The organism is Chryseobacterium sp. CH21, assembly GCF_004119445.1.
Classification (GTDB): domain Bacteria; phylum Bacteroidota; class Bacteroidia; order Flavobacteriales; family Weeksellaceae; genus Chryseobacterium.
Genome location: NZ_QICI01000049.1, coordinates 1 through 54,031, shown reverse-complemented (window position 1 = coordinate 54,031; position 54,031 = coordinate 1). Strand labels below are relative to the sequence as shown.

42 protein-coding genes and 5 pseudogenes are annotated in these 54,031 nt (G+C 34.7%); 26 read left to right on the top strand and 21 right to left on the bottom strand.

The genetic code is table 11. The features are described from left to right. Positions 1-343: 343 nt before the first annotated feature. The 7 genes and pseudogenes from BOQ62_RS24080 to BOQ62_RS24270 form a co-directional block, all read left to right on the top strand. Positions 344-1,783 (top strand): annotated as a pseudogene (locus BOQ62_RS24080) (RHS repeat domain-containing protein); the annotation flags it as partial. 21 nt (positions 1,784-1,804) lie between these two features. Next, positions 1,805-2,365, top strand: a complete 561-nt coding sequence (locus tag BOQ62_RS09885) for a hypothetical protein (RefSeq protein ID WP_129039086.1) — start codon at positions 1,805-1,807, stop codon at positions 2,363-2,365. 36 nt (positions 2,366-2,401) lie between these two features. Beyond that, positions 2,402-2,584, top strand: a pseudogene (locus tag BOQ62_RS23120) (RHS repeat domain-containing protein); the annotation flags it as partial. 156 nt (positions 2,585-2,740) lie between these two features. After that, positions 2,741-3,271, top strand: coding sequence for a JAB-like toxin 1 domain-containing protein (locus BOQ62_RS23115; RefSeq protein WP_317127375.1), 531 nt, complete (start codon positions 2,741-2,743; stop codon positions 3,269-3,271). A gap of 2 nt (positions 3,272-3,273) precedes the next feature. Beyond that, the gene (locus tag BOQ62_RS09875; protein ID WP_129039082.1) at positions 3,274-3,795 is read left to right on the top strand and encodes a hypothetical protein; all 522 of its coding nucleotides are present in this window, start codon (positions 3,274-3,276) and stop codon (positions 3,793-3,795) included. A 65-nt stretch (positions 3,796-3,860) separates the two neighbouring features. Beyond that, a pseudogene (locus BOQ62_RS09870) lies at positions 3,861-4,037 on the top strand (RHS repeat domain-containing protein); the annotation flags it as partial. 875 nt (positions 4,038-4,912) lie between these two features. Further along, positions 4,913-5,293 carry a CPBP family intramembrane glutamic endopeptidase gene (locus BOQ62_RS24270; protein WP_129039092.1) on the top strand — a complete coding sequence of 127 codons (381 nt, stop codon included), beginning with the start codon at positions 4,913-4,915 and terminating at the stop codon, positions 5,291-5,293. Between the two features lie 166 nt (positions 5,294-5,459). On the opposite strand, the gene BOQ62_RS09860 is transcribed toward BOQ62_RS24270, so the two are convergent. Further along, the gene (locus tag BOQ62_RS09860) at positions 5,460-5,867 is read right to left on the bottom strand and encodes a helix-turn-helix domain-containing protein (RefSeq protein WP_129039080.1); all 408 of its coding nucleotides are present in this window, start codon (positions 5,865-5,867) and stop codon (positions 5,460-5,462) included. Positions 5,868-6,179: 312 nt separating this feature from the next. Here BOQ62_RS09860 and BOQ62_RS09855 point away from each other — a divergent pair, with 312 nt between their 5' ends. Continuing rightward, on the top strand, positions 6,180-6,731 hold the full coding sequence (locus BOQ62_RS09855) for a putative glycolipid-binding domain-containing protein (RefSeq protein ID WP_129039078.1): 552 nt from the start codon (positions 6,180-6,182) through the stop codon (positions 6,729-6,731). Positions 6,732-6,835: 104 nt separating this feature from the next. On the opposite strand, the gene BOQ62_RS09850 is transcribed toward BOQ62_RS09855, so the two are convergent. Then, positions 6,836-6,976, bottom strand: coding sequence for a zinc-binding dehydrogenase (locus tag BOQ62_RS09850; RefSeq protein ID WP_129039076.1), 141 nt, complete (start codon positions 6,974-6,976; stop codon positions 6,836-6,838). Between the two features lie 90 nt (positions 6,977-7,066). Here BOQ62_RS09850 and BOQ62_RS09845 point away from each other — a divergent pair, with 90 nt between their 5' ends. After that, entirely contained in the window at positions 7,067-7,855 is a 789-nt protein-coding gene (locus tag BOQ62_RS09845) for an alpha/beta fold hydrolase (protein ID WP_129039074.1), read from the top strand. 231 nt (positions 7,856-8,086) lie between these two features. Continuing rightward, the gene (locus BOQ62_RS09840; protein ID WP_129039072.1) at positions 8,087-8,638 is read left to right on the top strand and encodes an REP-associated tyrosine transposase; all 552 of its coding nucleotides are present in this window, start codon (positions 8,087-8,089) and stop codon (positions 8,636-8,638) included. 286 nt (positions 8,639-8,924) lie between these two features. Here the strand turns inward: BOQ62_RS09840 and BOQ62_RS09835 are convergent, their stop codons facing one another. The 3 genes from BOQ62_RS09835 to BOQ62_RS09825 all read right to left on the bottom strand — a co-directional run bounded on the left by BOQ62_RS09835 (position 8,925) and on the right by BOQ62_RS09825 (position 12,740). Beyond that, the gene (locus BOQ62_RS09835) at positions 8,925-9,851 is read right to left on the bottom strand and encodes a malate dehydrogenase (RefSeq protein ID WP_034699354.1); all 927 of its coding nucleotides are present in this window, start codon (positions 9,849-9,851) and stop codon (positions 8,925-8,927) included. Positions 9,852-9,969: 118 nt separating this feature from the next. Continuing rightward, positions 9,970-10,521, bottom strand: a complete 552-nt coding sequence (locus BOQ62_RS09830) for a biliverdin-producing heme oxygenase (RefSeq protein ID WP_129039070.1) — start codon at positions 10,519-10,521, stop codon at positions 9,970-9,972. 20 nt (positions 10,522-10,541) lie between these two features. Next, complete coding sequence (locus tag BOQ62_RS09825; protein ID WP_129039068.1) at positions 10,542-12,740, bottom strand: ATP-binding protein; 2,199 nt, start codon at positions 12,738-12,740, stop codon at positions 10,542-10,544. Positions 12,741-13,119: 379 nt separating this feature from the next. On the opposite strand from BOQ62_RS09825, the gene BOQ62_RS09820 reads away from it, so the two are divergent. From BOQ62_RS09820 to BOQ62_RS09795, 6 genes and pseudogenes are all read left to right on the top strand, one after another. Further along, positions 13,120-14,169, top strand: coding sequence for a linear amide C-N hydrolase (locus tag BOQ62_RS09820; RefSeq protein WP_129039066.1), 1,050 nt, complete (start codon positions 13,120-13,122; stop codon positions 14,167-14,169). 150 nt (positions 14,170-14,319) lie between these two features. Beyond that, a pseudogene (locus BOQ62_RS24265) lies at positions 14,320-15,485 on the top strand (porin). 19 nt (positions 15,486-15,504) lie between these two features. Further along, entirely contained in the window at positions 15,505-16,935 is a 1,431-nt protein-coding gene (locus BOQ62_RS09810) for an anion permease (RefSeq protein ID WP_129039064.1), read from the top strand. Between the two features lie 16 nt (positions 16,936-16,951). Beyond that, positions 16,952-17,608, top strand: a complete 657-nt coding sequence (locus BOQ62_RS09805; protein ID WP_129039062.1) for a succinate dehydrogenase cytochrome b subunit — start codon at positions 16,952-16,954, stop codon at positions 17,606-17,608. 11 nt (positions 17,609-17,619) lie between these two features. Then, positions 17,620-19,536, top strand: a complete 1,917-nt coding sequence (locus BOQ62_RS09800) for a fumarate reductase/succinate dehydrogenase flavoprotein subunit (RefSeq protein ID WP_129039060.1) — start codon at positions 17,620-17,622, stop codon at positions 19,534-19,536. A gap of 12 nt (positions 19,537-19,548) precedes the next feature. Further along, positions 19,549-20,301, top strand: coding sequence for a succinate dehydrogenase/fumarate reductase iron-sulfur subunit (locus BOQ62_RS09795; protein WP_129039058.1), 753 nt, complete (start codon positions 19,549-19,551; stop codon positions 20,299-20,301). A gap of 95 nt (positions 20,302-20,396) precedes the next feature. On the opposite strand, the gene BOQ62_RS09790 is transcribed toward BOQ62_RS09795, so the two are convergent. The 3 genes from BOQ62_RS09790 to BOQ62_RS09780 all read right to left on the bottom strand — a co-directional run bounded on the left by BOQ62_RS09790 (position 20,397) and on the right by BOQ62_RS09780 (position 23,290). Next, positions 20,397-21,170 carry a cyclase family protein gene (locus tag BOQ62_RS09790; protein WP_129039056.1) on the bottom strand — a complete coding sequence of 258 codons (774 nt, stop codon included), beginning with the start codon at positions 21,168-21,170 and terminating at the stop codon, positions 20,397-20,399. Positions 21,171-21,251: 81 nt separating this feature from the next. Continuing rightward, positions 21,252-22,214 (bottom strand): hypothetical protein, encoded by a 963-nt coding sequence (locus tag BOQ62_RS09785; RefSeq protein ID WP_129039054.1) that lies wholly within the window; start codon positions 22,212-22,214, stop codon positions 21,252-21,254. A gap of 62 nt (positions 22,215-22,276) precedes the next feature. After that, a complete protein-coding gene (locus BOQ62_RS09780) occupies positions 22,277-23,290 on the bottom strand; it encodes a nucleoid-associated protein (protein WP_121488678.1) in 1,014 nt (337 codons plus the stop codon). A 341-nt stretch (positions 23,291-23,631) separates the two neighbouring features. On the opposite strand from BOQ62_RS09780, the gene BOQ62_RS09775 reads away from it, so the two are divergent. The 4 genes from BOQ62_RS09775 to BOQ62_RS09760 all read left to right on the top strand — a co-directional run bounded on the left by BOQ62_RS09775 (position 23,632) and on the right by BOQ62_RS09760 (position 25,560). Then, positions 23,632-23,796 (top strand): hypothetical protein, encoded by a 165-nt coding sequence (locus tag BOQ62_RS09775; RefSeq protein ID WP_228413903.1) that lies wholly within the window; start codon positions 23,632-23,634, stop codon positions 23,794-23,796. Between the two features lie 11 nt (positions 23,797-23,807). Further along, positions 23,808-24,164 carry a hypothetical protein gene (locus tag BOQ62_RS09770; protein ID WP_129039052.1) on the top strand — a complete coding sequence of 119 codons (357 nt, stop codon included), beginning with the start codon at positions 23,808-23,810 and terminating at the stop codon, positions 24,162-24,164. Between the two features lie 265 nt (positions 24,165-24,429). Then, positions 24,430-24,825 carry a hypothetical protein gene (locus BOQ62_RS09765; RefSeq protein ID WP_129039050.1) on the top strand — a complete coding sequence of 132 codons (396 nt, stop codon included), beginning with the start codon at positions 24,430-24,432 and terminating at the stop codon, positions 24,823-24,825. 132 nt (positions 24,826-24,957) lie between these two features. Then, a complete protein-coding gene (locus BOQ62_RS09760) occupies positions 24,958-25,560 on the top strand; it encodes a hypothetical protein (protein WP_129039049.1) in 603 nt (200 codons plus the stop codon). Between the two features lie 163 nt (positions 25,561-25,723). On the opposite strand, the gene BOQ62_RS09755 is transcribed toward BOQ62_RS09760, so the two are convergent. Beyond that, a complete protein-coding gene (locus BOQ62_RS09755; protein WP_129039047.1) occupies positions 25,724-26,236 on the bottom strand; it encodes a thioredoxin family protein in 513 nt (170 codons plus the stop codon). Positions 26,237-26,319: 83 nt separating this feature from the next. Between BOQ62_RS09755 and BOQ62_RS09750 the strand changes: the two genes are divergently transcribed. Then, positions 26,320-26,901: a hypothetical protein gene (locus tag BOQ62_RS09750; RefSeq protein WP_129039045.1), complete on the top strand. Its 582-nt coding sequence runs from the start codon at positions 26,320-26,322 to the stop codon at positions 26,899-26,901. Positions 26,902-26,946: 45 nt separating this feature from the next. Here BOQ62_RS09750 and BOQ62_RS09745 read toward each other — a convergent pair whose 3' ends face one another. The 7 genes and pseudogenes from BOQ62_RS09745 to BOQ62_RS09715 form a co-directional block, all read right to left on the bottom strand. Then, positions 26,947-28,056: a heparan-alpha-glucosaminide N-acetyltransferase domain-containing protein gene (locus BOQ62_RS09745; protein WP_129039043.1), complete on the bottom strand. Its 1,110-nt coding sequence runs from the start codon at positions 28,054-28,056 to the stop codon at positions 26,947-26,949. Between the two features lie 305 nt (positions 28,057-28,361). Next, positions 28,362-29,506: pseudogene (locus BOQ62_RS09740) on the bottom strand (cytochrome-c peroxidase). A gap of 5 nt (positions 29,507-29,511) precedes the next feature. Next, entirely contained in the window at positions 29,512-31,104 is a 1,593-nt protein-coding gene (locus BOQ62_RS09735) for a DUF6850 family outer membrane beta-barrel protein (protein ID WP_129039041.1), read from the bottom strand. Further along, positions 31,094-32,443 (bottom strand): DUF4876 domain-containing protein, encoded by a 1,350-nt coding sequence (locus tag BOQ62_RS09730; protein ID WP_129039039.1) that lies wholly within the window; start codon positions 32,441-32,443, stop codon positions 31,094-31,096. Before BOQ62_RS09730 ends, BOQ62_RS09735 begins: the two co-directional genes overlap by 11 nt. 23 nt (positions 32,444-32,466) lie before the next feature. Beyond that, entirely contained in the window at positions 32,467-35,187 is a 2,721-nt protein-coding gene (locus BOQ62_RS09725) for a TonB-dependent receptor plug domain-containing protein (RefSeq protein ID WP_228413901.1), read from the bottom strand. Positions 35,188-35,593: 406 nt separating this feature from the next. Next, a complete protein-coding gene (locus BOQ62_RS09720) occupies positions 35,594-36,118 on the bottom strand; it encodes a helix-turn-helix transcriptional regulator (protein ID WP_164976721.1) in 525 nt (174 codons plus the stop codon). Continuing rightward, positions 36,091-37,215, bottom strand: a complete 1,125-nt coding sequence (locus tag BOQ62_RS09715) for a tetratricopeptide repeat protein (RefSeq protein ID WP_164976720.1) — start codon at positions 37,213-37,215, stop codon at positions 36,091-36,093. The genes BOQ62_RS09720 and BOQ62_RS09715 overlap by 28 nt, the downstream gene beginning before the upstream one ends. A gap of 515 nt (positions 37,216-37,730) precedes the next feature. Between BOQ62_RS09715 and BOQ62_RS09710 the strand changes: the two genes are divergently transcribed. The 5 genes from BOQ62_RS09710 (at position 37,731) to BOQ62_RS09690 (ending at position 43,593) form a co-directional block, all read left to right on the top strand. Next, positions 37,731-38,174, top strand: a complete 444-nt coding sequence (locus BOQ62_RS09710; RefSeq protein WP_129039033.1) for a transposase — start codon at positions 37,731-37,733, stop codon at positions 38,172-38,174. Between the two features lie 55 nt (positions 38,175-38,229). Further along, positions 38,230-38,469, top strand: a complete 240-nt coding sequence (locus BOQ62_RS09705) for a hypothetical protein (protein ID WP_228413899.1) — start codon at positions 38,230-38,232, stop codon at positions 38,467-38,469. A 129-nt stretch (positions 38,470-38,598) separates the two neighbouring features. Beyond that, complete coding sequence (locus BOQ62_RS09700) at positions 38,599-38,913, top strand: hypothetical protein (protein WP_129039029.1); 315 nt, start codon at positions 38,599-38,601, stop codon at positions 38,911-38,913. Between the two features lie 1,881 nt (positions 38,914-40,794). Continuing rightward, entirely contained in the window at positions 40,795-43,041 is a 2,247-nt protein-coding gene (locus BOQ62_RS09695; protein ID WP_129039027.1) for a thrombospondin type 3 repeat-containing protein, read from the top strand. Positions 43,042-43,059: 18 nt separating this feature from the next. Further along, positions 43,060-43,593, top strand: coding sequence for a hypothetical protein (locus tag BOQ62_RS09690; RefSeq protein WP_129039025.1), 534 nt, complete (start codon positions 43,060-43,062; stop codon positions 43,591-43,593). Between the two features lie 266 nt (positions 43,594-43,859). Here the strand turns inward: BOQ62_RS09690 and BOQ62_RS09685 are convergent, their stop codons facing one another. From BOQ62_RS09685 to BOQ62_RS23100, 5 genes are all read right to left on the bottom strand, one after another. After that, positions 43,860-46,922, bottom strand: a complete 3,063-nt coding sequence (locus tag BOQ62_RS09685) for a M60 family metallopeptidase (protein ID WP_129039023.1) — start codon at positions 46,920-46,922, stop codon at positions 43,860-43,862. Positions 46,923-47,293: 371 nt separating this feature from the next. Then, on the bottom strand, positions 47,294-50,254 hold the full coding sequence (locus tag BOQ62_RS09680; RefSeq protein WP_129039021.1) for a zinc-dependent metalloprotease: 2,961 nt from the start codon (positions 50,252-50,254) through the stop codon (positions 47,294-47,296). Between the two features lie 218 nt (positions 50,255-50,472). Then, complete coding sequence (locus BOQ62_RS09675) at positions 50,473-52,866, bottom strand: polysaccharide lyase family 8 super-sandwich domain-containing protein (protein WP_164976719.1); 2,394 nt, start codon at positions 52,864-52,866, stop codon at positions 50,473-50,475. Positions 52,867-52,877: 11 nt separating this feature from the next. Beyond that, positions 52,878-53,252 (bottom strand): hypothetical protein, encoded by a 375-nt coding sequence (locus tag BOQ62_RS09670; protein WP_129039017.1) that lies wholly within the window; start codon positions 53,250-53,252, stop codon positions 52,878-52,880. Between the two features lie 240 nt (positions 53,253-53,492). Continuing rightward, on the bottom strand, positions 53,493-53,711 hold the full coding sequence (locus tag BOQ62_RS23100; protein WP_262708321.1) for a hypothetical protein: 219 nt from the start codon (positions 53,709-53,711) through the stop codon (positions 53,493-53,495). Positions 53,712-54,031 lie beyond the last annotated feature (320 nt).

The following is a 54,031-nucleotide window of genomic DNA, read 5'->3' as shown; positions in this document are numbered from 1 at the left end:
GTTTCTTTTTCGGTGTTGCCATAATTAAAATTACTCTTTTTATGAAAACACTCCTTAAATTTCTAATATCAAATGTCCACTTTTTGCTGACGATTTACAAGATACCAATCCTTATGCAAAAGAATACAATGAGCTGCTGGCTTATGATGTGAATGGAAATATTCTGAATCTGGTGAGAACTCAGGGACTGCTTTCAGGAAGTAATACTACTTTAATGATTGATAATTTAAAGTATGATTATATAGGAAATAAGTTGGTAAAAGTAACAGATGAGCAGCAGAATTCTTCGGGCTATCCCTACTCCTTAACTCCTAATACAATAGGCTATGATAATGACAACGGAGATGGCAACGGAAATATGATCAGTCAACCGGATAAAGGGATTTTATCAATCCAATATAATTACTTAAATTTACCTAAACAGATTACCCAAAGCTCAAAGATAACCCAATATACTTATCGGGCAGATGGAGTAAAGGTGAAGAAGCTCTTTGGAGATTTAGAAACTGATTACCTGGATGGTTTCCAGTATAAAAGTACTAAACCATCAGAATCATCACCTGGAGGAATAGGAGTTATTGATGATCCTGATGAACCAGCTGAAATCAAGCTAAGGATAATTCCTACCTCAGAAGGGTATTATGATGCCTTATTGAATCAGTATATTTATAATTATACTGATCATTTAGGGAATGTAAGGCTGAGTTATACCGATACTAATAAAGATGGAGTAATACAGCCAAGACAATACTTTCAGAGCCAATGTGAAGATATTCCATGGGACCCTTTTAATCCACCAAGCTGTATTAGCACTTGGAAACCTGGAGAGATTGTAGAAGTGAATAATTATTATCCATTTGGAATGCTGCATAATTACATTAATACAACACAGAATGCTTATCAGTACAAGTACAACGGAAAGGAGCTACAAGAAACGGGCATGTATGATTATGGAGCGAGATTCTATATGCCGGATATTGGTAGATGGGGTGTAATTGATCCGCTGGCGGAAACTTCGAGACGTTGGAGCACTTATACTTATGCTTACAATAATCCTTTAAGATTTATTGATCCGGATGGAATGCAGAACTATGATATAACATTTGGGAAAAGTGTTTCTGCTGATACACAAAATAAAATTGTAAGTGATTTAGAAAAAGAAACAGGATTGAAATTATCTGTTGGTGATAATGGGAAGTTGAGTTACAAAGAATCTTCTGATATGGGAGGAAGTAAAACAGCTCGTGATATGTTGAAAGGTGCTATTGATAATCATAGAACTGATTATCAGATTAATTCTGATAATACAAGAGGCTCTTCCATACAAGAAATTCAAGGTAGAGGAGAAAAAGTTGATGGAGTTGCAGGCTATACACATGTTTATGATTTGAATATAAATACTGATCAGATAGATGGTTTCATAAATGGTGCTAGTCAGTCTTTAAATCCCTTGACGCTGGGATATGGAATGACAACTCTACATGAAGTAAGTCATAAATATAATAATTTAATTGATGGAATTATTGGAGATGATGGAAAAGAATATTCTGCAACATCTATATATGGCATGCAAGGAGATAACGAAAAAAAAGTTATTAATGTTATTAGAACTGAATTAGATAATTCGGGAGGATTTAAACTACCGTTTGGCCAACGAAAATCTTATTCTCCAATGGATACAGGAGGTATTAATTTTAGTGCATTTAGTAATGAAGCGTACTCTAAAGGTCCATTGAAAGTTGATCCTAAAAAAGATTTATATATTAAAACTCCTCGAAAATAACAAACTTAATAAAGATATAAAATGAAAACTTATCAAGTACTTGTGTATTTTATAGCTATTGTTACTTTCATTAGCTGTAGTTCCCAATCTAAAACAATGTATAATGAAGCATATACAATTGTAAGTAAGGATTTCATCAGTAAAGATGTTTCGATCAAAGAATTTGGAAAGGATATTTCAGGGTTATATATCTATGATTTAATCTATCCTTATCCTTCAGATAAAAATGATACTAGTAATTTTTATAAGAATATTTTATCAGAAAAAGAAGATATAAAACCTTTAAGGAAAGATAAAGATCTTAAAGAGTTATCTGACAAATATAGGAATAGTAACTGGGACCTGAATGCACAATTTAAAACTGTGTTTAAAACTGTTGTACAATACCAAGGCATTCCAAATGGCCCATTAAATGTTGCTATATTTTCTGAAATCCAAGATAACCAATTAAGAATTGATGTTGTACCTTTTTTCCAAGAAAGTCCTAAATATTGTGGATCAATTACCAAATATTACTTTAAGTTTGATAAAGCTAAAATTATAGAAAATAAAAAATGGACTGATCACTATGAGTGTTGGTAATAAAAAAGCTACCGATCGGTGGCTTTAAGTACAAATTACAACGGTAAGGAGCTTCAGGAAACGGGGATGTATGATTATGGAGCGAGATTTTATATGCCCGATATCGGGAGATTGGGTGTTGTCGATCCGCTCGCGGAGAAGATGAGAAGATGGTCTCCTTATAATTACGCGTTTAATAATCCTATTCGATTTATTGATCCAGATGGAAGACAAGCGGAGGATAAAATTAAAATATTTAATAATGGTACTATAGAAAGAACAAAAGACAATAATGCTTATGATACTATTACAAACGAAGATGAGTCTAAGTCTATCCAAATTGCGCGAACAAATGTATCAGAATCAAATCCAACAGGAAATTCGCAGATTGGAGAAATGAAATCATTACCTTTTGAATTGCCTGAAAGTGATGGAATGGAAGGAAGCGCAAGTTCAACATACAGTTACTTGCAGATACAGAATTATGATGCAGCCTCCCAATTTTTTGAATTTGCTGCAGAAAATACAAAAGTAGAGTTTGCTCAAGATACATTTAATTTTAGCGATGGATATAGTACCAGTATTATAAGTACCAATCATTCTGTTAATCAAAGTGTGAATGCTGGGGCTATGTTGGGAGCATATAGTTTTGGAGGACATATTATACAAGATGGAACCCATTTTGAAAATGTACACTCCCATCCTCTTAGTGCAAATGTGGGTCCATCAGGCTGGAATGATAGATTTATAAATAATGTTCCAGTAATGACTTACGGTTTAAAGCAAGGAGATGCAAAATTTAGAAGTAATAATCCTCAAATTACAAATACGTATCAATATAGTACTTGGAAATGGCCAACTCCTGGCAAAGGATATTTTAAATACGACTCAAAAAATGCAACATTTATTGGAGGTAAAAAGAATTAAAAATGAAAAAGAATATATATTGTCTACTGATTTTCTTTGTTTTAATACTTAGTTGTAGTACAACGGTTTTTAATAAGCAGAATAACACAGCAAGAAACATTGTTGCCAGTTACATAGAATTTAGAAATCAACAAAAAGTAGTAAATTCAAAAACGAATATTATTATTATCGGAGCTCAAAGTGATGATGCTAAAAATGGAAATTATTGGATTGATTTATGTTTTGTAAATCCAGCATTATTAATAGATTTTAAATATTCTAAAGTGTATGAAATTAATGGGTATAAATTAATTATCAGCGAGGATTTAGATAAATCTTACTTGTTAGAGAAAACGTTTAAAGAAGTTCCATATGAGAATCTTAATTTAGCTAAAATGGCTATCACATATAATACTACAAACTGGCATATTACATTGAATAGTAAAAACGAAATTGTTGAAATTTTACCTCAAGAAAAATCAGGAGAAATAAAAAGTATTTTAGAAAAGAAAGGATTAAAATTTTCAAAGGGCTACGAAGAGTAAAATTATATAACAAATATGAGAAACTACCTTAAAGGTAGTCTCTATTCATAGTAAGCTGTAAGAGCTACAAGTACAACGGCAAGGAACTTCAGGAGACTGGGATGTATGATTACGGTGCAAGATTCTATATGCCCGAGATTGGACGTTGGGGAGTTGTAGATCCTTTAAGTGAAAAAGGGCATAATTTTTCTCCTTACAATTATGCAATAAATAACCCAATAAAATTTATTGATCCCGATGGAAGATCAGAAAGTGATTGGTTTAAAGATAAACAAGGGAATTATGTTTATGACGCAAGCTTAACAGTTACAAATGCTAACTTAAGACTTCAAGAAGGAGAAGAATATTTAGGTGCATCAGCTAATGTTACTATAATTAATTCAGAAACAAAATCTTCTATTGGTGAAATTTATTTAGAAGCAGGTGGAAATGTTACAGTTAGCGGAGAATGGGCAGAAGCAGGAAATGTAAGTTATGAGACTATTGGGAGAGAATCTGGATTTGGACTTGTTGTAGATGCGAAATTAGCAAACGGAGCAAAAGCATACGGTGTAGATAAATCTGCCCAAGATAATTATAACAAATATAATTATCCTGAGATGGAGCAATTTTCTTTCAATGCTAGAGAATTTGCTCAAAAGGATTTCAAAGCACCTGAAAAAGAACCTACAACAGTAGGTAGTGTTACAAATAAAGTCGGTCAAGCTATTTCGGGAACTGGTGCGGAGAAATTCTGTTCAGAGTGTCCTCCATCGACCGCAGGTCCAGGGCCTGTAGGAACTGTTCCGGGACCATCAAACAAATCAGCATATGATGGCTATAGAATGGGAGTTGCATTGAATCACTTATTATGGCACAATAAAAAAACAGAGAATAATGAAAAGAAGAAGTAATTATGCTTATTTGGTTTTATTAATAATATTATATTTTATATTAGATTTTGTAATCAATTTTATACTTATAAAATTATTAGGTGGATATGATAATAGAATTAATTATGATTTAAGCGTAATTTATAGTCGATCATTTGTTGCTTTCATATTTATTATAACGATTGTTATAAATAGAAAAATATTTGACTATCTAAAATTTAAGGAAGTCAAAGTAAAAAAATACTATTTTTTTAGGAGGGAGTATAATTTATTCTTTTATCATAGTTTTTATTAAAAATCAAAATATTACTGAATATAATTTTCATTGGTCGCAAAATCAAAATTATTTTTTATTAAGCGCTATTTTCATAGCCCCTTTTTATGAGGAAATAATTAATAAAGTTTTGCCAATAGAATACTTATTAAGAAAAAATATTTCGCCAACATTTATTATTATTTTTATTTCAGTTTTATTTAGCCTTAGTCATTTGCCATCACTTGAACAAGTTTTTTACGCTTTAATTCTTGGAATAATGACATCTTTAATTTATATAAAAGAAAGAAATCTCATTTATCCGATAATTTTTCACTTTGTATATAATTTTATTGTTCTTTGTATATACTAGTTAAACCAGCTGCGCAAAGTCTCCAGACTTTGAGCTTATTAAATAAACTTACCTTCTGGTTTCCGAGGTAGAATAAATAACAACCCCCTGCTGACGCGAGCGTCTCGCTCGTGTTCACAAACAAAATAAAACCACTGCTCTCGCAGTGGTTTTTATCTTTTATCTCTTACTTTTCAAGCAATTTTTCCAACCTGCTCATCATTTCATCCTTTTCTTTCAGCATACGTTCATATAACGCAATTTTTTCTTCGTGCATTTTAAGGATAGCCTCTAGCGGATTAAAAACAGGATGAATATTGATAGCAGAAGCTCCATCTGTGAAATCAGTGAACGTATTAGAAATAATATTCACAGCCTGTTCCTCATCAAAATTTTGAAAAGCTTCTACGGGAATTTTCAGTACTTCGGATATTTTTTCGAGCAGTTGGTTTTCGATGGTTTCTTTTTGTTCAAGTAAAGAAATCTTCTTTTGATTCCAGTCTTCACCTAAATCCAGAGCTAATGCTTCCTGCTTTATTCCCAGCATTTCTCTAAAACGTTTTACATTTCTTCCCTGATGTATTTTATAGTCCATTCTTAATCAATTTGTGAAGATTCAAAGATAATACATTCTGTAAAGTAAAGGTTAAAAAATGTCCGGTAAAATATTCCCGGCTCCCGCACAATTGTATCGTGTGATAATTATACGGATTATCTTGTTGTTGGCTAAATAAATAATGTTATTTTTAGAAATGTAAGATAAAAGTTTTTAGGAATTCAATTTTATATATTGTTTATAGTTTTTCGACCACACAAAAGGATTCGTGCGGTAGCAAGGTTCTTTTTTTGTAATCAGTCCTAGCATTCATTAACTTGCATCTCAGAATAATACATCAAGAATACCATTATGAAAACATTGATCTGGCGGGGAATTCACTACCAGTCCCTTGAATATTTTAATCTAAAGAGAAAAGAGGAAAAATATATTGCAGAATCAAGAATTATTGGCTGCTATAAAGACAGTATGTATGCTGTGGACTACAACATTTTCATTGATAAAGACTGGATCGTTCAGGGGTTTTTGATTGAATCAGAGATCAATAAAGTCAAAAAAACATTTACAGGAAAAAGAATTCAGGATCAATGGAAAATTAATAATGTTATAAATCCGGAATTTAATAATTTTAAATTCATAGATATTTCTCTGACACCATTTACCAACACTTTACCGATTAACAATTTAAAACTTTCAGAAAACAGTTCTCAGAAAATTGATGTTATCTATATTGATGTCTTAAACCATCATATCAGACCTGTCCAACAGCAATATACCCGAACAGCTGTTAATCAATATCTGTATGAAAATATAGAAAATGATTTTAAAGCAGAGATTTCAATCGATGAAGCAGGATTAGTAACAATTTATCCTAAGCTGTTTGAAAAGATTGCAGAACTTTGAAAAGCTCAAATAAGCCCAACTCATATTCCTAAATAAAAATAAAAAATCACTGCTTTTACAGTTATTTTTTTGTTGATCTAAAAAAGTCCTTTTCGAAGTAAAACCTAATACTTTATCACAATTTTCCACGTTGCACCCTTTTCCAGATGAGAGAAAGCATATTTTGCATCTTCAAATGGATATACATGATCAATGATCGGATGTATCTGATGTGCTGCCAAAGCTTTATTCATATGGATAAACATTGATAATTTGTTATTCTAGTAATAAACAACCCTTCACAATTGTTATAATAATATGAAAACAATTGTCCTCCTACTCTTTTTTTCGTTTCCCTGACTGTCGTTTCAGCTCAGAATCATCCCGCTGAAAGCTTTTATGAAACCTCAGATCATGTAAAGATCAAATATAAAGTCTCCGGAAAAGGTGAAACCTGTCTTTATATTCCCGGAGGTCCCGGACAGGGTTATGCATCTTTTGAACTGATGGGAGGAAACAACTTGGAAAAAAATATGCAGATGATTTATATGGACCAGCGAGGCTCCGGCGAATCTGGTACTTCTGAAAATTATCACCTTGATAAAATGGTTCAGGATATTGAAGAACTCAGACAACATCTCAAATTGGAAAAGATTTTTCTATTGGCTCATTCTTTTGGCGGAATTATAGCTGTTAATTATGCAAAAAAATATCCCCAGTATACCAAAGGACTCATTCTTGCCAATGTCACACTGCATTTTCTGAATGATGAATCTGTCAAAGAACAAATTGAATACGGAAACAGCATTTTACAGGCAAAAAACAGAGAAGTACCTAAAGACAGTCTATCTTCAGAACTCTCAAAAATCAGTAGTGCATTAAGAAAGAAAAGAATCGGATATAAATTCCTGACTGAAGAGATTGAAACCATAAAAGAATCCGATAAAATTGATTCTCTCCATCCCCGTATCATCGACTTCGGAATGGCCGTCATTTCAAAACCTAAAGATTTTCCGGAATATTATGCCGATTACGCTCCTATTACAAAAGACATTCATATTCCTGTACTTATCATCACTGGAAAAAAGATAAAGCAGTCGGAACTCAGCATTATAAAACCTTCCGGTTTCCCAATCAAAAGGTAGTTGCTATTGATGGCGGACATCTGCTGTATTATGAAAAAAATAAAGAATTTGTGAATGCTGTAAATCGTTTTGTGAATAAGACGAAGTGATTTTAGTATTGAAAATTTTGTTATGATAGGATTCGGCGCGGCCTCCGCTGGCGCGAGCGTCTCGCTCGTGTCCTCAAAACAATAAACTTTTTGAAAATTCAATTTCTGAAATAGTAATGTAAGTTTTTACTATTCTTAAAATATGAGTAGAAAATACAAATTTCATGAAAAAGAAGGAGCCTATTTTATAAGCTTTGCCACGGTATTTTGGATCGATGTTTTTACAAGGATAGAATATTTTGATATCATTATTGAAGCATTGAATTACTGCCGAAAGAATAAAGGAATGACTATTTTTGGATATTGTATTATGCCCAGCCATATACATTTAATCTTCAGATCAGAAAAAGGTCAGCCTTCAGAATTAATAAGAGATTTTAAAGGCTTTACTGCTAAAAAGTTACTTACAGCTATAGAAGAAAACACTCAGGAAAGTAGAAAAGAATGGTTATTATGGATGTTCAAAAAAGCAGGAAATCAAAATTCTAATATAAAAAAATATCAGTTTTGGCAGCAAAATAATAATCAAATAGAAATATGGACATTGAAAGTATTTGAGCAAAAATTAAATTATGTTCATCAAAATCCTGTAAAATCGGGATTTGTTATGGAGCCTTGGGAATGGAAATATAGCAGCGCAAGAAACTATTGTGATGATTATGAAAAGGTGCTGGAAATAGATGTTAATTTGTGAGGGTGATCACGAGCGGGACGCTCGCGCCAGCAAAAGGAATACAACGAAGTGATATTGCATTTGAAATTGTATTATTATAGTCTTCGGCGCGGCCTGTGGCCGCGCCGAAGACCTCAAACCGTTAAACTTAAAAAATCATTTGATTTTTCTTCATCAATCTTACCTTCTTCATTTTTCTTAATGGCTTAATTTAAAATTAAAGATTCTCCAAAAAACAACCCCGGCTGTTTCAATTTGAAACAGCCGGGGTTTATTATTTTAATTCCTACTTAAAAGCAGGCTATCATTAAAATTTAAGATCTCCATTCACCTCTCTTACTGCATTGGCAGCTTCAGCGAATTTCAATTGCTCTTCAGCAGTCAACGTTACATTTACAATTGATTCTACTCCGTTTGCTCCGATGATAGCTGGAACACCTAAACAGATATCATTTTGTCCGTATTCTCCTTCAAGCATTAAAGAACAAGGGATCATTTTCTTCTGGTCACATGCAATAGCCTGAACCATTACAGAAACTGCTGCACCTGGAGCATACCAAGCAGAAGTTCCTAATAATTTGGTAAGAGTAGCTCCTCCTACTTTAGTTTCTTCAATGACATATTTTTGTTGCTCATCACTTAAGAATTCAGTTACAGGAACACCATTTCTTGTAGCTTTGCTCAATAATGGAAGCATACCTGTATCACTGTGAGCAGCAATTACCATTCCGTCCACATCAGAAATTGGAGCTTCTAATGCTTCAGCCAATCTGTATTTGAATCTTGCAGAGTCTAATGCACCACCCATTCCGATGATTTTGTGCTTAGGAAGACCTGAAGTTTTGTGAACAAGGTAAGCCATAGTATCCATTGGGTTAGAAACTACGATGATGATTACTTCCGGAGAATGTTTTACTAAGTTTTCAGTAACTTCTTTCACGATACCAGCATTGATACCGATCAGTTCTTCTCTTGTCATTCCAGGTTTTCTAGGAATCCCTGAAGTGATTACTGCTACATGAGAACCTGCAGTTTTGCTGTAATCTCCTGTTGTACCCGTAATTTTTGTATCAAATCCGTTAAGAGATGCTGTCTGCATCAAATCCATTGCTTTTCCTTCAGCAAACCCTTCTTTAATGTCTACTAAAACTACTTCTGAACAGAAGTTCTTCATTGCGATGTATTCTGCACAGCTTGCTCCTACAGCGCCTGCACCTACTACAGTTACTTTCATATTGTTACTTTTTAAAAATTATTTTTTGTTAGTTAAGTTTAAATTTGAAACTCCCCAAATTTAACAATTCCTGAAAAATTGAGCAATTTTTCAGGAATTTAATTAGAATTAAAATAAATTAGTTGACGTTCAGTAAAAACGTATATAATTTTTTTGCGCCGGAAAGCACTTCATTGTAGTTTTCTTCCGTTACTTCTGTATCCAGAACTTCCTTGAAATTTTTCCACATAGGTCCTGTATTTTCCTGGTAACATCCGAAAAAGTTGAAGGTAACCTCATCAAATCCTTCTGTTTTAGAAAGCTGTTTGGCAATAACATTTCCTCCAAGCGTAGAACCTTCAATAACGTACATAGCTCCCAAGGCTTCATGCTCATTGTTGAATTCAAGAGGATGAGAAACTTCCTGATTTTCCAGAGAAAGGCTTTTCAGATCCTTTTCAATAAGCGAAAGCTTTTTTCTTGCATCCAGCTGAAGTTTTTCTGCATACTTATCAGAAAGGCTGCTGAAAATTTTATCTTCACTGTGAAGAAGCATCAGGTAATTGGTGTGTATTATCTTTTTATAATCCTCTAAAGTGAAAGTTTTATTAAAAATCTTTTCAGAATTAAAAAGTTTTTCTGCTGCATCGTGATAATCGGCTGTATTCTGTTTAAGATATTCTGATACCATAATAACGTTTTAAAAGTTACTCAAATATAAGGCTTTTTGAACGTTAAAATAAAAGAGGTACCCTCTTCATTGCTTTCAAAATCAACATTTCCGCCAATTCTTTTCATGATACGGTGTACAATAGACAATCCGATCCCATTTCCTTTGAATTTCTTGGCATTATCCATCCTGTTAAAGATTTTAAACATCTTATGCTTCTCCTCTTCGGGAATACCAATACCATTGTCAGAGATCCTGTATATAATAGTCTGCTCATCTTCCGTTCCTTCAATTTCCACTTTCGGATGATCTTTGTGAGAAGAATATTTTAAGGCATTGTTGATAATATTCAGAAATACCTGATGAAGCATCGTTTTATCCGCTAAAACATCCGGACACTCTTTAATAATAACTTCACTGGTTGGACTTCCATAAGTCATCTTGGCATTTTCAGAAATTTTCCTGATCGTAGAAGCTGTTTTCAGGGTTTCAAGTTGTACTTCACTGTGCTTAGCACGGCTGAGCTGCAATACATCCTGCATCATTTCGGCCATATTATCAATCTCTTCGATAATTGAATTGATCTTGGTCTTGCTTTTTTCAGAGTCGCCTACAAGATTTCCCAAAAGCATCTGAGCATTCAGTTTCATGACCGTCAATGGAGTTCCTAAATCATGAGAAATGGTATAAGAAAAACTATCCAGTTCTTCATTTACTTTCTTCAGCTCATCATTAAGACTTTTAATAGTATTATAGTTTTTATGGGATGTTTCTAAAATCAAATCCCTTACAGCATGCACTGCACTTATATTCCGGGAATTCCATCTTGTAGAATATCCTTTTATATTTTCTGTGAAAATACGGAAAGAGGTTCTGGGGGATATCATCTGTTTTTCTTCGCCGTTCTGAGAAAATACGGCTACTCTTTTTTCAGGATTTCCAGCCCAGTCAATATGCTCATCAAACTCTTTACGGAACCAGATCAGCATCTCATTTTTTTCCCTTTCGATAAAATAAATAATAACTCCGGCAGCATTTTTAGACAGATTCAGTTCTTCACCATAATCTTTAAGGAAGCTTCGGCTTACATAAAGACGATCATTTGTGCGCCCCAGCCCCCATTGCACTATCTTTGCAATACTTTCAATATCCGGTGTACTGCCTGATGTCACAATACTTTCATCCGAAATAATGGCCAGTCCGTCTGCTTCCGGTAAGTTTTGTATCTCTGTCTTACTTTCAATCAGAGAATCAAACAGATAATTATGTTTTAAAAATTTAGTTTTTAATTCTGCTATTTTTTCATTCAGTTCCAGGCGATAATTCAGCTCGCGTTTGGATTTAAAAGAAGAATAGGCATTGGCAGCCAATGTAGTGAAAATTCCGGCCTGTACTCTGTCCTCAAGGTCAATATGCTTTGGTTCTATATTCTGGCAGGTAACCAATCCCCAAAGATGATTCTCAATAATAATGGAAACGCTGAAGCTCGAAGCTGCCCCTGAATTTTTAAGATACTGCCCATGAACAGGCGACATTCCTCTGGATGCTGAAAAAGTAAGATCAATACTTTCCGGGCTTTTGCTTAAAATAGGAACGGTATCAGCATATATATTGCTAAAAATTCTTTTTCTTTTTTTAAGATAAAGATCCCTTGCCTGCTTTGGAATATCAGACTCCGGATAATGAAGCCCCAGAAAGCTTTCCATATTCTCATTCTTCCTTTCTGCAATTACTTTTCCGGAACCATCCATCATGAATTTATAGACCATCATACGGTCATAGTTCACCACCTTTGCCAAGGTTTCCAGAAGATGATTCCAAAGGTCCTTTTCATTATCGATGATGTAAAAATTGTCATATTTATTGGAAATTCTTTTATCAGGATTGATCAGAACTTCTTCAAATTCCAGAAAAATATAAGCCTCATCCCTAAAGACGGAGAAGTGATATTCTTTTTCACCGATAAAAATTTTGTCAAAATAGGTTTCATTTTTACGTCTGGTAAACCTTTCCAATGAAGTATAGATCTCTGAATCAATAATGCTCTGAAAACTTTCCGGAAAGTCTGTAATCTTCCTTTCGAAAAGTTTTTCCGGGCTTTCGATTGTAAATATATCCGAGATATTCCTGCTAAAAAAAGTGATGGTATGGGACTCCGCATCAATGCCAATTAAATAACCAAAACTTTGTATAGAACCCGGAATATGGATAGGCTCTTCATGACATTCTACAAAATTCATATATCTCTTCAGTCTATTAATCAAATATAGCGTTTTTTTGAACAATTTTAACTTTTGTGGTACTTGATTTCAAAGTTCACTCTACCAAGCTTTCATGGGAAATATCCGGTAAAAAAAGACTAAAAACACATTAAAAAATTCTCCATTTTTCTCTCTTTTTAATGCCATATCTATAAAATATACAAAAAAAAATCCGATAATGGAGTTATTCACTTTTTAATCATGATTCATAACATGGATTACACATTATTAACCTTAATAATTGTTTTATTTAAACAAATTTTGCTAAATTTATATCACAAAACAATGAATATGATGAAAATTCATTGAATTATCCACAATAAATTCAATGCAAAAATTAAATTCAAACAATACTATTATGAAAAAGTTCCCATTAATTTTATTTTCTCTGATCCTCTCTATTGGATTATGGAATCCATCAGAAGCTTGTACAAGGGTAGTTTACAAAGGCCCCAAAAACACCGTTATCACAGCTCGTTCTATGGACTGGCGTGATGAAATTCCTGCCAACTTATGGGTCTTACCCAAAGGTATAGACCGCAACGGACTGGTAGGCTCTAAATCTGTAAAATGGACCGCCAAATACGGAAGTCTTATCAGCTCTTCATGGGATATTGCTTCTGCCGACGGAATGAATGAAAAAGGATTGGTAGCCAACTTACTTTGGTTAGGAGAATCCCAATATCCGAAATTTGATGGAAAAGGGAGTAAAAAGGGAATCGCCATTTCATTATGGGCACAATATTATCTTGACAATTTTGCTAGCGTAAAAGAAGCGGTAGAGTTCTCACGAAAAGAACCGTTCGTTATTGTAAGTGATTATATTCCAGGAACAGAAAGATTCACAACCGTTCATCTTTCCATTTCTGATGCTTCAGGAGACAATGCTGTATTTGAATATATTGACGGAAAATTGGTTATTCATCACGATCCGTCTTATACAGTAATGACCAATTCGCCTGTTTTTGAGGAACAGCTGGCGCTTAACAATTACTGGAAGGGAATTCCGGGAACGGTAATGCTTCCGGGAACCAACCGCGCTGCAGACCGTTTTGTAAGAGCTTCTTACTACATTAATGCAATTCCGCAGACTGCAGATACCCGTACTGCAATAGCCAGTGTTTTCAGTGTGATCAGAAATTGTTCTGTTCCTTACGGAATCACTTCTGCAACAGAACCTAATATTTCGTCAACAAGATGGCGTTCTGTTTCAGATCAGAAAAATCTGGTGTATTATTTTGAAACAGTTTTCACACCGAACACTTTTTGGGTAGATCTTAAAGATTTTGATCTGAGCACTAAAGGAAAAGTGATGAAACTGGATCTGGGTAATAACAACACCTACAACGGTAAATCCAATGCCAGTTTTAAAGAATCTGCACCATTCACATTCTTAGGATTAAAATAGATATTTCACCACAAAGTCGCTTACCTGAAGTAAATAATCTGCTCTGGCAGAGGAAAGGATATAAGTATGTCAAATGATGATATCAAAATACGATCATCAGGTAAAAACTTTATGGTAAATAAAGTTCCACAATAAAAAAACAAAATAGATATGGCCTTTTTTTCGATTAAAAAGAAGAGCCTGATCCTGTGCATGCTGGCCTGCGGGTTATCAGCTTATGCACAAAATCAGGATTCTCTGAAGACCAAGTCTCCTCCACAGGAAGAAGACAATGTAAAATATCCGCAGCTGCAGATCAAAGGCCTTTTTCAGGCACGTTACCTTGTAGGGATGAGCAAGGATGTTGATGTAAACGGACTTCATCATACGGATGGTTCCGGAACTGATAATAATTTTATGCTCAAATACATGAGGGTTCAGATTCGGGCACAGATCAGCAAACGTACTGAAGTGGTTGTTTTGGCCAACCTTGCCGATTTTAAAAATGATCCCAAAAGCAGAGTCCTTGAAAATGCTTATCTGAAGTATACTTTCAATCCCAAATTATCCCTTACCGTAGGACAGTTCAGACCTTGGTTCGGTATTGAAGAAACTTATCCTATTGATATTATTAAATCTCTGGACTGGTCTAATCAATACACAGAATTCGGAAAACTGGGCTGGACAAGTTTCCAGATCGGGATGTCTGCTACAGGACAGCTTCAACTGGGAGAAATTCCTTTCCAATATGCAGTTTCTATCGTAAACGGAAATGGAAAAAACCAGATCAACGACAATGATAATGGAAAACAGTATTCTACCCGCCTTGTTTTTGGATTATCAAAAAATATCACTTTAATGTAGGGTTGAATGGCGGTACCGGAGAGGTTTTCAGCAAAAAAGTATATGCGCTGGGGGTAGACCTGAGTTCACTGATTCAGTTTGATCCAAAATGGAGTCTCGATATGCAGCTGGAAGCTAAACAAGCAACCAATCACGTTTTGTACAATTCTATTGCTCCTGAATTAAGACCTGATAATCCAGATCAGTATCTGATCCGTGGTGCTTATTTCCTTCCGAATTTAAGATACGAGATCAATCACAAAAATCTAAGTGCCTTCGAATTATCCTGCCGTTACGAATATCTTGATACCAATTTCAGAATGGCTTCCAACCCAAGACAGACAATTACCCCAATGTTCGGTTTGGAATTCCTGAAAAATTATGGTGCCAGAATTCAGCTGGGTGTACAGTTTGACCGCTACAAATATCAGGTAGAAAACACATCACAATACAACAATAATCTATTCATTGTTCAGGTACAGAGTAGATTTTAACGATTAAATAGTTAGTATCATGAAAGAAATAAATATCAAAAACGTAGCGATCACATTTATTGTTGCGTTGATCATATGGTTCATTCCTGCTCCGGAAGGTGTAGCCGAAAATGCCTGGCATTTGTTTGCCATCTTTGCAGCCACCATTTTAGGAATCATTCTTAAAGCAGCACCCATGGGTACCATGTGTATGATGGCCATTGGGTTTACAGCTCTTACACAGGTAGTTGCTCCCGGAGATGCAGGAAAATCTATTACTAAAGCACTTTCCGGTTTTGGAGACAAAGTAATTTGGCTGATTGGGATTTCATTTTTCATTGCCAGAGGATTTATCAAGACAGGATTGGGAAACCGTATTGCCTTTTTATTCATCAGAGTTTTCGGTAAAAGCTCATTAGGATTGGCATATGGATTAGGACTTGCCGATGTTTGTCTGGCACCTGCTATTCCAAGTAATACTGCGAGAGGAGGTGGAATCATCTACCCGATTATGAAATCTATGGCCATAAGTTTTGATTCCGTTCCTGAAAAACCGGAAACCCATAGAAAATTAGGTTCGTTCTTAACTTTGAACAGTTACTATATGAACCTCATCGCTTCTTCTATGTTCCTTACAGGGACAGCCAGTAACCCGATGTGTCAGAAATTTGCGGCCAATCTTGGTATTGATATTACCTGGATGTCTTGGGCTGCCGCAGGTTTCATTCCGGGTGCAGTAGCTTTCTTTGTCGTTCCTTTGGTTCTGTACAAATTATATCCACCTGAATTGAAAAAAACAGGTGATGCTCCGAAAATGGCCGCTCAGAAGTTAAAAGAAATGGGACCTATTTCCAGAAACGAATGGCTGATGCTGTTGGCATTCTTTATTCTGTTAGCACTTTGGATATTCGGAGGAGCACTTTCCATTGATGCTACCACTACTGCATTCATTGGATTAACCTTATTGCTGTTAACTTCAGTATTAACTTGGGAAGATGTAAAAGGAGAAAAAGGAGCTTGGGATACCATCGTTTGGTTCGCCGTACTGGTGATGATGGCAAGTTCTTTAAATGAACTGGGATTCATTGGCTGGTTCAGTGACCTTATTAAGGTGCAAATTGGAGGTTTGAGCTGGCAGGTAGCCTTCCCTGTTATTATTCTGGTTTATTTCTTCAGTCACTATATTTTTGCAAGTGCTACAGCGCACGTAGCTGCAATGTATGCTGCATTGCTGGGTGTGGGTGTTTCATTAGGAATTCCACCTATGCTATTGGCGATGATGCTTGGTTTCATGGGTTCAATTTATGGAGTCCTTACCCATTACGGCCACGGCCCGGCCCCGGTATTCTTCGGAAGCGGATATGTAGACCTGAAAGCATGGTGGTTGAGAGGTCTTGAAATAGGAATCGTTCTATTGATCATTTACATGGTTGTAGGAGGATTATGGATGAAAGTCTTAGGATATTATTAATCATAAAATCAAAAATATGTTATCAACATTGTCAAGAAAAATGCTGATGTGCCTTACCGGACTCTTTTTGGGATTCTTCCTGTTGATTCATTTCCTTGGAAATCTTCAGCTTTTTCTGCCACAAGAACAGGCACACCTGCAATTTAATGCGTATTCGCATTTCTTATCAGGAAATATCATTATCAAAATAGTTTCTTACGTTTTGTATGCCAGTATTATTCTGCATGCAGTAGACGGATTAATTATCACAATAAAAAACAGAAAGTCTGGTGGAGATTATAAAACAGACAGACGTGGAAGGGCCAGCAAATGGGCTTCCAGAAATATGGGAATTCTTGGAACTTTAATTCTTATTTTCCTTGTAATTCATTTCCAGAATTTCTGGTATATCTACAAATTCGGAAATCCTCCTTTGGATGAAAACGGAAATAAAGATCTCTACATTCTGGTTGTGAATGTCTTTAAAGAATGGTGGTATGTTATCATTTATGTGTTATCAATGATCGCTTTGTGTTATCATCTTATTCATGGGATACACAGTGCTGTAAGAACCTTAGGACTTTACCATCCTAAGTTTGTAAAATGGTTTAAAACCGTTGGGATTGCTTATTCAATCATTATCTGTGTAGGTTTTGCATTGATGCCCATCTATGTATTTTTTACTTATCAATAAACAGAATGATCATGATTATAGATTCAAAAATACCACAAGGCCCATTGGAACATAAATGGGAAAATTATAAAAAGAAAGCAAAACTCGTTAACCCTGCCAACCGTAAAAAACTGGATGTAATTGTTGTAGGAACAGGATTAGCGGGAAGTTCTATTGCAGCTTCTTTGGGAGAAATGGGATATAATGTGAAATCATTCTGTTTCCAGGACAGCCCTAGAAGAGCCCACTCTGTGGCAGCACAGGGAGGTGTGAATGCCGCCAAAAACTATAAAAACGATGGTGACAGTGTGTACAGAATGTTTGTAGACACCCTGAAAGGTGGAGACTTCAGAGCCCGTGAAGCCAATGTATACCGAATGGCAGAATGTTCCCTGAATCTCATCGATCAGGCTGTAGCACAAGGTGTACCTTTCGGACGTGAATATGGAGGCTATCTGAACAACCGTTCTTTCGGAGGCGTTCAGGTAAGCCGTACTTTCTATGCAAGAGGACAGACAGGGCAACAGCTTCTTCTGGGCGCTTATCAGGCTTTAATGCGACAGGTGGGAAAAGGATCTGTACAATTGTTTTCAAGACATGAGATGCTGGATCTGGTGACTGTGGATGGAAAAGCAAGAGGTATTATCGTAAGGAATTTAGACACAGGAGAAATTGAAAGACATGCAGCCCACGCTGTAATATTGGCAACCGGAGGTTACGGAAAAATCTATTATCTATCCACCCTTGCCATGGGATGTAATGGTTCTGCAATCTGGAGAGCTCATAAAAAAGGAGCTTTAATGGCTTCCCCAAGCTGGATTCAGGTACACCCTACTTCCCTTCCGCAATCCGGAGATTATCAGTCGAAATTAACTTTAATGTCTGAATCATTGCGTAATGACGGCCGAATCTGGGTTCCTTTAAAAGAAGAGGAAAACAGACTACCGAATGATATTCCGGAAAATGAAAGAGATTATTATCTGGAAAGAAGGTATCCGGCTTTCGGAAACCTTGCTCCAAGAGATATTTCTTCCCGTGCCGCCAAGGAAAGAATTGATGCCGGATTCGGAATAGGACCGTTGAAAAATGCCGTGTATCTTGATTTTTCAAAAGCAATAAAAGAACAGGGAAAAAATAAGATTCAGGAAAAGTATGGAAACTTATTCGACATGTATCTTAAAATAACAGGATATGATGCATATAAAGAACCCATGATGATCTCACCTTCTGCCCACTTCTCCATGGGTGGACTTTGGGTAGATTATGAACTGATGACGACTGTTCCGGGATTGTTTGCTTTAGGTGAAGCTAATTTTGCAGATCATGGAGCCAACAGATTAGGAGCGAACTCCCTTTTACAGGCTTCAGTAGATGGATACTTCATTGCTCCTTATACGATTGCCAATTATCTGGCTGATGAAATCCATACCGGAAAAATTTCACCGGATACTCCTGAATTTGAAAAAGCAGAAAAAGCGGTTAAAGATCAAATTAATGACTTCATCAATATCAAAGGAACCAAAACCGTTGATTATTTCCACAAAACATTAGGAAAACTCCTGTATGATTATTGCGGACTGGCCAGAAATGAAGAAGGACTGAAATATGCCATTCAGGAAATCCGAAAGCTGAAACAGGAATTCTACAAAGAAGTAAGAGTTTCCGGACAGGGAGATAAAATGAATACCGAACTGGAAAAAGCTGGCCGTGTAGCCGATTATTTCGAAATCGGAGAACTGATGTGCTATGATGCATTAACCCGTAACGAATCCTGCGGAGCTCATTTCAGAGAAGAATTCCAGACTCCGGATGGAGAAGCGATGAGAAATGATGCAGAATACCAATTTATTTCTGCGTGGGGATGGACAGGTGAAAATGGCGAACCTGAACTCATCAGGGAGCCTCTTGTTTTTGAAGAGATTCAGCCAACGGTAAGAAGTTACAAATAAAAAACAAAAATTATGGATTTACATCTTAAGATATGGAGACAGAAAGACAAAAAAAGTGAAGGAAAACTGGTAGGTTATGACCTGAAAGGATTGAATTCCCATATGTCTTTCTTAGAAATGCTGGATACTTTAAACGAAAAACTGATCATTGAAGGTGATGAGCCTGTAGAATTTGATCACGACTGCCGTGAAGGGATCTGCGGACAATGTGGGATGATGATTAACGGTATTGCCCATGGTCCTTTGAAAAATACGACTACCTGCCAGCTTCATTTACGGTCATTTAAAGATGGGGAAACCATTCTGATAGAGCCGTTCCGTTCCGAAGCATTTCCTGTGAAAAAAGATTTGAAGGTAGACCGTTCTGCTTTTGACAGAATTATATCTTCGGGAGGTTTTGTATCGGTGAATACAGGTCAGGCTCCTGATGCTACTGCTATTCCGGTGACCCATCAGACGGCTGAAGAAGCTTTTGATTCCGCAGCTTGTATTGGGTGTGGAGCTTGTGTTGCCACTTGTAAAAACGGAAGTGCAGCCTTGTTTACGTCTGCAAAGATTACCCACATGGCACTTCTCCCTCAAGGGAAAGAAGAACGAAGCAAAAGAGTGCTGGATATGATTGCCCAAATGGATACAGAATTATTCGGGCACTGCTCCAATACAGAAGCCTGTGAAGTGGAATGTCCACAAGGAATTTCTGTACTGAATATTGCCAGAATGAATTTTGAATATAACCGAGCTTTGTTTTTCAGGAAGAAGAATTAATCTGAGAATACAAAAATCATAATAGATACAATGGCGAATTTGGAAATAATCAAATTCGCCATTTTTGTTTTTTTCGAATGGAAAAGGTTTTCTCTCTAAGCATCCATCATCGCTACCACTCTCGCCGGAGCAGCAGAACCACCCACAATTTTAAGCGGAAATACACAGATTTTAAATCCTGATGGAGGCAATGCTCCCAGATTGGTAAGCTGTTCGATGTGTAAATATTCTTTTTCAATTCCTACGCGGTGACCTTCCCAGAAGAATTCGGGGTCATTGAGTTCTTTAGCTTTCTGAGCCATATATTTTAGAGGAAGATCCCAACCCCACTGGTCGATTCCCATTACTTTTACACCCTGATCAATCAGCCATTCTGTAGCTTCTTTACTCATTCCCGTTCCTTTTTCCACGAAATCAGGAGTGCCCATCATCTTATCACGATCCGTTCTGATCAGTACAATATTTCCTTCCTGTATGGTAATTCCGTTTTTATCGAGATCTTTTTTCAGATCATCTACGGTGATAGCAACAAAATCTTCTTTGTGGGTACAGTCGATTACAATTCCTTCACCATAGCACCACTCCAGCGGAATCTGATCTATTGTTTTAGCCGGCTTCCCTTCTACTACAGGGCCGTAATGCCATGGAGCATCAATATGAGTAGTGGCATGAAGTCCCATATTTTTGATCGTATCATCTGCCCAGCCTATCCAGTTTTTAGGAAAAAGCCTTGCGGGAAGTCTCAGTGCCAGACGAATCAGCCAGTGTGATTTCCGGTGTGCTTTATGTTTGATTTTAACCCGCATGAACCATGGGTCTCCTGCATTATACTGAATCGGTTTTGTTAAATCGACAAGTGTTGTTTTCATATGATTGAGCTAAGGAAGCAAAGATAGTGAAAGGTAAAAATAATTTAGTATTTTTACCTTTCACATTTTCGTTTTTCCGATTTAAATCCTTTTTGGAATAATAATCTTCTTTGGATCATTTTCATCGTACATAATCTCTACCTTTCCATATTTCGGTACGGAAGAGAGATTCAAAAGATTGACAATTTTCTTGTAAAAGGTGATGTGCTCAGTTCCTCTGAAATCTTTGAAACTTACCTGAAACATAATCTGGGGCTGATCGTTAACTGTAAGCCCCGTCTGGCTTACACTAATGATATTAGCTTCAGCATTTCTTCCCGTAAACATTAGGCGTTCTTCTTTTTCATTCTTGAAAAACTTTCCAAAAATAAACTGGAAAATCAAGACGAAAATAAGAATCATCACGCCACTAAAAATAATCGGGTGCATGAAGGTGAGAAACCTCCATCCAAAATCAAAGGATTCTTTGGTGTAGAAATAATAATACAGTCCCATTACATAAGCAAGCATCAATATGATAAATATGCCTCTAAGCATCATTCCCGAAGCGTTAAACTGGGTCTGTTGCCCGGCCAGAATAAAGTAAGGACTTTCTGAAGGATTGGGATTGAGTAAAACCTTAACTGTTTTTCCTGTATCAAATCTTTTTTCCAATGGTTTTATATCATGAAACATCATTTTGTGTTCGATCTGAACATTCCTCAAATTAGCAAAAGAAAGAACAATCTCAATGATGTTCATATTGGATTTCGGGTCATATTTCAGAAGTTTATAATCAATGATTTTTGCTTCTCTTGGAATACCATTTCGTAAAATTGACTGAACGGTATTTCTTTCGTTAAATGTTTTAATGAAAAGATTATGAAAAAAGTAAACAAGAATGTAACCCCATACTGCAAAAGAAAAACCGAGATATCCATAGCTCACGGCTAATGAATTTCTCGGTTCTGCTGTTTCTTCCGAAGTCATTATATAAATAAATATCGGAAAAGGTATACAGAAAAATAAGATGTAGACGGCCCAGAAAATGATCATGAATTTCATAACTGTTATTTTGTGTGGTCTGATAAAGTTATGATATTATTATGGATTGGCCGATTTCTTTTTTACACCTCTTTTTCGAAATAAAGTCTGTAGTATTTTCCTTTATCATCTTCACCCATTTCAATTTTCTGTCTGTCTCCATGGATGTAGATGTGGAAGTTTTTATCCAGCTTAATAATACTTTTAAAGTGTCTCTGTGTCTTTTTTACCGCTGCTTCACTGATCGGGAATTCTTCAGCGATATTCACCTGCATATCCTGTTCGTAATCTGTTTTAAAGTTCACGAAACTTTCAATCACATGCTCGTCACCCAATACTTCACTGGCAAATTCATCCAGCTTAAATTCTTCTTTTTCTTTGAAGAAATTGATGGATTTATTCAGAAAATCTGCCTGATCTGCTTTGGAAACTTCAAATTCCTGAGGAAGCTGCTTTGTGATATAATCTTTATACACCATCAAAGCTTCCTGCGTGTGGAAATATTCATCATCACGCTGTTTTACTTTCAGGAAATCTTCAAACCAGTAGTACATATCTCCATTTTTGTTGTTATCAACTACGGAAAGCACATATCCTGTTTCTTTATTATTATTGTAGATCAAAGCTGCTTTATCAATTTTAGATAAACCAATTCCCTGGTCTTTTTCAATATCAAATGTTTCTTCGGAAGGATTTATTTTCAGGAAAGATTCTCTCTTTTCTGTTTTAAAGATTCCAATTTTGTCCACTCTGTCAGGACGGTCACTTTCGTCTTCAAAAAGAACAATGAAAAGCTCTCCACTCTGAACTCTTGGATTTTCTGCCGCTTCGAAAAGGTGTTTTGCAATGTTCTCAGATTCCCAGATGAACTTAGCTTTATCATCAAAAATTTCGGATACTGCGCTGTAAACCGGATTATTGACCAGATAAGTATCACTGTAAAAATGGAAGGTTTCTTCCGATTTAAAAGAACCTAAAAAGTAATCTTCAAGCATTTCTGCCATTCCTTCTTCCAGTTTCAATTCTTCCTGTGAAATCGTCAGGGAATCCCCGTTGATCTTATTTCCGACTCTGTGTACTATTATTTTTGAAAACATTTTTCTGAATATTTGGACTGCAAAGATATTCATTCTTATCCTTTCTGCGAAACTTAAAAAATGTCATTTTGTACTGGAGAAATATTTACCACCCCGTCAAAAATTCTTTGAATTTTCGCCACCCCTCCAAGGGAGGGGAATTTTTAGTCATTCTTTTGTGATAGAGTGACAGCAGGAATTTTGTCTTTCATTTTCAATTTGATAAATACCGTATCATTTTGACATGTTTTTTCGTTTTAAAAGCAACACCTAAAAACCACAATAAACTGTATTTCAATATATTAATCAAATTTCATTTCCAACGGAATACCATTGGCATCCTGATTTGAAAACATAGAAAAATGGACTTAAAAACATTAAACAGAATAGACAAGCTCAGAAGATTAAAAAGCAAGGGACCAGAAACTCCAAAGTGGCTGAAGCCTTATCACATGCTCTTTTTCGCTTTTTTAACCATTTTCATCTTTGGTGCCATCATCAAATTGCTGGAACACAATCACATCTAAAATATAATAGTATGAATTATCTGCAAGCAGTAAAGGAAATCACAGACGTGGTTCCCGACTTTGAAAAGGAAGTAAAAGAAATTAAAATTCAAAACTCATACAGCATCATCCGCACTTTTACGGAACGTATTAAAAATATGATCCGCCAGAATGACAGAAACCTGCTGTTCCGAAGTTTACATAAAATGGACAAAATATACACTGACGGAGATACGGTACTAAAAAATGCTATTGAGACCACTTTTATCTATTCTCTGGACAATTGTACCGCTTTCTGCAGCGAGGAATACAGAAAAGCGATTTTCAGTCACATTTCTGCAAATCTACAGAAAGTGCATTCAAGACAAATTTACAGCCACGGTATATAACGGTTTTATTACATTATTGAGCCGTTTCATTACAAAGTGTTTAAATTAAACAAAAATTAAAATAACTCACAATCAATAGATTATGAAAAACAAAATAAGAAGAATTTCCGACTGGAAAACGTGGAAAACCACGACTAACAGACACAATGCAGAGATATTATTCACTCACATTGCTGTGATAGTTGGGGTATTTATTTTTGCGGCCTGTTTATAAATTTTGGTATACATTTCGCTGCATCTAAAAGTGTTTGAAAAATTATTAATTATGATGAAAGAACAAATGCAAACTATTAATCAAAAATTAGCAGTTGAGTACTTAAAATTTTTCTATCCGCCACTTCGTCATGAAATCATCCAATTGTCTGTTCAGGACAATTTTGCGGGAATCATGCAGGCAACCGTAAACTATTTAAAGAACCTTTTACAGGAGTCTAAAATCAGTATTATAGCCCATCATATTAAGCTGATGGACTGGCTTTACAGAAATGGGAATTCTTATGTAAGAGACATGATTGAAAACATGTTTGTAAGATCTTTCGAAAGCTTCAAAAAGCACGCAAAAATCCAACATTGGAAACTCCTTTACCAATATATGCCGGTCAGCTTCCAGATCATTTATAATGAGCAGCAGAAGCAGGATCAGATCTATTTTGGGAAATAACATCTAAAACAAAAGAGCGAAAAGATAGACTATCAGATTCGCTCTTTTGTCTTTCATATCTCATTAAAAGTAACTTTTATCTCATTCTATTTCACCAATCCCTGTGAAACCCTTATTTTGCAAAATGTACCCATGAAATATCCTTTTTATGCCCTGATGATGGCATTGTCAATAATCTCATGTGAAAATAATGACAATACCCATGATGATCCGAGACCGATTGATAAAGAAATGTATCAATTCGAATTTAAAAGCTACGCTGTAAAAAATACAGTTTTATACAAAGGGTCCAATGGAGAAAAATCTACGCCGGATGAATCTTATCTCAACGATTACTGGAGCCTGTACCAGCAACCAGCCTGGGAAAAAATAACCATGAATCTTAAAAACAAAACGATCAGATTAATATCCGGAACCTCATCTACAGATTTTACTTATAGTTATACCATTGTCAATGACTCTGTATTAATCAATGATAATAACATGAATAAACCAACTTACATTGGTGATTTCAATAAAAATTCTTCTTCGTTCACCTTAAAAAGAACTTACAGATACATTAAACGAGTGCCCCGACACGATGAAGATGGGTTATTGATTACTAAAAGCGCCCATTTTGGAACTACCCAATACGAAAATATTTTTGGAAATATATTTACTAATCCTTCTGAAATGATAAAATCAGGAGATCAGCTTTTATGGAGTAATATTGAGTATTATTATAAAAGATTATAATCAACAACTCAAAAGAATAAAAAGAGGCTGTCTCAAAAGTGTCATTCTGAACGAAATGAAATGTAGTGAAGAATCTCATGTATTTCTTTATCAGTAAGATTCTTCCTTCGTCAGAATGATAAAAGTCAAATTATTTGACTTTTGAGACAGCCTCTTTCCTTTTTTATTTTTTCACAAACACCTTTTCGATGGTCTGTGCTTCTTCATTACTTAGCTTTGAAGCTTTCCCCAGCTTGGCAATGAAAGTGGTAACTTCTTCCGGTGTTGCCGGAGATCCCAGATTTTCTCCTTTAGCATCAAAAGAATCTGCCAGTACTTCTCCTTTCGGGCTTAGGATTAGCCAGAACGGAAGCCCGGCGTTTTCGCCTTTATATTTATTCATCAGCTCCTGTCCACCAGGGTTTTCGAGGCTTTTCTTATCTCCTCTTTCCTGAACGTCCAAATAAGCTGTTACAAATCTTTTATCAAAAACAGGTTTGGTTTCAGGAAGGTTCATATTTTTTTCCATCATCTTACACCATTTACACCAGGAAGCATGGAATACCAATAAAACATTTTTCTTTTCTGCTTTGGCTTCCGTGAAAGCTTTATTTAATACAACATCTGCTTTTTCCTGTGCTGCTCCCAACTGAAACAGTAAGAGAGTAACAATGACAATAATTTTAGAGTATTTCATTCTGAATTTTTATTTTAAGTCTACACGAATTTAGGTATTTAATCGTTCAGTTATTTTATTTAATTTTAAATATTATTATAATAATGAGATACAAATATTTTTACGTTTTCCTTCTTGTTTTCAGTTTTACAGGATATAATGCTCAGATTTCTGATGCAGTTAAAAAATTATCACAACCTTTAGAGAATATTTCTTATGCTGAGTCATCTCATATCGGATTTGGAGGAGAAGAAAGTAAAATTTATAATCAATTTAGGAAGGTCGCCCAAAGAGCAACCAATGATGAACTCTATTATTTTGCAATGAATGGCAGTAATGCACTAAAAGTATATTCAGGAAAAGAATTGTTTAAACGAAATGATAAAAGATTCTTAGAAATCTATACATTCTATTCCAGCAATCCTTTAATGATGAAATATACTCTAGGCTGTGTTGGAAAAAATAAAAATATTGCAGAGTTTTTGAAAGATGAAGTATATTCTGCACCATTCTATATCTCCCTACGGGATCAGTTATTAAAAAATGAAGACAAACAAGATGAAATAGTAAAAACCCAATTAGCACAAATTAAAGAAGAGGGCTATGGTAAACTTACAGAAGAAGATGTCAATTCAGTAAAAAAACAAATAGCAGAAATAAATAATAAAAAACAAAAACCACAGTAAAAATTTACTGTGGTTTATCATAATTTTAAAAAAATAGAATTGGAGTTATTTTAAAACTGTTTTGTCGGATGATATAGTTCTGAAATCAATTAAAGTTTTTTTCTTTCTCACAATATCCACCAGAGTCTGCACTGAAAAAGTGAGAATGATATACAAAACAATGAGTACTGATACATACCCTATTTCATGTTGTCTGTACCCAAAAATCCCTTTTCCCCATGAAATCAGAATCCACTGGATCATGTACATGGAAGTTAAGTTTTTACTACAGTATTTCAAAACACGCATAAAACCATTTTCTTTTACGTTGGCCGTAATGGTATTGATCAGCCATAAAAAAAACAATGTCCAGCCTGCAAAATAAATAACACCACCAGGCCCCATATGGTAAAAACCGTTGTAATTATAGTCACCATACAGAAAAACCAATGGTGCCCCTATCGCAATGAACAATAGCCCTACATACAGCATTTTTCTAAATACCTGCTTGATATCGTAGTTCAGTTCCTGAAACCATTTACCGAAAAACATTCCGATAATAATAAAAGCCATCCATGGGAAAACAGGAAAATAAACATACGCTGGATAATCCGTATTGAAAAGAAGATCCAGAACATAATTGATCACAGGAATATCCAGATTAATTCCACTGACTTCTCTGGATATCAGTGCAACGAATAAACCTATAGCCAACATCACATATTTATTTTTCACATACTCTCTGATAAACCCTACGAACAGTAAAGACATTCCTGCCAGCTGTAAAATATCACCCAGCTGTACCAGATATACATATTGTTGCTCTACAGGTGCATGCCAGCCATATTTTTGCATAAAATTATCGGGAGCAAAATTAAAAATCACAGGGATCATAAACTTCATAAAATTCATGAACAGACCTGCGAATACCAGTAAAACGCCTCGCTTTAGAGCACTTTTAAGACTTTGATGACTGGAAGTCATGAAGGTGATTCCCATACAGATCAGGAAAATGGAAGTTCCCCTTCCTAGAAAAACAATAAAACTGCCGATGGCGGTTTCATATTGTGATTTTACATTGGCATACACCAATAAGGTATGTATAATGATCATTCCGATAACACTAATACCTTTTATTAAATCCAGAGTGAGGATTCTTTTGTTTTGTTGTTCCATAGTTTTTTTAGTGGAAATTGGATTAGATGGATAAAATTGTATTCATTAATTATTTTTTAAAACAATATTTTTATTTATTCTAAATAAAAATCAAATATACAAATTAAATCCACTCCTCATAATCCATCCATCAATTTTCATAAAATATTAATACTTAAACATTTATTTCTCTATTAATGAATGATTATCGTAAAATATTCACACTTCTTGAAACCAATAAATGACCATGGAAACTGGCAAAAATGAAATGGCTATTTCCTTTACATAAAAAACTCTCCCGATTGGAAGAGTTTTTACTATATCGATTAAGATTTCGGTAATTCTGGAGGACGCATTTTGTATTTGTAACTGTTTAAGGTTTTCAAAAATGCTACGATATCAAAAACTTCATCGTCTGTAAGATTCAGTTTTTCTACCATTCCTGATTTGTGGGGAAATTTAGGATCATTGATCTGATCTGCTTTTGGAGTTTCTCTGCCCATTCCTGCATTGTACATCATAACGATATTAGCCAGTTCGGGGAAAAGTCCGTTGTGCATGTAAGGCTTGTTCTCGGAAACTTCTCTGAGTGTAGGCGTTTTGAATTTCCCTACGTCTTCATTTTTCTTAGTAACGATATATCTTCCCAGATCTTCATATTTCCTTCCGTAATACGTCAATCCCAAATTATGGAACTTCTGGTCGGAGAAATAAGGTGTGTTATGACAATTAATACAATTCGCTTTTGTTCTGAATAAATGAAGTCCGCTAATTTCAGAATCCGTTAAGGCATCTTTTTTCCGGAAACGAATTTATCAAACTTCGATGGCGGACTGATCAGAGAACGTTCAAAGGTTGCCACAGCTTTTGCAATTTTTTCTTCTGTCACTTCTCCATTCCCGAAAGCTTTTGCAAAGAAAGGTTTATAATCTTTAATTTTTCTGATATTTTTCGTCGCCATTGACATATGGAGATTCATCTCTACCGGATTTTCAATAGGGGCTTTCACCTGTTCTTCCAAAGTAGCTGAACGACCGTCCCAGAAGAATGTTTTGGCATAACCAATATTCACCAGAGTGGGTGCATTTCTGGTACCTGTCTGTCTGTCATGACCAAAAGAAACTCTGCTTCCGTCTGACCATCCTATTTCGGGATTGTGGCAGTTAGCACAGGAAATTTGTCCGCTTTTGGAAAGTCTCGGATCAAAGAATAACATTTTTCCCAGTTCCATTTTATCTTCGGAATAAGGGTTGTCTTCAGGAAAATTCATTTTAGACAAAGGTCCGATATCCTGAAAACCATCTTTAGCTTCATCAAATAAGTGGGGAGCCGGCCATTTGCTTTGGTCCCCGCTTCCGTACAATGTACGAAGTTCCTCCACGGTATATCCCGTAGGGTTGTTATGAGAGGTATAACTTAGTAAAGATATTATTCCGGCCATTGCCAGAAAAGCAATATATCTGTCTTTCATTATTTTTAGTAATAAACATTCAATCCTACTAAGGCAATATGATTAGCTCTGCCATTGTAGTCAACTTGATTTTTATACGTACTGTTCATCAGCCATGTCTGAGAAAAACTTCCAAACAGCTCATACCTGATTTTATTCTGATCAAAAATGTAACTTGCATTAAAATTAAGACCAATTTTAGGTGTTGCATCATACGCAAAGTCCGGCTGGGCAATCTTCGTTGCAAAGATATTCTCTTTCGTACTCTGATAGGGCTGATAATTGAATTCTTTTTGCAAAGGTACGTAAAGATTTTGCGAAAGACCAACCGCCAGCTTATGAGACGGCTGTAAAGCAAATTCTTTTTCTGCTCCAAGACGGTAATTGAAGAAAGCCAGTTTTCTATCCATTACCACAGATACATCTTTCACATGATTTTTCCCGTATGCCGCATCAAAAAGAATCTTGAAAGCTTCATTTTTGTGATTGAACCACACTACACTGTTCTGCCAGAAAAGGTTTTTCTGCTCCAGACGGTATGTTCTGTACTCCAAAGGATAGTTGTAATTGGTATCCAGCTGATCCTGATACTTCAACATAGAAGCCCATTTTTTCCCGTTATAATTTCCTAAGAAATTAAGATAAAAACTATGCAGATCTGTTTTTAGCCCTGAATATTTTGTATAATCCGTATGATATACATAATTCGCATCCTGATATTCATAGACTTTATAAAAGCGCTCGATCACATTTTTATAATCATATCCGGCAGAAAAGTGTGTATTAGCATTGTTAAAAGCATATTCACCTCCCCAGATATAACCTCCCATCTTATACTCAGAATTTTTGAATTCAGTATTCCCAATATACTGATTACCATACCCTTCATTATAACGGATATAAATACTGTCATTGGCAGGTATATTTCCTCCAAGATTCACAAACATTATATTATTATTCTTATAATGGTTGACATAGCTTAATTTTCCAAAAATTGAGTGCTGGCGCCATCTTAGTCCTAATTTGGCAAAAGCTTTATAAGTATAATCATCAACTTTTGGTCTTGGATCTGCGTTTTGTCTGTAGGATTTAGCATATCTCCCTTCCCCACCTATCTGCAGAATTACTGGTTTTACAGGGTTATAAGCAAACTGCCCATTGATAAAATAGCTCTGTTTCTGCCACCTTGCTGTACGGGGAACCCAATAATATGAAGGATTGTAAATAAATGAAGAATTATTGGTTCTCTCATCATTCAGGATATAAGGAACATTATCCTCGGTAGTTTTATCTGCCTGAAGCCTTCCTGATAGAGCAATTTTTTCATTCAATTTAAAGACTCCTTCAGAATGAAATGTAAAGCTCCCGGTTTTTTCAGCGGTCTGAACTCTTTTAAAATTTTGTTTCGTTGTAGAAAACTGAAAACTTGTCTGAGAAAAATCCAAAGGCTGAAAAAAAGAAATATAAGGATCATTCAGTCTAATATTTTTTTCTACAGCACTGATGTTAATACTGTCTAACTGAGTTGACTGAGCATGAAAGAACTGGCTGCTTAATGCAACCACCCCCAATATACTATATTGAAAAACTTTAATCTTCTTATTTTTATTATTGTGCATATCCTCGAGGGTTTGCTTTAATGGTTACAAAATCATTGGCAGAATTGTTTGTATCCTGCAATACTACACGGCCATTAATAATTTCTTTTGTTTTACGGATTACAGAAAGTCCTGTAAATGTACCTTCTGCCAATCCTGCATTGTTAACTATAAAAGTTCTGGAAGCATCGATGTCAGATGGAAAGTCTTTAGGCGCTTTCTGCTCCTTATCGGTAATATCTATCCCATCAATGATATATTTCTTAGGAATTTGTAAAAACAGTGTCCCCGTAGGAGCTTTGGGAGCAGCAACTTTTTTCCAGCTTGCGATCTCAGTATCCGTAGCTCTCAAAATTCCAACCCCTAACATTGAAGTGACATTCAGGATTAAATCATTAGAAGCTATACTCCAGTAACTCACCAGCATATCCGGTACCATAATATTCTGAATATCCCATAAAAAGGGTTTTTTACCATTACCAAGGTTATAATCTCCCATGTAAGTTTCAAAATCAGCCTGGCTCAGATCCACTGTTTTGGAAGGATCCTGTATGGCTACCCCTGCTCCATTAATATCATTAAAAGGCATTTTATGGTTAAGAGCTGTTTGGGCAACAACGATACTCTTCCCAGGTAAAATAGGATATTGACTACCGTTTCCAGGAACTTTAATAAGTATATTGGAATATACATAATCTGTATTGGCTGCTGTTCCCCCTCCTGCAGTCTGATTCCAGTCATACTGTCCGTTTGGCAGAGTATAATTAGTTACGTTATTGTTAACATTACCTTCCAGAAATACCAGATGTAAACCATCAGCATAAATAGTCTGATCAGAATTATTGTGAATCTCAATAAACTGATCTCTGAAATTAGCTCCCAGTTTTGTATCTGAACCTGCGTAATAGTATTGCTTGATAACAAGATCGCCCAGATTTCCACTTGAAATTCTTACCAACGTGGAGGAGATATTTGCGTTTACGGTTACTTTCTCCTGAAAGCCTCCGAAATGCACAATTTCATAGCTTGTATTTTCCCCAAGCTGTTGTTCGTATTCATTTTTTTTCAACTGCAATTCGGCCTGGATACTATAAGTGCCTGGCAATGCTCCAGTTATTTTTAAATCACCGTTAGCATCTGTTTTTCCTGTAATTTTATCTCCCGTTGCTGCATTTTCCATAGTAATTATAACATTTGCCACTCCTTTGTCTGCCACAGAAGGATATTTGGAAGCATCATATTTAATATTTACAGTAAAAGGTACAGGTTTCATCTCGTTATTTCCGCCGAAATCATCATCTCTGTTGCATCCTACAAGGATAAGAATCGGCATGATCAGCAATGCTATTATTCGTTTCATTATTGTTATCTTTAGTATTATTATTAAAATTTATATGAAATATTTGCTCCAAAGGAGGTAGAAGTAAAATTGGAATATACATATCCCATTTCATCATAAGCCTTTAAATTGAAAACATTACTTACATATACTGACAGCCTGAAACCACTCAAGAAATCCTTTGTAACTCTCAAGTGAACATTATGCAGGGTTTTGTTATATAAACCTGAAAGTTTTTCATCTGAAGGTTTCAGAAACAAGTTCTGATATAGAGGATTGGTCCTGTCGTTATCCGGAATCATCTCTACTGTTCCTCCATATTTAATATATCCCACAGGATAAATATCATTAGCATTGGTTAGCTTTCTGTCTGAAAGAAAATGATCTGTTCTAAGACCTATAATTAACCCTGCTTTAGCCAGGTGATAATCAAAACTAAAGCTTGCTCTGGCCATTGTACTTTTGCTTTTCGTATCATTATAGATTCCGTATTCGAAGTTTTTATCAGTGATTTCGGGAGCCTTGAACGTAAAAAGACCATCATCTTTCAATCCTGATGTCTCTACATAGCTGGCATTGAACCCAATTACAAGATTAAGAGCTTCTATCTTTTTAAAATTGGCCATAAGCTCCAGCCCCTTATCCACTGATGAATATCCGTTGACAATTCGATTTTGGAGATAAGTAAATTTTTCTGTTCCCACGATTTCGTAAGTAGGAACTTCTGTTCCTACAATAGTAACATTTACCTTAGCTCTATCCATAGTCTTTAAGACCGTCATGGTAGTAAAGCCATCAAATAATTTATTATAGTATCCAGTAAGGTTAACTGTTCCAAAAGGAAATTTGTAATCTACTCCTATTTCTGTTTTCCAGCTGCGAGAAGGTTTTAGATCAGCATTATCTCCCGGAGTCACTACTGTCTGCATAATAGCTGCCGAATAATAACCCGGTAAACGATAATCCCCTAAAAGAAAATCTAAATATCTTGGCGCTGTGTACAACTGGTTTAGTGATGGAGCTTTTGAAGTAAGGCCTAAACCACCTCTTACAGAAAGATTTCCCATTTGATAGGAAGTATTAATCCTTGGAGAATAGGTAGAATAAGAATTCTGAAGATCATAACGCAGACCCAAGTTAGCTCTTAGAATATTTTTATTGGCAAAAGCTTTGGTAATATTATCCTGAATATAAAAAGCATATTGTTTACTTGAAAAAACATTATCACGATAATTATAGTCTCTCATCCCTTCAGAACTCTGACCTGCTGCTTTAAATGTAGCAAACTGACCTGCAGTTCCATACCTTCCTTTTCCAAAGTTATCACCATATCTGAAATTAAATCCTAAACTATAAGCATGAATCCATTTCGAAGCGGTCACTTTGTTCCCATTGATGCTTAAATTGGTGTAAATATTAAGAGGTTTTCCATCAGCAAAAGCCTGGTTTTCATAACTGGGCAAAGTATAGGGTGCATAATAAACTGAATTTCCTGAAGCATTTCCATAAGGACGGGCACCTTGGTTCAACCAATATCTGCGTTCTGTTAATTGTGTTGCGTAGCTAAGTCCAACATCTGCACTTACTGTTCTAAAAAAAGGTTTGCTGCCATTTTGTCCAAAATTATAGGAGACATTATTTCCTAATGAAAAGCTTTTATTATCTACATTGATAATCATCCCGTTAAGATCATCCGGATCTTTTTTACCTTTGCTGGTATTGGTAGAAAATGATGCGGAAAGTTTGTTAGTGAAACCGCTCTTTCCCTTTGAAGACCAAAGAATATTAAAATTAGTTCTGTCATATCCCACCAAACTTGTTCGGGGATCAGAAAGAGAGTTCATGTAGTCTGCAGAAATAGTAAGCGCATTATTTTTATTGAGTCCGAAACCTTTAGTAAGACCAATCTGATAAGTACCTTCTCTGAGTGATGCATCCAACCGGAGAGGTGATGCCTTGGCAATGGTGGTTACTTTGATAAGTCCCGATGTTAAATCTCCGTATTTGGCATCCGGAACTCCCTGTATCACTTCAATACTTTCAATATTTTCAGTTGGAATTTCTCTTAAATCGACCCCATAGTTCGGCTGGCTTGGTGTCAAGTTTCCACCATTAGTGGTTGTGTTAAAACTGATCCCGAAAGGACCACTGTTAGCAGAATCATAACTCTGCATATTTTCGTTATTGGATAAGGCAATATCGTTAACCATCAATTGTACTCCAAATGCCCTGTTCCCAAAGTCGTCACCACCGGGAATATTTCCGGAACCCGTTACTGAAGCACCACTAGCTGTTCTGAAAACAATATTTTTAAACTGGGTATTGTCGAACTGCTGAACATATTGACCTGGTAATTGCTGAAGTACATCTCCAAGAGAGAAAGACTGGAGATTCTGAAGGGCTTCCTGCTGAATAGCAATTTCAGAAAACTGTTTTTTTCTTGCGGTAAGCTGTACTCCTTCGATTCTGATTTCTGATTTTTCGCGTTCTGAACTTTTAGATGATGAAAGCTGAAGTTGTAGTTCTTCTCCTTCTTTTATGATAATGGTTTCTTCTTTATTGTTGGTATTCAGGAATGTAATCTGACATTTTCCTTTTAGAACCATAGAATTATCTTTCTTATGCAATTCTTTGCATTCTTTCAAACCACCATTGACAAGTTCTCCTTTCTTTAGTTTCCCATTATGATAAAACTCTACTTTTTGAGCAGACAAGAATCCACCAGCTGTTAAAAAAACAGCACCAACTAATAACGATACTTTCACCCTTAAAATATTTAGACGGCAAAATTAATTATAATTATTCTAAATAAAAAACAAGTTTATAGAATTATCAAAGTTATTTTAACTTAAAATAAAACAATATCCATACACAATTCCCCAATTAAAGAATAAAACAACAATGTAAACTACCGGAAATAGTGACTTCAAAGGCACATTATAATATCTTTTTATCATTTAATGCAGTAATTTCATTTCCAGTGTCATTTAAATATTTATTCCCTTCTTTTGTTTTTAACAGTAAAACAATTGGGGATTGATCAATCTTGTATTAACCGCTGAATTAACAGGAATATTATTCGAAATCTTTTCCCGAAATCTACCGGCAACATAGGCCGAGCCGTTCCATACTAATAGATGACAGGATTTGTTGACAGAATAGTCATAAATATTATAGCTTTTCTAAAAACAATCGCAAATCGTCTTCTTTGCTTAGTTTTAGTTTATATTTGATTTTAGTTTTATAAACTCTTATTGTACCAGTTGTTGTGCTGTATATAGAAGCTATTTCTTTAGAGGAAAGATCCATTCTAAAATATTGGCATAATTTAAGTTCTTTATTGGTAAGATCCGGGAACTCTTCAGAAAGCTTATTTTGAAAAATATCACTCTCTATTCCATGATCATTCATAAGGCCGAAGTTTCTTTTGTCTATCTGTATCAGATTATTAACTTTTAGCTGCAAATCCTTTAATGCAACATCAGTGTTTTCTTTTGAATTTTTTAAATTCTTTATATTTTCTAAAAAAAGCTTTTCGGTATCCATTTTTAAACTAAGATTTCTATGTAAAGCTTTAATTTTTTGTTCCTGTAACTCAATACTGTTTTCCAATAAAGCTTTTTTACTTTGATCAACCTCTCTTTCTGCCCTGTTCTTTTTTCTAATTATCAAAAAATCATACTGGATGAAATGCATATTATACATATTATAATAATAGCATAATATATTTTCCTTTTTTGATTAGACAACTCATAAGAATATTTTTCATTAATATTCTTTAAAACCCGATCATTTAATATATAGGAAATCTCTTTTATATTTTGAATGTTTGCATTATCAAACTTATGATTTAAATCGACAAGTCTCTGAGATATTCTTTTTATTTGAACCAGTTCATTATTAGCTGAGTAATGTTTTAACAGGATTTCATTGATAATAATTTGATCATGAACATTTTTAACACTACTTTCTACATTAGTTAAATATGCAATAATTTTTTTTTTGTCAACATTAGAAAGCGTGTACAAATCGGAAAGCCTCTGGCATGTAAGTAATATTGGAGAAAAAAATTTGTCTTTTGATTTATAATAATTAAATTCCTGCTCTAAAAACTTCTGAGCGGCCTCATAATTACCCATTTTATAAAAATAAAAACCAACATTCCCCCTCATAAGATATAAAAAGTCTAATTGATCCTGATTCAAATTTTTCTTTTCACTTAATAGTTGTATCCCCTTCATTGTTTCCTCATATGCCTTTTTCATATTATGAAGGTGACAATATGTCATTCCAAAATTATTATACATTGAAGCTTTAAAATACACCTCAGAAGAGTCATACTTTTGAAGCGCTTTTTTAAAATATAATAGTGCCTTATCATATTTCTTATTCTTATAATACAGTCTTCCTTTAAGGTGGTATAAATGAGGCAGCATATACCGCTTCCCAACACTTTCATTGATCTTAATTGAATTATTCAAAAAATACATGGCCTGCTTGGGAGAAACATCTTCAAATTGGAAAGCCAGATTAAAATTACAAGCGATGGTTATATATTCATATTGAGAATCATTCAATTTCAATAAGTCATAAACAAGTGCCAGCTGCCTGAATCTATCATCCGTGTATAAAAAGAGCTCTATATATTTACTTCCCAGTAAATACTTTTTATCTCCTGTGGTTTTAAATTTATCTTCAGCGTGTATTTTAATTTTTTTTATTTCGGACTTACTATGTTGTATAAACTCCAACCTGCTACTGATATCATGAAAATAATCATTATCATTTGCCAAAGCAAAATTATTAATCAGAATAAAAAACAGAAACAATTTTAAATTATACATATAATTACAATAACAATTTATAGATAAAAATACAAATAACATTATAATTTACAAGTAAATTATTAACAATTATAATAAATATTTATTTAAATATTTAATATAGTATTAAAAAAAGAAAAAAACAATTAATAGTCTTGATTATAATGAAGACTTGCTGAAGACTTACCCTTTTTCAGACATTTGATAAATATGCAAAATATTCCAAATACAAAAAATCACTTAAAAGAGATAAATAAATGCCAATATGAATTCAGAATAACACTATTTAATCCAAAATACAAATTTACCTAACAATAATTAATACTGCCCAGTAAATCATTTATCCAAAACTCCTTTAATTTGCAAATATAAAAGCAATCCACATTTAGATTGCACTTACTAAACCTGACACCATTAATTCTTGTTCCCTCAAACAAAGAATAAACTCAACTCTTGAAGTTGAGTTTTTTTAAAAAAAAATAAGAATGGAAAATTACAAAGAAATTCACATTGGATCCTTAATAAAGCAAAGGGTCTACGATCTTCAGATCTCAATGTCGCGCATATGTTCATTTTTTAACTGCACTCCAATGGATGCAGAGAAAATGTTTAATTCAAAAGATTTGTATACAAATGATATATTAAAATGGTCAAAACTTTTAGAATATGATTTTTTCCGGATCTATACTCAGCATCTTATACTTTTTTCACCTCCGAACGCATGCTTTTCTCCTAAAAAACCAACAGGTACTTTACCCAACTTTAGAAAGAATATATATACTAAAGAAATAATTAACTATATAATTGAGCAAATTACCAATGAAACGAAAACAAAACAGCAAATCATAGAAGAATATAGAATACCTAAAACAACTTTATACAAATGGATAACAAAACATTCAAAAATTAAAAATGATTCCAGATTATAAGCGTATATACAAGGACATGATCCATAAAAATTACCCCAAAATCATGCCTTTATGCATGAGATATCTTAGCAAAAGAGAATTGACAACTCTGGATATAATAGAACTCAATTCTATTATATCTCAACAAGATAAATTGGAAAACGCAAAATTAAAGGTATATGACAAAGCATCCATCTTAAAGATATTAGACTATCAAAAGAAAAATAAACTTTCTAATACTCAGGCTGCCAACTACTTTAAAGTAAGCAGGAATAGCATTGCAAATTGGAAAAAAGATTCCAGATTTAATCATTAAGATTCCCCCAAACTACCCCGCTGAAAATTATTAAAATAATAGTCCAATTAAACAGGAACTTTGATATTGACAAAACAAAAATTAAAAAACATACATAAAGTTAAAAGACTAATTTAAAGATTGTCACATATGAAAAAGAAAATTTGTTTAATCGGAATGATTATTATAAAAACAAGCCTTTTTTCACAAGTAGGAATAAACACCTCAAACCCTCTAGGTACATTCCATGTTGATGGCTCCAAAGACAATCCTTCTTCTGGCGATCCTTCCATTTCTCAAGCATCCAATGGTCTCATAGCAGCATCTGCGGGAAATCTTGAATTGGGAACCATTACACCTACCAGAAAATGGACCAGGTGCAAAACTTGGGGACTATGCAAAAAGTTCGATGATCTGAAGAGAAAAAATGTTCTGTCCTTTCCATCCCTAAGCTGTATTCTGTAGTTTTACAAAACGCAAAGGCAAAATGGATGAGGAGGCGAAGAAAGCGACAAAGTCGCTGATGAAAAGGTATGGATATGCATGCGCTTAGAAAGAATCAACTTCGTGATTCCAACCTTTGCTTCCTTAAAATAATTCGCAAGAATAGTGAAAGCTTTGCGTTATATTTAAATAGTATTGGTATAAATACTCCCACCTCCCCAACTTTTGAAACTGATCCCAGAAAAATAGAAATTGTATCAGTATCCAACCCCGCAATTAGGATACAGAATGTTCAACATGGATTAATTTGGGATATCCTTACTATGGAGAGACATCTATTATTGCTTTTAAAGCTGATTAAATGACTTTTAGTGGACAAAACAGAATCAATGCAATGATTTTTTAGAGATAGTCTTCAGTCTAATTAATTATGAAAATGAGCGAAATATAAACTATAAAACTGAAACAAAAAATTATACAGAGTAACAAATTTCTCAGGAGATCAAATTAATATTTTAAGTATTTCATAATAAAAAAGTTCAGTCAATAACAATTATTAACACATTTTATACTTTAAAAATCAACCTTATCATCTATTTTTGATTCAAGTAAGATTGAAATGTAAAATCAATTTTTAATTAGTTTTTAAAGATAAGCTGCCAGCAATTTTGCTTGCGGCTTTTTTTTAGTTTTCTAGCATCTCAGAATCTCTATTTGGAGAATGAAAACAGTGTTTGATTCTTAATTGAAATTATGAACTATTTTGATCAAATTTATCTCATATATGATGAGGCTTTTCAAAAAAATGATAAAATTTCTCACGAGAGTATTTTTCTGAAAACAATTTTCTAAACATGTTTCAACTTTTAAAATTAAACCCGTATTTCTAACCTTTAAAAATACTGTATGGTAAGCCTTCATAAGGATTTATATATTTTCTCATAGGCGTATAAAATCACTACACTGTATTCATGATTAAAATTACTTACACTTTTTAACAGCTAAACCTTAATAAAGGTCAAATTGATAACAATTACTAACACTGATTATTATACTAGAAATAATTTATTAACGACTTTTGCTTAATGTACTATTTAATATAAAGTCAATTGTTTCTGATTTTTTTTAAATAAAAAACAGCAAATAATCCTGAGTTATAAATTTTATTTAAAAAACTCCCCGCATCTCAACATTTTCACTCATACAACGAAGTAATATTTACAAATGGATGTATGTTCAAATTTAGATGCTGACTCATTAAATTACATTTACACAAATACAAATACGATTGAAAAGATTTTTTTATAACACTTCCCTTCATAGCAAATTTTTCCTTTTGCTAGCCACTTTCTATTTCAATTTTTTCCTCGCTCAAGAGCAATCTTATCTTTCAATTTCTGAAGGAACAGTGATATATTCTGAAGATGAAAACTTTAACAAACAGGTTGTTGAGAACAAAATTATACGTAATAATGTAAAGATTACATCTACAAAAAAAACAAGAAAACACTTATTATATATCGTAGGAAAACAAGGAAAGAAGGCCAACAAAAATAATGATAAGTATGCTGTAGAAAAAAAAATCTCAAAAAAAAGTATGCGCCGCCTATAAAATTATACAGCTCAGGAATTTTTTTGTGAGGTTAAAAAATTACATTTTGAGAACTTGATCGGTTATAATATTCCTCTTATACAAATCAAAAGTGCATACCACACGGATAATTATATAGAAATATTTAATAACCTTTCATATCACCTCAAAGTATCAGAACTCTACGCTGAAATTTTCAATTATCTTTTTAATAATCCTTTCAATATAAGGCCTCCTCCAAGGATTTAGTTTTAATAAAAAAGTACACAAAAAAATAAAAAGTTTTAAAATTTCATGAAAAACAAATATCAATGAAAAAATTTACTACAAACATCCTAATAGCTCTTATTTTCATGATAAGCTTTTCCGGGATGGCACAATATGGACCCTCAGATGATTTTGACGGTGACGGTATTATTAACAGTTTAGATTTGGACGACGATAATGACGGATTACTAGATTCGGACGAAACAACATGTAATAATTCATCTTCAGGAGTATTTATAGCCCTTTCACAACAATGGCAAAATACAAATCTTGCAATTGTTGCAGGCCAATCGTATAAAATAAACCTTAACGGATCTACATTAGGCCTAGTAACAGCAGCCGGAGGTCCTAACTCTGGCAAGCAGTTTTATCCTATATCCTTTGGAACAAATGGAGTGGGTGATTATGAAGGAAATCTATACAACCTTCCTCCGGGAGGAAATGTAGCTACATTCTATAGTAATCCCGAACCACCAGCTAATCTTCCCTTTGCAAATCTTACAGCCGCTGATTACAGCAATATCATTACTTTCGTTGGAATGATTGACACTAATGGCAATGGCCAGTATAATCCAGGAATTGACGTTCTCATTCCCAACATATTAGATATGTCTGAAGGAGCTACAGGAGGTGTTCAGTTTATAGCACCGCAGTCCGGGAATTTTTATATTGTCTTTACAGATAATGCCTATGGTGACAATTCCGGAAATATTGCATACAACATGCAGATTTGTGGAGTTTCAAAAGATACGGACGGAGATACTATTCCGGATAGTTTTGATACAGATTCAGATGGTGATGGCTGTGCCGATGCAATTGAGTCCAGCGAATATATCAATGTTACTCAAATTCATTCTCTAACTCTTCCAGTAGGTGATCCAAACTATGCATTTAGGGGTCAGATCAAGGTTTTGGCTAATGGCACTACACAAGGTACACCAGCACAGGTAGTAAGTACTCTACCCGCAGCCAATGGAGTTCCTATGCTTGTAAATCCGGCTTCTGCCAACAATGGTTCCGTAGCAGGAGCAGCAGATAATACTGACAATACCTCAGAAATTGGAAATACTCAGGTGTATGGTTTAGATGCCACAGTAAATCTATGTGTTGATACAGACAATGATGGTATTGCAGATGCCTTTGATAGAGATATCGATAACGATGGTATTCTTAATGATGATGAATGCAGCTATTCTTTCGATTCAGATCAATTTACAATGACAGCTCCGTTTACTCAAGCTACCAATTGTTCAACTCCAATGTGGCTGCAAAATGCCCCTTTATATTATATTGGGCTGCCTAGCAATGATTGTGTACGCTCTCCATTTCCAGGACAGCAAATGACAGATCATACCACAGGGTCTACCACAAGTGGAAGTGTAATAGGTATTCAGGCAGGTCCTGGAAATGATTTTATCACAGCTGTTACAATTCAGGGTAATGTAATTCCCAATTCTGCTTACACCTTAAACTTTGCTCATATTATATGGGAGCGAATTGGTTCTTCCATTGCAGATAATCAAGGTGCTATTCAGGTATTTGTCAATGGTATCCTCCAAACAACAATTTATGGTACCGCAAATCTTCCATTTAATATATGGGAAACATCAACAATCCCTTTCAATACAGGCTCTAATAACAATATCACCCTTGAGATAAAGGTTAGAAGAGGGGCATCTGTAAATGGTAATGATTACCTGCTGGATGATATTAGATTATCAACTACCTCACTACTTTGTGATTATGATGGAGACGGAACCCCTAATATTTATGATTTAGACAGCGATAATGACGGATGTCCGGACGCTATGGAGGGTGATGAAAATGTAAATACAGTACAACTTAATCCGAATGGCAGTATTAATGTTACAACATATGGAGGGGTAAATAGTATGGGGGTACCCAATCTAGTGAATGCCGGAGGAGCAGCAGATTCAGGATCGGATCAGGGACAAGGACATGGATTCTCTTCTAATAGTGTTGTTGATGGATGCTTTTGTTTAAAACCATCAGTTACTTCAGGAGCAGCTTTAGCAACTCCATTAGGGATAACTTCCTTAGGAAGAGCCGGTTCTAATGCCAGCGAATGGCCTACTACAAGAAAAGGGGCATGGATAGCACTAGAAAGTAAATCAACAGGTTTTGTACCCAACAGATTAACAACAGCTCAAAAAAATGCACTGGTAGCAGTAGAAGGAATGATTATTTATGATACTGACCTGGATTGCATAAGTATATATGACGGAACACTATGGAAATGTATGACACAACAGGGATGTCCTGCTAATTAACCTGATAAATTTAAAAATATGAAAAAAATATTAGCACTATTAACCGTGACCTTTTTTAATGTCTTTAATTCACAGGTCGCAATTGGTAAAACAGCAGTGAGTAACAGCTCTGTTTCATTAGAGTTTGGAGCACAAAACAGAGGCTTATTATTGCCGTGGGTAACTTCTGCCACAACGATGACAAATACCCCAAATGGTACAATTTGTTTTGATCTTATAGATAATAGAATCAAAATAAAATATGCGGTGGGCTGGCAGGATTTTTCTCAGAATAGTTTGGGAACGACTATTGATCCGGTAACGACTATAGACGGACGTATTTTACAAGACCCTTTAACTGATATCCCAACAGCAAAAACAAGCATAGGAAGCTCCCAATCTTCCTCTTCTGCCATTTTAATATTGGAAGATAATAATAAAGCTATGATTTTGCCTAAGGTTGCAAGCCCTCATTATAATATCATTAATCCTTCTCCAGGAATGATGGTATATGATACGGACTCTAAAATGTTTGCGGTTTTCAATGGAAGCATGTGGACATACTGGAGATAAGTTTGATTTAGTATAACATATAAAAGCGGCCGGAATTTTTCCGGCCGTTTTCTATAACTTTACAAAAAATCCAATACAAAAAAACAATGCGCATTAGATTATTAGAGTACGTTTTTCCTTTTTTAATTCTTGATCTTTCATAATATAAGTTGATGGGTTGTCAACTTATTTCAGGATGGGACAATTATTAAAAAAAGACTGTTCTTCTAGAACAGTCTTTTTTAAGTTTGTTGTTGAAATTATAATATATATAAATGCATTAAGATCTATTTTTTAATAATCTTTACGGATTTAAAGACATTCCCTTTTGCATCCTTCAAAGAAAGTAAATACTGGCCTGAAGGATATGTAGGAAGATTTGCATTGATACCTTTTTCAATAGTTTCAATATTTCCATTAAGGCTGTAAATACTCTTTCCATCCATACCAGAAATCTGTGCTTGATAATTTCCTGATCCATTTTCTAATTTAATATGAATCAAATCATTCCGTTCAATAGGATTAGGATATACTATCAATTCTGAATTCTTTTTTTCAACCTTGTTTGTAGTAAGGGTTGGAGTAATAGGATAAACTAAAATCTTCTGCCCGTCATAACCTACTGCATATACCGATGCAGCATTCGAAGGATAATAAACTTTTGTCGTCTGATTAGTGGTATCTCCTGTACCCATAACAGATACATAGATTAATTCATTATTTGTATTAAAGGTTTCATACGCAACTGCATTTTGCCAAACACTATGCTGCACAGTAAGATAATTATTATTGAGAGTAACACCCAGTCCTGTCTGGCCGCTCAGCTGAAGATGATTACGGAAAGCATTAATACTTCGTGATGAAATATAATGCATAACCGGCGAAACGGGTGCCTGATAGTTCTGAGCCTGTACATAAGCAATAGTAGCATCTATCTGAGCCTGAGTAATTGTAAGCTGCCCAACTCCATAGTCATCAATGGCTCTATCAATAGGTTTTAAAAATCCTGTTTTTGTAAAAAATCCCGTTAAATCCTCCTGAACGGCTGCACAGGTATTTTTCACGAAATTTAAAAGGAGCTCACCATTTGAAACGCCTGAAGCATTATAACTTCTTGCAGTGTTTGCAACTATTCCAAACCAATGTGCATAATCTATTCCTGTATAATTTGCCGGATAATTAAAAGAAAGTGTAGGTGCATTTCTTGAGGCACCAGCTAATTGATAATATAATTCAAGCTGCCAGAAAGGAACCAATACTTTAAAAACATCTGTATTTGTATTTCCCTGCAAAGCTTCCTGATTTATGGTAGTATTCAAAATTGCCCCATTTATCCTTCCCCCAGCTATGCTGCTCATTCCTGCTGCCGGTTCCACAGATTCTCTTTCCAGTCGGGACATCCCATCATTCTGCGGATTCATATGGTAATCTACCCAGGCACTGTGCATATTATTGGTCACCTCTGTAGTTCCAATCCATTTAATATCAGGTCTTATCTGATTGACATGACCAAATTCATGGGCAAGCCCCCATAAAGAAAGCTTATTGACATCGGTCATAAATTCTTCTCCCCAATCAGAGTCCATATTAATACCTAATCCACCGGCATACCATCCTCCACCATTATTGCTATAACTGAACATTCGGTTCTTCGGAACCAAATTGTACTTATAAAGCCCCATCACCAGCCATTCATTCTTTATAATAAGGTCGTATTTTGAAATAAGCTCAGCAGGATTAAAAGGAGCGTAATTTTTAAGCATACTTTTTTTATACACCAAATGAGAATGCTGCCCTACAACATCAATCATATTATAAGCTGAATTCGTGAGATTTTCCTGCCAGTCGTTTTGTGTAGATGTCTGATAATGATAAAGGCCATTCACTTTACCGGAAACAATATTAACCTGAATATTCGGCAGTGCAGTATTTGTATTATAATAACTGATGTAACCTAAACCACTGTTGGTTAACTCAAATACATTTAACCCATTATGAAGGTCATAATAAGAAGTAGTACCTCCAAGAACTGTTGAAAAATCCTTCACCTGTAAAGAAACCCTTGCTCCTGCAGGAATATTCTGTACAAACATTGCAACTTTATCTCCCTGCGTAAATACAATACCTGTAGGGTTTTCAAAACTGTTATACCCTGTCCCTACCTTCAAATTATTTGTAGTAACAGCTATTGGTGGATAAACCTGATAATCCTGAGCACGATATTTATTTATATAAGTTCCGTTAAATAAACATTGTGCTAAACCTTTATAAAAGACTGATGGTATTCCGTCTATATCAGACTGTGTAACAGAAGGCTGCAATGCAGAATAAAGATTATTTGCAAAAATATTGTTATACGGATTTGCGGGTCCTGCAGATGCCATAGTATAAAAACCTATTTCGGCACAGCTTGCATAATTACCCTGGCCATTATTCACTGTAATTTTTACATTTAAAGGAGTAATCTGATTAGGAAAATAAACATTTACCGGAGTAGAAGAATTCTGAAAGTCAAAAGACATCAATGTAATAAATGCACTGTTCGCAGTAGTATTATAACTGATGCTTACACTTCCAAAACGGCCGTTACTCCCGCTGGCTCTTGGTGTATATTGCAGATAATCAATAGGAGTAGCCCCATCCAGCCTGTAATTTAATACTACAGGAAAAACAGTGGTTCCATATTGTGAATGATATAATGTACTTACATCATTATCGTAAGACTTATCTATATTTTGTCCTGGTTGGTAAGATGATGCTGTTGTTCCTGAAGGGATAATGGCTGCTTTTATATCATTAACACCGTTTACACTAAGTTCTGATGTATTGATACTACAATCTGTACCGTTAAAAACAATAGGTTCTGCTTCCGAATAGAATTTCATTTCTGCACAGCTTGAAAAGTTCCCAGCCCCTGCATGTACAGAAATTTTAATGATGTAAGGATTCTGGATAGAGGTAGGGAACACAACTTCTTTATCCTGACTATTATTTGCCCAACTTAAATTACTGCTTAATGAAACAAAGGTATTGGGAGCAGCTTGTGTACTATAAGAAATACTTACATTCATCCATATTCCATTTGTACCTCCGGATTGTCTGGGAGTATAAACCAGTTTTTTAATACTGGTTACATTGGAGGAAAAATAAAACTTCATCTCATCCGGAATACCGTTTTGTCCCCATTTTGAGTGATATATTGTAGTGTTATCTCCATCAAGCACTTTATTGGCGTCATATCCGGACTGCGGCGTTTGTAAAGCCGTAACGGAATATACTGGAACTTGAAAGAGCTGTGAAAACCCATATATTCCCCAGAATAAGGAAAATAATAGTAATAATTTTTTCATATATAGTTTGTTATTCTTATACAAAAATACCCTTTTAAGGATAATAAATTGGAAAATTTCATAGATTTTATAACATAAAAAGTTAATAATTGTTATGTTTTTCAGCTATAGGCTAATTATAAAAATGAGAATTCGGCAAAGCATAAAAATTGAAGCAAAAATAGAATGGGGAAAACACGGAAGAAACGTTTTTGCCATTAATGGCTTCTTTAAAATAATAGATTTATCTAATTGTTCCGCTTAAAAAAACTGCCTCCAAAAATAGAGGCAGCATTTATTTAACAATAATATTCTATAAAATTCAAACTGAGAATTCTTATAATAACAATTAATCTAGTTTTTATTCACAATGCCGAAACTTTGAATGATCATCATTTCTTGATAAATTTTGTTTGATACATTAGCTTTGTATTGTCATAGAACTGAATGACATAATTACCCGGCGACAAATCGGAAACATTCACCTTAGTACCGGTCATATTCTCTTTTCTGATAAGTCTACCGGAAAAATCTGTAATACTATATACGGCAACCTTATCTTTAGAAATAATATGGAGCTCATCCCCCACCGGATTAGGGAATATTTTAATCTCTTCCTCCATTATATTTTCAGAAACAGCAAGTGAACCGGTTATAATAAGACTTCTGTTATTCTTAGCAATATTAAGACAAACACCCGCAACAATCATATCACTAATTGAAGAATTAATAAAGGTGCTCAAATTGGCTGAACTGGTATAAGATAATCCTTGTACAGTATAGGATCCTGAAGGCAACGTTGTAAAATTAGCATTAGGGCTCAATGCAGCGATTTTATCATTACTGTCAATCGCAGCAAAAGTATAGCTATAGCCCGCAGGAGGTGTAGATTCTGTAAACATTTTCCCCGGTCCGTTTACTGTAATGGTATGAGTAGCTCCTGAAGAAGCACTTGCCAATAAAAGGTAATAATCTGTACCAGCAGATAAATAAACTGATTTTGTAGAAGAATAAACACTTATTCCCGTCCCGTTAAAGAAACCGCTTGATGTCACAAAATTAGCCGTTGTGAACGGAGTTCCGGACGCAATACTCATGATCATATATCCACTTGTCTTTGTAAATACGTAATTACCCGATTCTGTCACTTTGAATTTAGTAACCATTCCCTGTCTCACATCCTGAAAATAAGGATTTAGCTGACTGGAGTTTTCATATACTATAAGGTTATTACTTGTAAGACCTGTGCCATAAGTATTTTGAAAACCAGTAACCTCCGGATTTGCAGCCATTGGAGCCGACATATTCAAATTAGCCTGTAATGACCCTGCTATGGCTGTTACACTGTTCGTGGGATAAGCATATGAAGGATACGCTTCACATGTAGAAGTGATTGTGAAATTATTATTTGAAATATCAAAAAACTCTGCCATAGTATTGAGTACCGCGACTACTTTAATTCTGGCATTAGCTGTTGCAGGAACATTGGGCATTGTCACACTTTTAGATCCGCTATTAGGAGTATCTGCTGCAAGTATAATAGGGTATGTAGATCCTCCGTCAATAGACAAAAGGATATTGACAGTATTTTTTAAGCTATTGGTATTATTGACATCCCAGGTCACATTCATATTTGAATTAGCACTGATACTAATTCCTGAAATATCAGGGTAGGTTACTTTCAAAGGGCCATCATTGGTAACAGTAATAATCATTTCATCCGAATCTACCCCTCCGGCCTGCGCATTGTTATCTCTTACTGTAAATCTCATCCTGATATTTCTAGCGACCTGAGAAAGTGCTTCGGCAGCAAGATCGGGAGGAGTATTATCGTTATTAATAACGTATTCCATTTTTGGAAAATATCTTTCAGGAGTTTTAAGAGGTTCTGTACGGAATAAAGGAGTTGTTGTTCCATTCACTGCCGTGTAGCCCCCCACACCAGCAAGATTATACCCCATAGCTCCTTTATCATTGGCTGTTGCAATATCCATTTGATCCCAATTATAAATAAGATCTGTATCATTAGGATCACTGGCAATACCTTTTAATTTAAAAGGAGTATTTTTTGGAATACTAATGTCTAAACCTGCATTTGCTGTAGGTGGAATATTTGTTGTGTTAATACTTGAATTACATGTGGATATATTATTAATTTTTGTCAGCATCTGATCAATACTCTTCGCATGGAAAAGCCTAAACCCTAAAATTGATGGTGTATTGACCTGATTTGGGATACTGCAGTTACCTGGATATGCCATAATACTTATTCCGCCTCCAGGCTCTACAGCTCCTGATCCACTCCAATTATCCGTACAGAATGTAGGAGAACCTGTGCTTCCGCCAGTACCGTTATATGTATGACTAGCTCCAAACTGATGTCCGATCTCATGGGCTATAAGGTTCGCAATCCAGCCTTTACTAGCATTAGGGTTGGGATCATATGCCCATGAACTACCTCCGGATGCTTTTGAAGAATTGTTGCAGGGCGTACCTCCCGCAGTCCCTGATGCACCTGAAGCCTGAAGTCCAAACATATGTCCCACATCATAAGCATTATACAGCAAACTCCCGTTATTATTTAAAGTGTTAAAGCCAGTCTGAGCTGCACCAGCTGTCGCCGCTACAGATCCGTTAAACGGATCTGTAGCAGGATCCGTAAAAATAAGGCTTTTATTAGTAGTCTGAGAGATCAATGTAAATGTCACTGCAAGTTCATTTTCATAAATAAGAGTAATCAGATTAACCATATTTACAGCTTCAGCCAATGCAAGATCCTGAGTTCCATAAGCCTGCGTAAATTCTCCTGTTGTTGCTACAGCCATTCTGTAACTTCGTAACTGAGATCCTATCGGAAAATTTGCAAAGGATTTTTGAGTAGTAATTCCGGGGGTTTTCTCTTCAAGACTTTCAATTACCTTACATTCAAAATTGGAGTTCCTTTCAGAGGAAGGAGATATTCTGTATTCACTTTTAGCTTTATTGCTTGGTTCAATGATATAATAGCCATCTTGAGTGCTCATCATCGCATTAATATAATTGTCATACAGAGATAATTTCATTTTATATTTATTATCCTTTGAGACACCATCAAAAGTTGTAATTTCTTTTAGCCTTTCACCAGAAACATTGTTTTCATTTAAAATGAATTGCTGCTTATTTCCATCAGGCATTTCAACAACTAAGCTTTGATTTCTAATCTTTGATGTGTTCTTCTGCAGCCTCTGTACATTTCTTTGTAAGGTACTAATATCAATATTGATAATCCTGCCAGGAAGTTCCTGGTTATTAAAAACCTGACTAAAACATAATCCAAAAAGAAATATAGTAGTCAATAATAAACTTTTTTTCATAATAAAAATGATTGGGTTATTAAATATTCTCTACATCAAATTATTTCACAAAATAAAGAAAAAAATCATTAAAAACCTTAATTTTCGCATTAATTAATGTTATGAATGAGATTAATGCAAAAATAATATTCAAAAAAAAAAATAAAAATCCATAATAAAAAATTTAGAATTTACCTTTTAGTATAAATATGTCATAGTATCTATTTATAAAATTTTAATTATTTTTTTAAAACTTTAAATGATTTATTATTAATAGTAATAAAATAGATTCCAGAGGGTAAATTTTTAAGATCAATCTTAGCATTACTGCCATTTATTTGAACATTCAGCTTCTCTGCTATATTTTTACCATTACTATCATAAACAAATATTTTCTCAGACGCAGTATTCTTATCAATTCTACTTACATATACAATCCCAGTTGTTGGATTTGGATAAACATCATAACCAGATTGTATTGTTATTGGTGAAACAGATAGAGTTTGTGATGGTCTTAGTAAAACCTGTTCGGTAAATCCATTTTTGGTAGTAAATGAAACATTGGTAGATCCTCCTGCAATTTGCAAACTTACATTAGCATTGGGAATATCTAATTCCCACAGACCAGCTAATCTTACAACAACCGTTTCATTCTGAGGAATTCTGTGTAACCGCGAAGCTGTATTACTAATCTGATTCCATGTGTAAGATTCATTGGTACTTAATAGCCCTAAACTGGGGTTAGTAAGGCTAATTTTCAGTTTTGAATTATTATTACTCCTTTGAGTAATAATAACGGCAGGCTTACTTGATTTCTCAAGTATATCGTAATTAAAAGTTGTATTTTCATCCCAAATTACATAATTATAAGTAGATTCGGGCACAAACTTCACAACATGAGCCTGTGTATTTTGTTGCAGCACAGAAAAAAAGCTGTTAAAATGGGTTAAAAAATTTTCCGTTGAAGCTCCTGCCTGCAACTGAATGGCATACTGGTAAGCAGATGCAGAAGGAGACATCCCATGATCAATAAAAGCTTTTGAAAAATCACCTGTTAAATTACCGTTATTTGACTGGTTAGGGGATGTCTGATTGCTTCTTTTTATCGTTATGGGATTATTGTTATAACCAGTATTAGGAACTACGTATCCATTTCCATTAGAATCAGTAGCCCAAATCCCTCCTCCATTGGCATTGAAAGTATAATTATTTCCCGACACAACGGCACCATTAATCAAACCTGTGTTTGAAGCATTACTAATCTGTGTTTGAAACAGAGTGGTATGAACCGGATAAATACCTCCTATATCTTTAATATCTGACCCGAGACATAAAATCTTATCTCCAAAGAAAAAATAACTTTTAAGAGCTGTCATTCCTGTTTGCGAATTATAATCTTTATAATCCATTGCAAAGATACCGTTCGTTTTATCAATATCAGCATGAGCTAAAAAATGTCTGCCATTCATCTGTCTCATAGTATAATTTGCCATAATATCAAAGGGGACATTGGCAACAGTTGTTCCCGGAATATGACTCCAGTCCCAGCCATTATATAATAACGCTACATCATTTGTTAAAAAGGGATTCCCATGGGTCAGAATTTCCATGGCTCCTGCAGAACTGTATGCGCCCATCCTATTTTCTGAAGCACTATTTTCAAAGTGCCAGACAATCTTGCTTGTTCCCTTTACACTGGCCTGCCATCCATTAAATTTGTAAACACTTAACCCTGCATATGGAAACCCGAAATACCCTGAGGTTAATTCTGTTAAGGGTGATAACCCTGTATTCAGCACATCTGCAACATTTTGTACTCCTCCTAAAGAATGTATCATATTAATACTTACCGTATTATCCCTCATGAGCCTGTTATTGGCTTCGGTAGAAATATTCCAAAGTCTTAAAAATTCCTTTCCTGCATCTTCATTTCCTATAGGATCAGACTGATATAAATAGGCTAATGCCGGTCTTAAGGTATTATATGAACTTGTTGTAAACGGGAATCGTCCTGCAAGCCCCTGAGGCATAGTAAAATCTTTACTGAACATTCTATAAGTAAAAATAGCTTTTTTAAGGTTTTTTTGTGATAAAGTATTTAACTCATAGGCAGAGTTCTTCAGCATCATATTCAGAATTGAAGCCTGGTGCAAGGCGTCTATACCATAAGAATTAGAATAGGCACCCCTGTGATGAAATGTAATAAAGTCAGGTTTTATAGCGTCTGCCCATCCGTTTGAAATAAGTAAAGCATTATCTATAAAACTTTTTAAATGATTCATATTATTAATCTTGGAAGGTTCAGAATCTTCCTGTGCAAGTACATAACAAAATCTTTGTTGTATAGACGCTCTGATTACATCACTGTTATATCCGGGATAGGTAAAGTTAAAATAGGGAAAGTCCGGCGATAAAAAAGTTGTAATTCCATTAAGGGCACCCATATGATGGTTAAATTTTCCTATCGTCACTAATTCATCCTTCATAAGCAATATAGATGTAGCATAGGCGGAAGATCTCAAAGCAACGCCATGATGACTGGTAACAACTTCCTCATTATCAAAAAGTATTTCGTACTCAAAATTTGTGGTGGAAGAAACTCCTTTATCTTCAATATATTTGAAAATTTTCAAAATATCATTTTTTAAGGCAGCTGTATTATAATAAGGGTTGGGAGACGAGACTGAACCTTTGATTTTATATAAAAAATAAGACGAATTAATGATTTTTCAGTTATATTGAAAAATTCATTTTTATCAGCATCAATGGAAAAATCCCAAGCACTTCCTGGATTTACAAAATTATACTGTGACAAATCCAGTGCTTGTATTCCTGCTGCCCGAAAGGCAGTATATCTTGTATTTACAGAGGCATTACTGTAGTTCACATTCTCTCCTGTTAGCCAGTTCACATATTTTGTTTTAATGGTATTTATTTCACTCAATTGTGCTTTGACTTGAAAAAAACATAAAACAAAAGTCATGGAGAGAATACATCTTATAAGTTTATATTTTAACATTATGAATAATTATTTAAATTATGTATTTAATATTTTTATAAAACACTTTACTTTCTACCCTCTATATTGATCAAAAAATACCATTGTATTTAGTGATTTATCTTTTAAGATATTTTTTATAGCAATAGTGCTCTGCTACATATATCTTATTCATAAAAGGGGAGGTAATAAGAAAGTCTGCAGTAGCCATATCACAGGCCATAGGAATATTCCATACAACCCCTAACCGTAACAAAGCTTTTATATCACTATCATGCGGCTGCGGCTGCATGGGATCCCAAAAAAAATGATAATATCTATTTTTCCTTGTGAAATCATAGCTCCAAGTTGTTGATCACCTCCTAATGGCCCACTCATTACTTTTCTCGTTTTGATTTGAATTTGCTGTTCAATCAGTTTTCCTGTTGTTTCTGTTGCTATCAGCCTATGATGAATAAGTTTATCTTTATGACAAGTGATCCATCTGATCAGATCATTTTTTCTTTCATCATGGGCAACAAGCGCTATAGATTTAATAACTCCAATAGTTTTTTTGTTTTCATTTTTATCAGTTTTTTACTCTACTTTTATATATAAATAAATCCTGTGCAAAGTTTTAAATTTTTTTGAATACTCAATATTTACAAAAGTTTACATATATATTTAACATAATATTACAAATTATATATAAATAAATAATAACCCGTTGTGCATTTTAAAATATGCTTGATTTTAGATTGTTGATTTTTTTGTTTAAATAGTTTTTATTAATAAATTGAACAATTGTAAGAGCTGTAATC

Coding starts and splice junctions, on each gene's coding strand:
- BOQ62_RS09885 (WP_129039086.1), top strand. CDS start 1,805: ATGAAAACTTATCAAGTACTTGTGTATTTTATAGCTATTGTTACTTTC.
- BOQ62_RS23115 (WP_317127375.1), top strand. CDS start 2,741: ATGAAATCATTACCTTTTGAATTGCCTGAAAGTGATGGAATGGAAGGA.
- BOQ62_RS09875 (WP_129039082.1), top strand. CDS start 3,274: ATGAAAAAGAATATATATTGTCTACTGATTTTCTTTGTTTTAATACTT.
- BOQ62_RS09860 (WP_129039080.1), bottom strand. CDS start 5,867: ATGGACTATAAAATACATCAGGGAAGAAATGTAAAACGTTTTAGAGAA.
- BOQ62_RS09855 (WP_129039078.1), top strand. CDS start 6,180: ATGAAAACATTGATCTGGCGGGGAATTCACTACCAGTCCCTTGAATAT.
- BOQ62_RS09850 (WP_129039076.1), bottom strand. CDS start 6,976: ATGTTTATCCATATGAATAAAGCTTTGGCAGCACATCAGATACATCCG.
- BOQ62_RS09840 (WP_129039072.1), top strand. CDS start 8,087: ATGAGTAGAAAATACAAATTTCATGAAAAAGAAGGAGCCTATTTTATA.
- BOQ62_RS09835 (WP_034699354.1), bottom strand. CDS start 9,851: ATGAAAGTAACTGTAGTAGGTGCAGGCGCTGTAGGAGCAAGCTGTGCA.
- BOQ62_RS09830 (WP_129039070.1), bottom strand. CDS start 10,521: ATGGTATCAGAATATCTTAAACAGAATACAGCCGATTATCACGATGCA.
- BOQ62_RS09825 (WP_129039068.1), bottom strand. CDS start 12,740: ATGAATTTTGTAGAATGTCATGAAGAGCCTATCCATATTCCGGGTTCT.
- BOQ62_RS09820 (WP_129039066.1), top strand. CDS start 13,120: ATGAAAAAGTTCCCATTAATTTTATTTTCTCTGATCCTCTCTATTGGA.
- BOQ62_RS09810 (WP_129039064.1), top strand. CDS start 15,505: ATGAAAGAAATAAATATCAAAAACGTAGCGATCACATTTATTGTTGCG.
- BOQ62_RS09805 (WP_129039062.1), top strand. CDS start 16,952: ATGTTATCAACATTGTCAAGAAAAATGCTGATGTGCCTTACCGGACTC.
- BOQ62_RS09800 (WP_129039060.1), top strand. CDS start 17,620: ATGATTATAGATTCAAAAATACCACAAGGCCCATTGGAACATAAATGG.
- BOQ62_RS09795 (WP_129039058.1), top strand. CDS start 19,549: ATGGATTTACATCTTAAGATATGGAGACAGAAAGACAAAAAAAGTGAA.
- BOQ62_RS09790 (WP_129039056.1), bottom strand. CDS start 21,170: ATGAAAACAACACTTGTCGATTTAACAAAACCGATTCAGTATAATGCA.
- BOQ62_RS09785 (WP_129039054.1), bottom strand. CDS start 22,214: ATGAAATTCATGATCATTTTCTGGGCCGTCTACATCTTATTTTTCTGT.
- BOQ62_RS09780 (WP_121488678.1), bottom strand. CDS start 23,290: ATGTTTTCAAAAATAATAGTACACAGAGTCGGAAATAAGATCAACGGG.
- BOQ62_RS09775 (WP_228413903.1), top strand. CDS start 23,632: ATGGACTTAAAAACATTAAACAGAATAGACAAGCTCAGAAGATTAAAA.
- BOQ62_RS09770 (WP_129039052.1), top strand. CDS start 23,808: ATGAATTATCTGCAAGCAGTAAAGGAAATCACAGACGTGGTTCCCGAC.
- BOQ62_RS09765 (WP_129039050.1), top strand. CDS start 24,430: ATGATGAAAGAACAAATGCAAACTATTAATCAAAAATTAGCAGTTGAG.
- BOQ62_RS09760 (WP_129039049.1), top strand. CDS start 24,958: ATGAAATATCCTTTTTATGCCCTGATGATGGCATTGTCAATAATCTCA.
- BOQ62_RS09755 (WP_129039047.1), bottom strand. CDS start 26,236: ATGAAATACTCTAAAATTATTGTCATTGTTACTCTCTTACTGTTTCAG.
- BOQ62_RS09750 (WP_129039045.1), top strand. CDS start 26,320: ATGAGATACAAATATTTTTACGTTTTCCTTCTTGTTTTCAGTTTTACA.
- BOQ62_RS09745 (WP_129039043.1), bottom strand. CDS start 28,056: ATGGAACAACAAAACAAAAGAATCCTCACTCTGGATTTAATAAAAGGT.
- BOQ62_RS09735 (WP_129039041.1), bottom strand. CDS start 31,104: ATGCACAATAATAAAAATAAGAAGATTAAAGTTTTTCAATATAGTATA.
- BOQ62_RS09730 (WP_129039039.1), bottom strand. CDS start 32,443: ATGAAACGAATAATAGCATTGCTGATCATGCCGATTCTTATCCTTGTA.
- BOQ62_RS09720 (WP_164976721.1), bottom strand. CDS start 36,118: ATGCATTTCATCCAGTATGATTTTTTGATAATTAGAAAAAAGAACAGG.
- BOQ62_RS09710 (WP_129039033.1), top strand. CDS start 37,731: ATGGAAAATTACAAAGAAATTCACATTGGATCCTTAATAAAGCAAAGG.
- BOQ62_RS09705 (WP_228413899.1), top strand. CDS start 38,230: ATGAGATATCTTAGCAAAAGAGAATTGACAACTCTGGATATAATAGAA.
- BOQ62_RS09700 (WP_129039029.1), top strand. CDS start 38,599: ATGAAAAAGAAAATTTGTTTAATCGGAATGATTATTATAAAAACAAGC.
- BOQ62_RS09695 (WP_129039027.1), top strand. CDS start 40,795: ATGAAAAAATTTACTACAAACATCCTAATAGCTCTTATTTTCATGATA.
- BOQ62_RS09690 (WP_129039025.1), top strand. CDS start 43,060: ATGAAAAAAATATTAGCACTATTAACCGTGACCTTTTTTAATGTCTTT.
- BOQ62_RS09685 (WP_129039023.1), bottom strand. CDS start 46,922: ATGAAAAAATTATTACTATTATTTTCCTTATTCTGGGGAATATATGGG.
- BOQ62_RS09680 (WP_129039021.1), bottom strand. CDS start 50,254: ATGAAAAAAAGTTTATTATTGACTACTATATTTCTTTTTGGATTATGT.
- BOQ62_RS09670 (WP_129039017.1), bottom strand. CDS start 53,252: ATGTTAAAATATAAACTTATAAGATGTATTCTCTCCATGACTTTTGTT.